Below are 57,671 nucleotides of genomic sequence, written 5' to 3'. Positions count from 1 at the left end.
CACGGATATCGCACGCTTCCAAGATCAATCGCGCCACGGCACCTGCAGCCACTCGCATCGTCGTCTCTCGCGCGCTGGAACGTTCCAGTACATCGCGCATATCACGGTGATCATATTTGATCGCACCGTTTAAATCGGCATGCCCGGGACGGGGCCGCGAGATGCGACGTTTTTCTGCTTCTTCTGGAAGGGGGTCAATGCTCATCACTTTTTTCCAATGGGTCCAGTCTTTATTCTCAACCACCAACGCCACCGGGGCACCTGTCGTCTCACCGAAACGAACGCCGGATAAAATTTGCACTTGGTCTTTCTCAATCTGCATCCGACGCCCGCGGCCATACCCTTTTTGGCGGCGCGCCAGTTGATGGTCAATTTTCTTTTTGTCAAAAGGAACATGGCTTGGTAAGCCTTCCACAATCAATGTCAATTGAGGGCCGTGTGACTCTCCCGCCGTTAAATACCTCATCTCTCATCGTCCTCTCCTAATCTAAGCTCACACATGAAACAAACAATAAAAAATTTGTTAGTAATCATACCATAGTTTCGATCAGTTAAAAATAAGATTTAATAAAAATCACCCGGTTCCGCATGGAACCGGGTGATTGTAAAATCCCGACGAGCCTGCTTTCTAACCTTCGCTCGCGGGTGCCTTGTCGCGGCATGGTGAGCACCTATAGCTCACTCGCCGCCCACGCTTTGCCGAACAGCATGCTCCCAACTTGGGTAATAATAAAGCGCGCTTTGCATCAAGTCGGGATCGGCTTGCTTCACTTTCTTTTTTCCGAGCGGCTGGCCGTTTTCTGCCATTTGTCTGATTTTGGCCGCCACTTCATCTACGCTGAGTGGAATATCCAATCTGCATTCCCCCTTTGCTAAGTTAACATCCAGTCTGGACAAAACTTGAGGGAAATAGACGGTATTTTCCATTATTTCAACCGCACTTAAAAGAGCGCGACACACGGATGGCAAACAAAAGCGCGGCCTATTGGCCGCGCCTCATGTCGAGGAACATTAGATCCAGCGATTGATCGTTTTTTCGTATTCGTTCACATCTGCTTCATTGAACCACAGCGCGATCTCCCGCTCTGCGCTTGTCGGAGAATCGGAGCCATGCACGATGTTCATCGCAACATTCACGCCAAAATCACCGCGAATGGTTCCTGGCAGAGCATCAGCAGGATTGGTTTTGCCCATCATTTGACGAGCAGTAGCGATCACGTTGTTCCCTTGCCACACCATCGCGAACACAGGGCCGGATGTGATAAAATCAACCAGTTCTCCAAAGAACGGTCTCTCTTTATGTTCAGCGTAATGCTCTTCAGCCAATTCACGGGAAACGGTCATCAATTTAGCACCGACTAACTGAAAACCTTTTTTCTCAAATCGAGCAACAATTTCACCAATTAGCCCACGTTGCACTCCGTCAGGCTTCACCATGATAAATGTTTTCTCCATACCCGTTGTTCCTCCACTTCATGCTATGTATCAGTTCACACCGATTGGTGCATGAAAATTGTAACAGGAATGGGATGTAAACGCAACCATCCCCATGACTCAATAGGAACGGCGCAAAATAAATTCCGCAATCATTCGGAGAGATTCCCGTTCAGCCGTGGCGGGCAGTTTTTCCAGACAGCTAAAAGCTTTGTCCATATACCTGCGCGACAAGTCCATGGTATATTCAATCCCACCGCTGGTCCGGATCATATCGAGAATCTCTTTAAGCGATCCTGACTCCCCTTTGGAACGCAGGTAAGTGAGAATCGCCTGCCTGATTTCCTCCGAGCCATGGTTCAGCGCATAGATGACCGGCAATGTCACATTGCCTTGCTCCAGATCGCTCCCGGCTGGCTTACCCAATGTTTTCTCATCCCCCATGAAATCAAGCACGTCATCAGTCAACTGAAAAGCCATTCCCACGTAATAACCGTACGCAGTAACGGCCCGTTCCAAAGCAGGGGGAACATCAGAGACCATCGCTCCCAGTTGGCAGCTGGTTGCCATAAGCAAAGCCGTCTTTCTTTTGATCCGGTGCAAATACTTTTTCAAACTCAACACTTCGCTGAATAGATCCTCGATTTGCGCAATCTCCCCCAAGCACATGCGAATCATGGCTGTTGCCAGTCTTTCCTGCACGGGATACTCCCCCAAAGCCGTCAGTTCCTTTAATGCACAGGCCAAAATGTAATCACCGGTATACATGGCAATCCGGTTGTCCCATTCTTCCTTGACCGTTTTACGGCCGCGGCGGGTTTCCGCATTGTCGATCACATCGTCATGCACGAGGGTGGCCATGTGGATCAACTCCAATGCTACGGCCACTTTTTGCAACTGCTCAAAATCATAGGAACCGAACGAACCGGCCAGCAACACAAAGACGGGGCGCACCCGTTTCCCCCCCGCTTCCAGCAGGTGGTTGGAGGTCTTGCGCAACATGTCGTGATCGGTGTGGATGGCACAGGCCAGCGCTCGCTCGATCTGTGCTAACTCCTTTTTTTTCTCTTCATATATTTCTTGTAGATTCATTATCCACTTCACCCTGATCAGCGCATGCCTAGACTCGCTGGTAAATCCAGCATGTGGATTTCCACATTGGATGGCAACAGTCCCAAGTCTGCAGCATAGCGGAAATAGGTTTGCAGTCCCCGCTTTTCCTTTTCGCCAAAATCGTAACAAAGGCCCTCAAAATATGCTTTCCAGAAAGCCACATCGCCTCCCAATTGACGCATGGCCTCCTCAATCGCGGGAGTCAAGTTCTTCCGACCTTCCGCTTTGGCTTGCATGAAACGCAGGTAAATCTCTTCCAAATCGTTTCGGCGCGATTCAGCGATGGCGCGCCTTACCGCCCAGACGGCGTAAGTCATGCTCAATCCCGTCTGCTTCATCCACTCTTCACCCAAATCATACATTCGGTATGCCGAACCGTTCCATTTGCCTTTTACTGCATCGTCGCCGATCAACAAAGCTGCATCGGCTACATTCATCATTTCTTCCAACGATGGGGCCATGGTGACATAATTTGGACGGACCCCTGCAAATTTCTCCAGGACGATTTTCAAAAGCGCCACAGAAGTAGCCGACGTATTGGTTAATGCAATGGTTTTTCCGTCCAAATCATGAAGTTGATCTCCTTTGGTAAACAGAAAAATGGAGCCAACAGGGCCCATCGCACTAATCGACAAATCGGGCATCAAAACATACTCATCAGCATGTTCGGCATAAGCAAATGCCGAGATAGGGCTCATGTCGATGTTTCCCGCCGCCATGTCGCGGTTAAGCAAACTGGGCACCTGGCGGATCCACTCCACATCAAGCCCCCGATCATCAAAATATTGATAGATCGGCAAGATATTGGTGAATGCGATCCTTCCGATTCGAATCGGTTTCATCGTCCACCCTCCCAACGTTGATACAATTGATGGTCAATCTTAAGCAGATCAAGCACTTTTCCGGCCACAAACCGCACCATATCCTCGATGGAGGAAGGCTGGTGATAAAATGCGGGCATCGCTGGCACGATGGAAACCCCGCATCGTGATAGTTTGAGCATGTTTTCCAAATGGATTGCAGACAGTGGCATCTCTCGCGGAACAATGATGAGCGGCTTGTTTTCCTTAATCATGACATCGGCGGCCCGCTCCAACAAATTGGATGACAGGCCGTGAGCCAGCTTGGCCAATGACGCCATGGAACAAGGAGCGACAATCATGCCGTCTGTCTGAAAGGAACCGGAAGCAATCGTCGCACCAATATCCTTCAATGGATGGTAGACGAGTGTGCCTGGCAGGTGTCCGTACCGTTTGGTAAAACAACGTTCCCGCTCCTGCACTTCCCATCCGTGCTCTTCCATCAACACTCTCCATCCCGCTTCAGATACGACGAGATGCACAGTATGCCCCTGCCTTAAACATTCCTCTAAGATGCATAATCCATACGGGGCGCCGCTTGCTCCGGTCATCCCCAAAATCAGGCGTTTGTGACTCATAAAAACACATCCAACATCGTAAATACAAAGATCAACACGCTCAACACACCGTTCATGGTGAAAAAAGCAGTATTTAAGCGAGACAAATCATTCGGCTTCACAATGGCATGCTCATACACCAAAATGGCAATAGCAATCAACGCCCCCACCGTATACCACGCGCCAAGTGAAGTCATATAGACGAGCGCTATCAAACCCACAGCGGTGCACACGTGCATCAATCCCGAAATCCACAACGCGGGCGCGATGCCAAATCTAGCGGGAATGGAGAACAACCGCTCCTCTCGGTCAAACTTCACATCTTGACAAGCGTAAATTACATCAAATCCCCCAATCCACAAAGCCACAGTGAGATATAGGACGATTGATGTCACATCGATTTGCGCCGTCGTCGCCACCCAGCCACCGATGGCTCCCAATGCACTTGACAGGCCGCAGAAAAAGTGGCATGTCCAAGTGAAGCGCTTGGTGTATGAATAAAACATCAGAAAAAACACAGCCAACGGCAAACATTTGACCGCCAGCATATTTAATTGGAATGCGGCAACAAACAACATAGCAAATGAAACGACGATAAACCCCCATACAAACGGGACAGAAACCAACCCTGCTGGAATGGCCCGATTTTTGGTGCGGGGGTTTTTCGCGTCGATATGTCGGTCAATCAAACGGTTCAAAGCCATTGCGGCACTGCGCGCGCCCACCATCGCCAATGTGATCCAACCAATTTCCGCCCAACTCGGAAGAACCCCGCGCACTTCCAAACTGCCAAGAACGGCTCCCATATAAGCGAAGGGCAGGGCAAATATGGTATGTTCAAACTTAATCATTTCTAATACAACTTTCAACTTATGCACCAAGTTCATCCTACCATCTTCCTTCGTTTCATCTCTCATTGGCCGGCTTTTCGCCCGACATGCAACGCCGTGATGCCACCTGTGAGCGGGTACACCTCGACTTCGTCCAACCCGACTTCTTCCCTCATGATCCGCGCCAGCTCCTCATAGTCAGGGAAATGGATCAAGGATTCCGGCAGCCAGCGGTACTGTTCATACCGATTGGCGAAGAGCTTGCCCAACCACGGCAAGATACGCTCGAAATAAAAGTAATACAACGCGCGAAACGGGGGCCAAGTCGGTTTGGACAACTCCAGCGATACGATTTGTCCCCCCGGTTTGACAACCCGTTTCATCTCTTTGAGCACCTGCACCACATCTGGCACGTTGCGAAGAGCGAACCCGATGGTAGCGTGGTCGAAGCTGTTGTCCGGAAACGGCAATTGCATCGCATCTCCCCGCACCAATTCAACCTGTTGCCTGAGCCCTTTTTCAGACAATTTCCGCTCCGCCACTTGCAACATATTGTCGCTAAAATCCAAGCCGACCACCCGACCCGTTTGCGAAGCGATTGCCAGCGATATCGTCCAATCCCCCGTGCCGCAACAGACGTCGATCGCCGTGTCGCCCGGTTTCACAGCCATTTTTTTCATGGCAAACTTGCGCCAACGCTTGTGCTGATAAAAGCTCAACAAGGTGTTCATGCGGTCATAATCTTTGGCGATGCTTTCAAAAACCTGCAAAACGAATTTCGCTTTCTCTGACTTATCCCTCATGGTCTTGTCCACTCCCTTTCACCGCTCAATTGCTTCAAGTGAAAGGCATTGCCTCTCTAATAAGAATGTTGAGCTCATCTTTAACAAGATCATCCTCCAGCTTGGCAGTGGCCTCGTTAAGGCGTTGCGAAGCGCTTTGAACCCACGCGATCTCGGCCTCCGTATCACACGAGGCACCGCTGTCCTTGATGTAGCGGAGCACCATCAATTCCTTCACAATGTCACGCCACGGCGTTGGCTCGGGCTGATCCGCATGAAAAAAATCGGCTAGCGCCATCAAAAGACCACCCGATATTTCCCGCATCTGCTCCCATTCTTCCACCTTTGAAGCGAACGTTTCTTGTGCCATGTGAAAAGTCATTTTCTTCTCGTTCATTCGGCCAATCTCTTCCAACAGAAAGGCTAACCCCTCCGTCTCTTGATGCTTGGCCAGCTGTTGGTAAAAGATGCTGCTGAAATAATCTCCAGACAGAACATATAATTGCTGTTTGCGATGCGCGTCAGGTTCGGGCTGCGAATCGACCGTGACACGATCATGCATCACTTGCCCCATATCGAGCAAGGTGACCGCAAATGCATAGATCTGCGCCCGTTCTTCAGGCACATGCAATGATTTTAACATCAATTGCAAAACGCGCACAAAAAAAACAGGGATCGTGGGTCTCCCAATGATTTGTTTCAGATACGAAGGCGTGGACAAACCATCAATCGCATCGATGATCCAGTTCAATTCTTCTTTATGTATGGACGACATGCAAACGTTCCCCCAAAAACCATAAAGTTCAGGCACTGCGAATAGTATACCATACTTTTAATCGGGATAGATGTTTCCATTGTTTTCCCTATTCTCTAATTGTTTGCTGAAAAAACGTTGACTGTGGTCAACTTTTCCAGTCTCCTTTTGCACCAAAGCCCCGCCGGCGCCCAGCGGTGGCTTTACCGACACGCGACCGTTTTTTTGCTTCGATCAGTGCTCCAAGTGCAGTTTAGACCGTAGACAAGCAACCGCAGTCGATGCACATTGTCGTCCTGTTTGAACCACGAGGCGTGCGAAGACGCGACACCATCGACGTGGCCGACACGCGGAAGCGCCAACATCCGCACAACATGCATACACGTTTCTTCCCTCCCTTTATCATCTTTGCAAAAGGAAGAGAAGACAGAGGCTCCTTAGTCCGTATCCACGGAGCCAAAAGGCGTGATAATCGTCGCCTTGCCACGCACCTTTACAGCCGATGTATGTTCGGTAAATTGCGCGACCATGACTTCGCCTTTATCAAGTTTCTCTGAATGATGAAAACGAGTGTCCTTCCCTCGGGTAAGACCGATGACGTTGACACCGTTTTCTTTCGCTTTGATCAATATATAGTCAGCGGATCCATTCATCCTTTATCCCTCCTCTTCCTATTCTATCCGTCATGATAGTTTAACATGGAACTTTGCGCTTAATGCAATAAAAAAGACCCTTCCATGAGGAAGGGTCTTTATATGGTCGGGCTAGCCAGATTTGAACTGACGACCTCTTGCGCCCCATGCAAGCGCGCTACCAAGCTGCGCCATAGCCCGATAACTATGTGATTGCGCATCGACAAGTATTAGTATATTGCACGCTTGCATATGTGTCAAGGATCTTTTTTATTTTTTTTATTTTAATCCAATCAAGCTGAGCGCCTCTGCTCTGGCTGCCGAATCTTCAGCAAACACGCCGCGCACCGCCGATGTGATCGTTTTGGATCCCGGTTTTTTTACACCCCGCATAGTCATGCACATATGCTCCGCTTCCACGACGACGATCACCCCGTGCGGGTCCAATTTTTCCATGATTGAATCAGCTACCGTAGCTGTAATCCGCTCTTGCAATTGCGGGCGTCTGGCTACCGTTTCAAGCGCTCTCGCCAATTTGCTCAATCCTGTGACCCGTCCTCCACGCGGTATGTAGCCTACATGCGCTTTGCCGAAGAAAGGAACCAAATGGTGCTCACAAGTGGAGAAGAAGGGGATGTCTTTGACAAGCACCAGCTCTTCATGATCTTCTCCAAACACGACTGAAAAATGCTCTTTGGGATCTTCGTTCAAACCCGAAAAAATTTCAGCATACATGCGTGCCACACGGGCCGGTGTATCTAATAAACCTTCGCGGTTTGGGTCTTCGCCGATCGCTTCCAAAATCATGCGCACCGCGTCCTCAATTTTGCGATGATCGATCATTGTTGTTCCTCCATCCAAATAACATCTGCTCAGTTATATTCTCAACAACTGTAAACAGCTATATTATATCACAATCCCCAAGCGAAAAAAGAAAAAGGAAAAAGGCCTCAGTTTAGAGGCCTTTTTAGCAGGTCATTCTTATGTACTTCGTCCTGCTTATTTGTTTACTTCTTCTTTCAGCTGCTTACCTGGTTTGAATACAGGTGCTTTGGTTGCAGGAATATCGATTTCTTCACCTGTTTGCGGGTTGCGACCTTTGCGAGCCGCACGCTCACGCACTTCGAAGTTACCAAAGCCAATGAGTTGTACTTTGTCACCTGTGCGCAGAGCTTCAGTGATCGCTTCAAATACAGCTTCAACAGATTTTGCAGCGTCTTTTTTCGTCATTTCAGTAGCTTCTGCCACTTTATTGATTAGTTCGGTCTTATTCATAACCGCACCTCCTAAAACATCCACAGCTATCGCTTTAAGCGATCCGCGAAAGAAGATTCTTTGCGCGGGACAATCCTATACTAATATAGACTTATGGGAAGTTCAAGTGAATCTTTGCGATTTCTCTGTTTGGAAACAAAAAAAGCGCTTTTTCAGCGCTTATGGTCGAACATTTACAAGATTATGGCGATCAATCCGCCCGATCCTTCGTTGATGATCCGTTCCAGTGTTTCTTGCAGTTTATACCGCGCGTTCTCCGGCATCATCGCCAATTTAGCTTGGATGCTCTCCCGAACGACTTGGTTGAGTGAACGGCCGAAAATATCTGTTTCCCAAATGCTGTTAGGATCTTGTTCAAAATCGCGCATCAGGTAGTTTAAGAGCTCCTCGCTCTGTCTTTCTGAGCCGATGATAGGCGCAAACTCAGAATGCACATTGACGCGAATCATATGGATGGACGGTGCCGTCGCCTTAAGCCTTACGCCAAACCGGCTCCCCTGTTTGATCAACTCCGGCTCATCCAGGGTCATCTCTTCCAAAGCAGGCGGCGCCACGCCATAGCCCGTTGTGCGCACCATCTTAATTGCATCCGCCACTTTGTCGTATTCCCGCTTGGCGATGCTGAATTCTTGCATCAATTCCAACAAGTGATCTTTGCCGCGGATTTCAACGCCCACCACATCTTGCAACACCCGGTCATACAAAGCGTCTGGCGCGTACAAATCGATTTCGGCGATCCCTTGCCCCATATCCATCCCGGATAAAGCTGCTTTTTCAATGAATTCGTAATCGTAAAATTGGCCGACTACCCGATCCACATCACGCAAGCGCTTGATATCTTTCACCGTCTCCCGTACGGAATTTTCGAAGTCCCGCCGCAACCAATGCTCTTCATCTAACACCATGACCCAGCTGGGCAGGTTGACGTTCACTTCATGAACCGGGAATTCATACAACACTTCTCGCATGATGCTGAGGATGTCTTCTTCGCTCATCGTCGCCACGCTGACAGGCAAAACAGGAATATCGTATTTCTCCGCCAGTTCTGCCCGCAGCTGTTGCGCCTGTTCGCCGTAGGGACGGGTCGAGTTCAACAACAAAATGAACGGTTTGCCCACTTCTTTCAATTCATTGATCACGCGCTCTTCCACTTCTTGATAAGATTCGCGCGGTATATCGGTGATTGAGCCGTCCGTGGTGATGACGATCCCCACGGTGGAGTGTTCTTGGATCACCTTTCTTGTGCCCACTTCTGCCGCTTCCTGAAACGGTATCGGCTCTTCAAACCAAGGCGTGCTAATCATGCGCGGTCCGTTTTCATCTTCATAGCCTTTGGCGCCATCAATCGCGTAACCGACACAATCAACCAGCCGGATATTAACGTCCAACCCCTCATCTACGTGTATTTGGACCGCTTGGTTTGGCACGAATTTGGGTTCGATCGTTGTGATCGTTTTCCCCGCGCCGCTGTGAGGCAGTTCATCTGTTGCCCGCGTACGGTCGGCTTCATTCTCAATGTTGGGAATCACTACCTGTTCCATGAACCGTTTGATAAATGTCGATTTACCGGTGCGCACCGCACCGACCACACCCAGGTAGATGTCTCCTCCTGTCCGTTCTGCAATATCTTTCAAGATATCTACTTTCTCCACGAAAGTCCCTCCTTCAAAATCGCCCTCTTTTCTGGATCTGTCGCCGGTGCGAAGGCTATCCCCCCTCCGGACCCTTCCTTTGACACTACTAATATATGAATGCCTTTTCCCAATATGAATCTTTGCCTAAAAAAATAGAGCCGCCGAGGGAGTTATCCCGTTTCGGTTCTTTTTTTCACCTTCCCACGCACAGGAGAAGGCTTGCCTTTCACTAGCACCGTCCGCGTCCGGAAGCCTGCCACCTTGACTGATCCTGTAAGATGGCCCAACAAGAAAATGCCTGGTATGACAATGAGATGAAACCATAAACTCGCCATGGTTTGATTCCACCCCTTCCACACACTTGTCATTCCATAAATATGTGGCTACAGGTCAGAAATTCATGAAAAGAAAAAATCGCCCTAGCTTCAAGGCGATTTTTTCTCTGTTCCTTCACTTGGAACAATTAATTCTGGCATATTTTTATTCATTTTCATCATTGGTGAATATCCTGGTACAAAATAGGAGTCCTGTGCCAGCCATACCCGCAGATCTTCCTCCGCTGACGGCTTTTCTTTGGCTTGTTGCCATTTTTTCATCACTTCGCTACGGTAATCCAGATAGACCCGCCCTTGTTCATCCATGATCAAGTCCAGCATTGTGTCCGGAGTGTACGGACTGGGCACTTGCACGCTATCCAGATTTAACTGCTCCAAATCAACCTTGTAAAAACCAGGGCTCACGGCTTCACCTCGTGGATATTTCCCCTTTTTCGCTTTAAATGAATTAACAGCCAATTGCACTTTGTCCACGGCATCGTGGGTACGCAGATCAAATAGGCGAACCAAAGGTTTGGTATCCACATTGGTCATCACATAAATAAAATACCCGCCTTTCTCGAACGCCGACGGTGGAATATCCCCCAAATACCCTTGTATCTGCATAAAGTCCACCTGGTAATGCGTCGAGTATTTCACATCGTCTTGGCTGTATTTATACGGCAACATTTTTTGCTGCTTCAAATAGGTATCCACCGCCGCCTGAACGCGTGCAAGATGCTGATCCAGCTTGTCCCATTCTTGTCTTCGTTCTTGCGGATACAGGCACCCCGTCAACAGCGTGCAAAACAGCAAGAGGATTGCCAAGCCACTGCAGCGTCGCATTTCCATTCCTCCATCACATGAACATTCTCAGGATAAACAGCAGAGCTGCAATCAATAAAATCAATGAGACAGACGACAAAATCCATCTCACCCAAACTCTTTTTTGCTGTCTGCCCAACGTCATCAATAAATTAATCAGAACCAATAAAAATAAACTCACACCCAATTCCATTTCTTTTCCACCCCTTGTCTTCATCATAACAGTATAGCAAATCCACATCTGCCTACCAAGCAGTCGGGCAGGTGCCCTGCTTCACCGACGGGCACCTGCATACGATAAATAGACACTAGCCTGAAATGGAGGATTTCCCTATGAGCGCCAAAAAGAAAAAGAAACCGCAAAGTCATAAAAAAACTGCCAAGAAACAGACAAAACCAAACAACACCTTGGTTAAACCGCTTGAAGAAACCATGCCTCCCCTTGTCTTTCCCCAACTGAGTTCGGCAAGCATCGCCCGCATTTTGAGCGGATTTATGAAGTTCCGCTCCACCGTCAAAGATTTGAGCCAATCCATCCAGCGGGTAGAAAGCGTGATGGATCATGCTTATCAAATGTTTGAAATCGCCACCAAAATGATGGCCCATGCCAAACAACGCGGTGGATTTCCGGCACTGCCTGGCGAGAAGCGTCCCCCATCCACCTTAGACCAAGATATTCCGGTGATCAATCTCCCCTTTGACGATGATCCGTCACACGGGTCACCAGGGCAACAGCCCCCCTTCCAATTGGGCAACATCTTGAGCTTATTGCAATCGCCGCTCATTCAACGCTTTATCGCAAGCCTTTTTCGCCCGTCACAACCGACCGCAGCCAGTTACAAAAAACGAGAGGGGTAATGCTCAATCAGCATTACCCCTCTCTTTCGTGACCAATCCCTTTCACCTGCACACATCCCTGACCCCGATTCTTGTGCTCAAGTTTATGGATATTGGTTGAAGCTATTACAGAGTATGAAGCAAGCAAATACCTTGCAACAGGGAAAGCGCCCAAAATGGCTACCAGCCGCCGATAATTTCTTCCAGCTCCTGCGTGCGCCCCCGTCCCATCAGCTCTTTTACGGCTTGTTCCGGGTCTTTGTCTGCGAACAGCACAGCATACAACTGCTCTGCGATCGGCATTTCCACCTGGTACCGTTCTTTGAGCACGTACGCAGCTTTGGTGGTACGGACGCCTTCAACGACCATGCCCATGGTAGCAAGCACCTCATCCAACCTTTTGCCTTGGCTGATCATGTGGCCGGCTCGCCAGTTACGACTGTGGCTACTGGTGCAAGTCACCACCAAGTCGCCCACGCCAGCCAGTCCGACAAAAGTGATCGGCTCAGCGCCCATCGCGTGACCCAACCGGGCGATCTCCGCCAATCCCCGAGTCAGCAAAGCCGCTTTGGCGTTGTCACCAAAGCCCAATCCGTCAACGAGTCCCGCAGACAGGGCGATGATATTTTTCAAGGCGCCCCCCACTTCCACCCCGATCACATCAGGATTGGTATACACTCGAAAATACGAGTTCATAAACAGCATCTGCGCCTGTTCGGCCGCTTGTGCCGACTGCGAGGCGACGACGACAGTCGTGGGGCAACGGCGAATCACTTCTTCGGCGTGGCTGGGTCCGGACAACACCGTAATGCGTTCCGCGTGGCTTGCACCCAACTCCTCCGCCAGCACTTCAGACATCCGTTTCAACGAGTCGATTTCAAATCCTTTGGCCGCATGGATGACGAGCGCGTCAGCCTCTATCCAACGACGCGCTTCACGGGCAATCTCCCTCATGGAATGCGAAGGAACCACAAATAGTACCGCCTTTTTGCCCTTTAGCGCTTCGGACAACGAAGAGGTGGCCCGCAAGTTTTCTGGCAATTTCACATCCGGCAAATATTTGCGGTTGGTGTGCGCTTGATCGATTTCCTGCGCCTGCTCCTCACGCCTCGCCCACAATGTCACATCATGGCCGTTGTCGGCCAACACCGCAGCGAGAACCGTACCCCAGCTCCCCGCTCCAAGTACAGCAACTCTACCTTTCATGTGATTTCTCCCTTGTATCAATCTAAATCTTGCGTTCGTTTCCCTTAAACAGATTGATTACATTTTGTTTATGTCTCCACAGCGCCATCACAGACACGATCAACATCAACCACACCACAGCCGTGGGATAATCCAACAGCCACATCATCACGGGAACGATGGAGGTGTACACCAGCGATCCGACTGATACATACCGTGTAAACAAGATAAACAAGATAGCACAGACCCCGGCGACGACAGCTGCAGTGAAGCCGATGAGGCACGTCACTCCTACCGTCGTGGCAATGCCTTTTCCACCGCGGAATCCCAAAAAGACTGGCCAGTTATGTCCAATGATGGCGGCAATCCCGCACACCATCATCACCAATTTCACATCCGGGCTGTTGCCAGCCATCCAGTAACCAAAGCCGACCGCGGCCATCCCTTTGAGCGCGTCCAGCAAAAAGACTATCAAGGCTGGCCCTTTCCCCAGCACGCGCGACGTATTCGTAGCTCCCGCATTGCCGCTACCGTAGTCACGAATATCAACGCCCTTGAGCCATTTGGTCAACAAATAACTAAAACTTATAGAACCCAACAAGTAAGAAATGACAATCGGTATCCCCCATGTTTGTAGCATTATTGCCCTCTCCCCGTCTCTCAGTTTCTTTAGCTTTTCTTTCGCAGCAAGATTCTAAGTGGCGTCCCTTTAAACGGAAACGCTTGCCGCAACTGGTTTTCGAGATAGCGCAAGTAGCTGAAATGCGAAAGTTCCGGGTCATTGACAAACAAGATGAAGGTAGGTGGTTTCACCGTCGCCTGGGTCACATAGCGAACCCGGAATCGGCGACCCCGATCCGATGGAGGCGGTGTTGTCACCATGGCGTCCTGAATCACTTGGTTGAGCACCGACGTGGGCACGCGCATTGCGTGTTGTTCAGCCACTTCATTCACTTCAGGCAACACCGTATGAATACGGCGTTTCGTTTTAGCGGAAACAAACAGGATCGGCGCGTAGTGCATAAACTGGAATTCTTCACGAATCCGCCGCTTGAAGCGGTCCATGGTTTTTTCATCTTTTTCGACCGCATCCCATTTGTTCACCACGAAGATGGCAGCTCTTCCCGCCTCATGCGCATAACCGGCAATTTTCTTATCCTGCTCCGCGATCCCCCGTTCGCCGTCGATCACGATTAAGCACACATCCGAGCGCTCAATGGCGCGCAATGCACGGATCACACTGTATTTCTCAATCGATTCGTACACTTTTCCCCGTTTGCGAATCCCGGCCGTATCGATGAGGACATATTTTTGTCCTTCATATTCAAACGGAGTGTCAACAGCATCCCGCGTGGTTCCCGCAACAGGGCTGACAATGACCCTCTCTTCTCCCAGCAACGCATTGACAAGTGAAGATTTCCCAACGTTGGGGCGGCCGATAAGGGACACTTTGATGGTGTCTTCTTCATACTCCTCTTCTTCCCTGTCAGGAAAATGTTCCACTACAGCATCCAGCATATCGCCTGTTCCGGTTCCATGCAAGGAAGACACCGGAATCACATGCTCAAAACCCAATTGGTAAAACTCAAACACATTCTCGGTGTATTTGATGTCATCCACCTTGTTTACCATCAGAATCACTGGTTTGTTGGTGCGGTGTAAAAACCTGGCCACCTCTTCATCTGTGGTAGTGACGCCATCGCGGGCATCGGCGACAAACAAAATCACATCCGCTTCATCAAGGGCCAATTCCACCTGATTGCGAATATGATCCATAATCTCATCGGTGTCTCCAAACTCAATGCCGCCTGTATCAATTAAGTGAAACTCACGCCCATTCCATTCACTGCGAGAATAAATCCGATCTCTGGTAATGCCTGGCTGGTCTTCCACAATCGCGATGCGTTCCCCCGCCAAGCGGTTGAAAATCGTCGACTTTCCCACATTCGGTCGTCCAACTATCGCTACTACAGGTAAGCTCATACAACATCCTCACTTTTCGCATATTCCCATATATAAGTATAAGACATACCTAATCTTAACTGAACATTGATTCTTTAAGCAACCAGCATCTTAGTGTTTCACGATAATCTTCGTATCCTGGTCAATCTCATGCACCATCGCATCCAAAATTTTTTCTAGCAGAAACGCTTTTTGCTCCAGCTCTTCCAAGGAGTCAGCCGCAAAGATGGGAGCCCCTCCTGCCACTTTGTCGCGCTGCGTGGTGATGACCGCCAATATTTTCCCTTTGCTCATGCGCTTTCCCACCTTTTTCTCAATTCCTTGGGCATTTTGCTCGGTTTGCGAATGGCACTCTCTAAGACAGGTACATTTTTAACGATCTCAACAGCTCGTTCCACGTCTTTCTCTTGCGGCAACAAGAGGATACCCAGCCGCCCGTCTTTCAAATCCCGTTTGGCCAACGGGGTAAGCGCCGGCTCTCCCGTGTCACGATACACGCCCAAAATGGTGGACACATCATGCAAAATCGCCTGCCTTTGCCCCACATTGCCAATCGTGACCCGTCCGCTTGCCTGGCGCGGTGTGATCAGGATGCCGATCCCATTCTCCAAGATGCGTTTACGGTTGTCCTCCAACCCAATATTCATCAAATAGATATCCTGCACGTACAGGCTGGCCCCTTCAATCCGGAGCGGTGCGACCTCTACTTCGGCGATGTCATAAATCACTTTACCCGACATAAGAAACCCGCTCAAAAAAAGAATCGCCAAACCGACCAGCGCCCCAACCCACCAATAATGGAAAATGACGACACTAAGCGAAGTAAGAAAAGCAGCGAAGATGACGATATAATTTCTTCCTTCAAAAACCATGGCAATGCCTTCAATATAATTTTTTCCTCTGGGCACCAATTCCAGTTCATCCAAATTGGTCAACATTTGTCGTTCCATGTTGCGAACATCACGAAATTGTTGCGCGGCTACCGTCAAAAATGTGATCGCCGTGTAATCCTTTTGCATCAGAGCTGGAACAGCCACCGCGCCAAGGGCGGCAGCAATCAGACCCAAGGCCAGATGGATCACATGGCCGTGCGGGTAGGTCGGATATTGGCGATAATCACTCTCCAACATCCGAATTCTTGTTACGAAACCAGCCACCACCCCCCATACCACGGCCAAGGTGTAAAGAGATAAGTTCATTTCACTTCACTCTTCCTTTCGTAGAGGAATCCGCATCCACTTCTCATGAATGTTGGCGGCAAACACTCTTAACCGGCGCCATCCCAACATCACCACCAACGAAAGCCATACCGTATCCAAAAACTCACCTGACCCCCAGATTAGCGGCATCAACATCTCACGGTGAAAAGACGCGATCCACACATGCAACATCATACTTCCACAAAGGAGGCAAGCCACATGCTCTTTGACACTTCGGGAAAACAAGCCGCCAATACCCACGAACACTGCAACGCAGAATAAGCGGAACAGAGGATCAGCCCAATCGGTGGCGACCCGGGCATATTCATGCCACAAGAAAAGCGCTGTTCCCGAAAACACTCCGAAACTGATCGTTACCGTTGCCCTGGACAAGCAAAGCCGGCCAAGCGTGATAGCCAGCCCGATCAGCAACACAACAGCCCCTGGGTGAATCCACCACGCCTCCTTCATGGCAAGAGGCGGACTAGAAGTCAGCCACCAAGCGGTTACGGCCAATCCGTATGCCCATTTGCGGGGCCAATCCGTTTCCAGCCATCCCGCCCAATACAAGATAATCAAAATGAGCAAACACAATTGTGCCAAAATGCCGGGAGCCATTTTCCGATTTCCTCCAGACACATGGGTTTTTTTTAGTGTCACTCTGCTACCACCTTTTTAAGCAAAAAAAGAACCAGCCAAAATCTGGCTGGTTCTGATGGAAGCTGATTGTTATTATTTCAAATTGCGCAACTCGGGATACATGTCACCCAACGTTACGTTCAATCCGCTGGCCGGTTGTTCTTGTTGTTGTTGCTCCATTACTTCTTTTACTTCTTTGCGCTCCTCTTCCACCTCAACATCTTTAATGCTCAAGCTGATGCGCTTTTGTTCTGGAGCCATTTCAAGCACTTTCACTTGTACCTCTTGGCCTTCCTCCAACACTTCAGCTGGGGTAGCCACATGGCGACGGGAAATTTGAGATACGTGAACAAGCCCTTCTACGCCTGGGAACACTTCTACGAAAGCACCGAAGGAAACCAAGCGTTTTACAGTACCTTTAACCACATCGCCGGCAGAGAGTTCTTTGGCCACTTTTTCCCATGGGCCTTCCTCGGTTTCTTTAATGCTCAAGCTGATGCGCTCTTGTTCGCGATTTACTTTGAGCACTTTCACCTTCACCTTGTCGCCTTCTTTTAACATATCTGCCGGATGTTCAACGCGATGCCAAGCCAATTCGGATACGTGAACCAAGCCATCCACTCCGCCGATGTCGACAAACGCGCCGAAATCGGTCAGGCGTTGAACGGTTCCTTCCAGTACTTGCCCTTCTTCCAAAGAAGCGAGCACAGCTTCTTTTTTGCGGTTCAGCTCTTCTTCCAACACCGCTTTGTGGGACAAGATGCATTTGTTTTTCTCAGCGTCCAGCTCAATTACTTTCAATGAAAGCTCACGGCCTTTGTAGTCGCTGAAATCTTCCACGAAATGCAATTCAACATGGGAAGCCGGAATGAAGCCACGCACACCAACATCAACAACCAAGCCGCCTTTGACGATATCGGCTACAGTCGCTGTGATTACCTCGCCGCTTTCAAATTTGCGTTGCAACTCTTCCCAGGACTTTTCAGCATCGACGGCTTTTTTGGAAACAATCAATTTATCTTCGTCTTCCTTGATGCGGATTACTTTCACATCCAGCTCGTCGTCAACATTCAAAACATCAGCTACTTTATCCACATGCAAACTAGATAATTCTGAAATTGGCAGGATTGCTTCCGATTTGTAACCAATGTCCACCAACGCTTGATTTTGTTCTACGCTAACAACTTTCCCTTTCACTACATCTCCTACTTGGAATGTAGCAACTTCAGTCAATTCAGATTTCATCTCTTCTGCCATGAACATGCCCTCCTCATTCTCCACACTGTCATAAAAATATCTAAATCAAATTATATGAAGGAAAGATCTGGATGAAAAAGGTGAGCGCAATTCACCTTTTTCATACGATCTAATTATCTATGATGATCAATCATTTGTTTAATCCGCAACATGACCAACTCAGTGAGTTCGTTCGCAGCATCGGTTCCAGCTTTGCCTTCCGAGAACGCCACCGTGTCGATCGGCTCCCCGATGATCACTTTGGTCTGGCGAAACAAACGGTATGGACCAATGATCGCCACAGGGATCATGGGCGCTTTGCCTTTTATAGCGATCAGCGCAGCTCCGACGTGGGCTTTTCCGAGTTCACCCGATTTGGAGCGGGTTCCTTCAGGAAAAATCCCCAACACGTGTCCATTTCGAAGTAGCCGGATCGCATGCTTAACCGCTCCGCTGTCGCCTCCGCCCCGCTTCACCGGGAAAGCATTTAATTTTGTAATGATTTTACCGATGATCGGAATACGGAACAACTCTTCTTTGGCCATGAAATGGATTTCGCGCGTGTCGATGAATCCGCCAACCACCGGCGGATCAAGATTACTGATATGATTGGCGCAGATGACGGCGGGCCCTTGTGACGGAACATGCTCCTTTCCAATCACTTTTACCCGGAACAACATGCGCAACAGGTGTTGTGCGATACTGCGGATCTTCGTATAGAACATATCTTACTCCCCACCGCCTAATTTGTGACGGCAAAGTTGCATAATGCTTTCAACAATTTCATCGATCGAGAGATGCGTTGTGTCGATAAGCACAGCATCTTTGGCCTGTTTAAGCGGAGCATGCTTACGCGTGCGGTCGTTTTCATCGCGGCGCCGGATCTCTTCCCTCAGCCCGTCCAAGTCCACGTCCGCCCCTCTGGCTTTTAACTCTTTGTACCGTCGGAGGGCACGTTCTTCAATGGTGGCGGTTAAAAACACTTTCACATCTGCTTCCGGCAAAACATGTGTGCCAATATCCCGCCCATCCATCACTACGCTCTGACGTGCGGCAATATCCCGCTGCTTATTCACAAGGATGCGGCGCACCCCTGGCATTTTCGCGATGGCCGACGCCAAGCTCGAAATTTCTTGGGTTCGGATCTCTTCTTTCAGCAATTGTCCGTTAACCATGACCCCTTGAGGATGAAGGGAAAAGTGAAGCTGTTCCGCCAACTGGGTGACCGCTTCTTCGTCAAACACATTTAAATTCTCCTGGAGCGCTTTCCAAGCGATGGCTCGGTACATAGCCCCGGTGTCGACATAAGACAACCCAAGGCGACCTGCAACCCGACGAGCCACCGTACTTTTGCCGGCTCCAGCCGGTCCATCAATCGCTACTTGCAACTGTTTCATCTACCTAACAAATCCTCCCTAAGTCGGGATGAAAAACAACCGAGCAGGGTGCGCCTGCTCGATTGGAGATACTTATTCGATTTAAATCGACGCCAAGTAAATCCCTATCGAAATCTTCGACCCCAACAGCCTATCTACTATGTATTTCTTTTTGACAAATCTATCAGGATCCCATAATTGGTGCCATGGTTCATAGAGTAAAGAAATCCTGTTTAAAGAATAACATAATTTTGTCACACATGCAATGAAAACAATTAAATGAGCCGATTGTATTATATCGGCCCATTTAAAATATTAAATTCGATTTCCATTTGCTTTCTCTATCCGATCGACATATTCTTCTTCGCCTGTATCGGCATTGATAAACAACCGGTATTGTTCTCCGTTAATTGTCCCCAAAAATTCATGGCACAGAACTTGGCGACCGTTGCGGTCGTAGATCACAGCCAGATTGTTTTTGGTCAGTTTCAGATGGGGATTTACTTGCTTCCGCGCTTGGGTTGCGCTTAATTTCGGTTTGCGTTTGGACCAATCCATCTTATTGAAAACATATTCATCTGCTTGCAAACCCATGACTTCTCCATTATCCAATGCCACTTTTACAGCCAGTGACTCGGGGTAGATGTACACGTCACCCTCTTTATGAACAAAATTAAACGAGGCGATGTTGGATACTTCGTCATAAGAAATCGGAGTCATGTTTTTATAACCAATCCGATTGAGGAAGCGAGTTGCCCGGGTTAACGCTTGATCCAAGGTCAACCGTTTTTTCGTGACAGGCCGGTCAAACACCATCCATACGATATGACCGTCAATGGTCGTCAGATCTGTGTACACTTCTGTCTTATTGCGTCCCTCATATCTGACGCTGTAAGTAGGATAATCCCCTTTTTTGTTTCGGGTCACATGCATCCCTTTGGTGGATTCGCGTCCAAACGCATAAGCGACTCGCTGTTTGGCTTGCTCCGGCGTGATCAGTTTCCCTTTTAACTGCTTCACCCGTTCCCGCTGGCGAATTTCCATATTGTTGACTGACGGACCCCAATCCACTTCCGGAAATTCCTGCACCACTTGATTCACTTTTTTAAACCCGTCGATGATGGTATTATCCATCTTCTTATCTTCTGAAGCCACCGCCAAATCCACGTCCATCCAACGCAGGTTCCGGTTGATCACTTTGCTCTGCAACGCTGCCATATCATCACGGATATGTTTTGCTTGCTGGTATAGATCACTCAATGTCTTCCATTCTTTGTCGCTGAGCGGCTCCTTATCCAAATCCCGAATGCCTACTTCATAGGCGAAATTTCCAACGCGAGACAAAAATTTTTCCGCTGAATCAAACGGCATCAACGTCAATGGCAATTGACCGATATCACTTTGTGCCGCATACGCCAGACGCCACACGTTGGTCATGGCCGTGCTCAATTGACGCCGCGAATTAAGAGCGATCGATTTCCCCAATTCTCCTTGCAATCGATCCATGCGGTCATTCAAATCATGAAATGCACGTTGGTATTGGTTTTCCGCTTTAATCAACACGGAATTTTTGTCTTGATGCTCCATATAACCCCATGCGGCTGCGGCGATAAAGGCGACAGCCACAATCGGCAATAAGATTGCTGCCATTCGTTTGTACATGACATCACGTCTCCTTTGTTGTCATGCGTTCTTCTAAGATTCTTTTGGTAGTCTGAACGATGTGCAAACGAAATATGCAAGCGCCACAAAAAAACGGAAGCCCTCGTTCAGACTTCCGCTTTTACAATCTTTCCCTTTCTATTTGAAAATCGTCGTCATTGTTGCACAGGCAACGCTTAAAACCCGTTTCTAACTTGCCTTTTTTCATTCGTCCCTTTAGAATGAAACGTTCACCGCATTGATTGCAATTGATGGTCACCACATATTTTTCATTTTCGCTCATCATGTATCACCGCCCTCTTCTCTCCCTATTATTGACATGGGATGATGGGTTCCATACGATAGAAAATGGCATCCTAAAATAGAAAGGTGGAAAAGGATTGTCATCATGCCGACAGTCTGCCATATATGAATAATAAAGTGATTGTCATTACCACTGGTGGGACGATCGCCATGAGCGAGAACATGGAGTCGCAAGGGGTTAAACCGCAGGATCCCCAAGCCTTACAAAGCGCCCTGCCGTTATTGAACCAATACGCAAAAGTGGAAATGGATCATCTTTTCAACAAGCCGAGCCCCCACATCACCCCGGCGGATATGTTCCTGATTGCAGAACGCGTGAAAGAACATCTGAACCGAGGTGCGAAGGGGATCGTGATCACGCATGGAACCGACACGTTGGAAGAAACGGCTTATTTCTTGGATTTGGTTCTCGACACTGACAGGCCCGTGATCGTTACCGGGGCCATGCGTAGCTCCAATGAACTGGGGGCAGATGGGCCTGTGAATATGGTCAACTCCGTTCGCGTGGCCGCACACGAACAATCGCTGGAACGTGGCGTGATGGTCGTCTTCAATGACGAAATTCACACTGCCCGGGATGTCACCAAAACCCACACCAGCAATGTGGCCACCTTCCAATCACCCGGGTTGGGCCCGGTCGGCTTGGTAACCAAAAAGGATATTCGCTTTTTCCGAGATTCGGTAAAAGAGCCCCGCTTCCCTCTTGCAATGCCTTCACACCAAGTCGCTTTGATCAAAGTGGCGGCTGGCATGGATGACAGCCTGATAGCATGGGCGGTAGAGCGCGGATTTGACGGTATCGTGTTGGAAGCGCTGGGTCAGGGAAACTTGCCTCCCACCATGTTGCCTGGCCTAAAACGCGCGCTGGCCAGCAAGATTCCCGTCGTGCTGGTGTCCCGTTGCTTCAATGGCTCGGTGCAGGACACGTATGAATATGAAGGAGGCGGGAAACAACTAAAAGAGCTTGGTTTGATCTTCTCCAACGGCATCAATGGCCAAAAAGCGCGGATCAAACTGATGCTCGCCTTGTCAAAAACAAAAGACGCAACCGAATTACAAAGCTATTTTCAGTATTGATTTATAGTGCGCTCAATCAGAGCGTGGGTGGGCGAGGGAGCATTAGCAAAGAAGGAAGGAAATTGAAAGGATTACATTCGATTTTTCGGTTAGCATCACACAACACATCTATTCGCACAGAATTTTTGGCCGGCTTAACTACCTTTTTCACCATCAGTTACATCATCATCGTCAACAGCTCTATCATCTCCGAGACGGGGATCCCATTTGAAGCAGCTCTTTTGGGAACCATCTTCACTTCATGCCTCAGTTGCCTGCTGATGGGATTGTGGGCCAACGCCCCCATTATTATTGTACCGGGCATGGGGGTGAACGCGTTTTTCACATTTACCATGGTGCATGAGATGGGCCTCTCTTGGCAGGAGGCGCTAACCGCGGTAACCCTCTCTGGCATGCTGTTTACCATCATCACCTTTACTCCGCTGGCCACTTGGTTGAGCTCAGCGGTACCAACCGCCTTGAAAAAGGGGATGACCGTAGGCATCGGCTTGCTCATCACCTTTATCGGATTACAAAAAGGTGGATTAATCATCAGCAATGAACAAACGTTCGTCAGTTTCGGCAATCTCCATCAACCCAAGGTGTGGATCACGCTGTTTAGCCTTGCACTGTTGATCATTCTCTTTGTGCGCAAGGTACAAGGCGCGTTTTTGATCACACTGGTGTTGGCGACGGTGGTCGCGTTAATCGCCGACCCTTCAATCGCCCAGGGAGAACCAGCTCCTCTATCACTTGAACAGTATGTTCCTTTGCTAGGCAACTTCGCCTTGGCAGGATTGGGCAAACTCACTTTCTGGGTGGCAACATTCACGCTAACTATGATCCTCGTGTTTGAAAATATGGGATTGTTGCAAGGACTGTTAACTGACAAACAAAAGTTTCCAGCCGCTTTTCAAGCCAGTGCCCTATCCAACATCATGGCTGGGCTACTGGGAACGAGCGCGACCATCTGCGCCTTGGAAAGCGCAACTGGCACCCAATCAGGGGGGAGAACGGGCTTGACCACCATTACGGCGGGCGGTCTTTTCTTGCTCTCGCTGATCCTCATTCCCTATCTGAAATGGATTCCAGAAAGTGCGGTGGCTGCCATCATGATTGTGGTTGGCGGATTGATGATGCAAGAGGTGCAAGCGATTCCGTTCGGTGATTTTACGGAGGGGTTGCCGGCTTTCATCACTTTTGCATTCATCCCGTTCACCTACAGCATTCCCACCGGCATCGCGTTTGGTTTCATCACCTACGCTATTTTAAAAATCGCGGCCAAACGGACGAGGGAAGTGCCGATCTCATTTTTTATCATCGCCTTGTTATTCATGATTCAACTAGGTTTGCACGGATAAAGAAAAAAAGCGATTTCCGGCTCTCGGAATCGCTTTTTCGCTTATATGCGGGCCACCTTCCGTTTGTCTCGGATGTGGCGCGCGATGGAACGCCCATGGTAACGTCCATTCTCGATAAACACCTTGGTTGCATCATGCCCTGTGGCAATCACTCCGGCCAAGTACAACCCGGGCACCGTCGTTTCCATATCGTCAGACAGCACCGGTACCCCCGTCTCTTGATCGATTTGTCCTCCCAATCTCTCCACAAAAGTCAGGTTAGGCCTGTACCCGGTCATCGCAAACACCGCATCCGCCTTGATTTCCTTCCGTACACCTTTTTCTTCAACCACCACCGCATCTGGAGTGATTTCACGCACTTCCGTTTCCCAATGCATATGGATGCGTTCTTTTTCGATGGCCGCCTCGATCAAGGGTCTCACCCACGCCTTGACGCTGTCGTGAAAGGCGCTTTTGCGGTAAACCATATGAACGTGCGCTCCCACTTGATGTAAATCCAATGCCACATCAATCGCTGAGTTACGTCCGCCAATCACCACCACCCGTTCCCGCGCATAAGGATGGGCATCGTGAAAATAATGCTTTACATGGGGCAGATCTTCACCTGGAATATTCAACATATGTGGATTGTCATAATACCCGGTGGCCAACACGACATTTTCCGCTTCATATATGCCACGCCCATCCCGCTTGGACGTAATTACGCGAAATCCGTTTTCTATCCGCTCGATCTCCACCACTTTTTCGTATGTGTTCAGTTCCAAGTGATGCTTCTTGACCACGGTCCGAAAGTATGCCAGCGCTTCATGCCGGGTCGGTTTTTCATTGACTGTCGTAAATGGGATACCCCCGATTTCCAAATTGTCGGCCGAGCTAAAAAAAGTCATCGACAGCGGATAATGATATATTGAATTCACCAAACAACCTTTCTCAATGATCAATGGATTCAAGCCCACTTTTTTCAACTCAATCGCGGCTGAAAGCCCACAAGGGCCCGCACCCACCACAATTACATCAAACATACTGTCACCTCCAACGATGCAAAAGAAGAACACCCCTTCACTCAAGGGTGTTCTCCTCACCACTTCCTTATTATACTATACCCAACCGCGGAAACGTGATGCTTCCGCCATTTTTCTCACACCCACCATATACGCGGCAAGACGCATGTCCACTTTGCGGGTTTGAGCGGTATTATATACGTTTTCAAACGCACGCACCATAATGTCTTCCAATTTTTGTTCCACTTCTTCGTCAGACCAGTAGTATCCTTGGTTATTTTGCACCCACTCAAAATATGAAACGGTCACGCCACCAGCGCTGGCCAATACGTCCGGCACCAACAAGATGTCACGCTCATGAAGGATTTTGGTCGCTTCCAACGTGGTCGGTCCATTAGCCGCTTCGACAACAATGTCAGCTTTGATTCGATCAGCGTTTTTAGCGGTAATCTGATTTTCAACCGCTGCCGGAACCAGGATGTCGCAATCGAGTTCCAACAACTCTTGGTTGGTGATGGTGTCTTTAAACAATTTGGTGACGGTTCCAAAAGAATCTCTGCGATCAAGCAAGTAGTCGATGTCCAAGCCATTCGGATCATGCAAGGCACCGTAAGCATCAGAAATACCAATCACTTTGGCTCCCGCATCATGCATGAACTTCGCCAAGAAACTACCGGCATTACCGAATCCTTGAATAACGACGCGTGCACCTTCAATGCTGAGGCCGCGTTTTTTCGCTGCTTCGCGGATCATCAGGGTGACACCTTTGGCCGTAGCCGTTTCACGACCGCGAGAACCGCCCAACACCAATGGTTTACCAGTGATGAATCCCGGAGAGTCAAATTCGCGGATACGGCTGTATTCATCCATCATCCACGCCATGATTTGCGAGTTGGTGAACACGTCCGGAGCAGGAATGTCTTTCGTCGGCCCTACAATTTGGCTGATCGCACGCACATAGCCGCGAGACAAGCGTTCCAGCTCACGGAAAGACATGTTCCGCGGATCACAGATGATACCACCTTTTCCTCCGCCGTAAGGGAGGTCGACAATGCCCGCTTTCAAACTCATCCAAATTGATAGCGCTTTCACTTCTGATTCAGTTACATCTGGATGAAAGCGCACTCCACCCTTGGTTGGACCTACGGCATCATTATGTTGAGCGCGATATCCCGTAAACACTTTCACAGTGCCGTCATCCATGCGGACGGGAATCCGGACGGTTAATACACGCATAGGTTCCTTTAACAATTCGTACACAGCCTCTGGATAACCCAGCTTATCCAACGCTTGATGAATCACAGTTTGCGTGGATACTAAGACATCCATATTTTCACGCTGTTCCTCTTGACGACCTGCAGCAACAGACTGTTGTTCCATCCTGACCACCTCAGAATTAAATACTAACTGCTAAAAAGACCAGTATTCAGTATACAATAATACACTAAACAACCAAAGAATGTCTCTGTTTTTTCGTATATTTAAAAACAGACGCACCAATAAGGTATAATAATGCAAGAAAACCTGACTGCTATGAAAGGATTTGACTCGAAAATGTACCAACAAGTTCTATATTGTTTTGCCCATCCTGATGACGAAACATTTACTTGCGGCGGCACTATCGCCCGCTTCCATGTAAATGGCGTCCGTCAAACGCTCTACTGCGCTACTCGCGGTGAAGCAGGTAAAACAGGTCAACCACCGCTTTGCGCACAAGAAGAGTTAGGTGATATCCGTGCGCAAGAGCTGGCTCGGGCCTGTGATGTTCTTGGCATTGATGAGTGCATCCTGCGGGATTATGGAGACGGACAATTGAGCCAACTCCCTTTCCAACAACTCGTTGACGATTTGTTTAAGATCATGGAAAGCATCCGCCCAGATCTCATTATCACCTTCCCGCCGTCTGGCATTTCTGGCCACCTTGATCATCAGATTATCCAACAGGCTACCTTGGAAGCAGTAAAGAAAACTACATTCCCTACCAAACTTTACTATATCGTCATACCAGAATCAATCGCTCATTTGCATTCTGGAAAAATTCATGCGACACCAGATGAATACGTATCCATGAAAATAGATGTCACCCCATTCCGCGCTAACATCGCCCAAGCGCTACGCGAACATAAAACCCAACATCTTTCAATAGATCGCGTCTTTCCAGGTGTGCGTGATGGCGATATCAGCCGCTTGCGTTCACATGAATATTATCAACTAGTTATACAAAAATAAAATTTTTTATACAACAAATTAATAACACACCCGGTTATTACGGGTGTGTTTATTTATCTCATCCAAAATATTGACTGATTTGGTTGATCGCATCGTTTTCACACACAACTTTACCATACTCGGTCAGCATGGCCTCTGTCACCGTGGACACTTCGCCATACTCCGACAACATGGCAATCAACGTATCCACCTGACCCTTGGACAAATGCTTCTCTCCACCAAACAGCAAATAATAGCGGTTTTGATAGGCAAATAGCTGCCCTCCTTGCATAGCATGGGCTTTCATGCGCACAGCCGCTTGGACTACGTCTTCGAAGTCGTTAAAACGGAAAATGATATCATCCGACTCTTCCATCGTCACTTCTAACTCGTACATTTCTTCCGTTTGTTCAAACTCATCGACTTCTGATTTCGGAGCCCGGCCACGGGTAACCACAACCACCATCCCTTGTGCGGGAAGGGCGAAAACTTCGACAGCTACTGGCCCAACCACTTCAAAACCCAATTCCTGATATGCGTGTTCCATCATGTCATTAAAGAGTTCATGTACTTTCGGAATATCTCTCCACATGTCCTCTTTTTGAATCCCACGATCAGCCAAATCGTCGAGAGTCAAGAAAAAGCGCACCTTATCCCCGTCTAAACGCTCGACACGCATGGCCTACCCTCCCTCGCCGGAGACTCCCACATTCAGAATATGAGGGACTGAATCTCACTGTTACGCGGTCAAGTCTCCTATTTTTCTTTATATCAATCATACACAAAAATGACTTTCCTTGCATAGGGTAATCGCATTTTTTTCTGGGCATTGCCAATCCTGAAGACGCATCCTCATTCCTTCGCTTCATACCGCAAGTAACATCCCATCACGAAATCGACAACCGCATGAGCGATCACTGCCGGGGCAAGATGACCCGTCCATTCGACCATCAGCCCAAAGACTGTTCCGACTCCGGTGACAAAGACGACCAATACCCATTTTTTTAAGTATCGGGTGTGTACAAGCGCAAATAAGAGGGCCGTTCCCCATACCCCGATCCAACCCTGCACCAAACCGCGGAACAACAACTCTTCCCCGATGGCAGCCATCACGGCGATCAACATGATATGCCACCAAGGACGACGCGCAAACAATAATTGGTTTATTCCCCCGTCATCAAAATGGTGTTCAGGCAACAAACGGATTAGCACAAATTCCATGGCCACGATGAATCCACCGACGCCGACACCCATCAGCCACATGTAAAGCTCGGCAAACGGTGTCAATTCAACATAAAGTCGATTTTTCCACCATAAATATGGAACACTCAATAAAATAAACAGCAGTTGCGTAAAATAAAAACTGATCAAGATTAATCGCTCCTGCTGGCTCCGCTGATCACAGTTGATGTCGCTCATATCGCCCCTCCTTTTTCTTGATTTACTGATTGCTCCTTGAAATCGGACACAATTCCGTCTACAATGAGGGGTGGAAGTGGACTTAACTCATTATTGGGATATATACACGGGAGGAGATTTTCACTATGCGCACATGGGTAGATAAAGATACTTGTATCGCATGTGGAGCTTGTGGCGCAACCGCTCCGGATGTTTACGATTACGATGAGGATGGCATCGCATATGTGATCCTCGATGACAACACCGGAACGGCAGACGTACCAGAAGAACTTCATGATGATGTTCGCGATGCTCAAGAAGGATGCCCGACCGACTCCATTAAAGTAGAAGAGTAATTTGTCAGTAAACATGTTGTTCACACGGTGCATGTAAGCAAGCGGTTTGGCTTCACTCACGCACCACGTGCTGTCAACAAGCGATCAACCCAGATCGCTTACATACCAGAACAACGATGAGCCACCTCTTGCCAGGTGGCTTGTTCTTTTTCGCACATACGCCGCTCAATTGCGACCTTCAAACATGTCCACCTTATAATGATAATGACTATCATTATCTTCGTCAACTCAGTTATTCATTCCCCACCATTCACCATCAATCCTGTCTATGACCTTCAACATCTATATAAAAAACCTTAGCCCAGTACAATACCGAGCTAAGGTTGTAAAAGTACACTTGGAGCCGCTGTCTGTTTTGCATCAGACTCGCCCTAAAACCCAATCTGCAGTTTTACTACAAGCTTTTAAGCCGTTTTCATGACACATCAACGGTTACTTTAGCAACTCTTTCATCTTGGCGATCACATCGGTGGAAGCAAGCTGCTTGCCAGCGGGCAGGTTTAATATTTGCGCGGCGCCTTGGCTCAGATAAATCTGTTCACCCTTGCTGGTTTTAGCGACGAAGACGCCTTGTCCTACAAATTCAAAGTAACGGATTTGGTTCTCTTTTTTCACCTCTTTTTTCGCAGCTCTGTACATGTTCATCAAATCTTTACTGCGGTTTTTCCCGCCCATTTTGATCGGTTGGACATCATCGGCGACAACTAAGCCTTCAGGTTGCTCACCTTTCATCATGAACCAGAGTTTCTCTTTGGTTGGCTGCAACATCTCAATCAGGCTGGTTCCTTTATATGATTTGATTACGTTGGCATCGGGTGTGCGGAAAATCGGAATGGAAAAAGAAGAGAGTTGGAGTCCTTCTACAGGAGTTACACTTTGAGGCATTAATGATTTGCCCTGTTTCGGGGATTTTTGTGAAACTGCTGTTAAGTAATCTTGAAAAGCTGTCTTTTCAGGCTGGTCTGAAGCGAAGCCGTTGCCGATAAATCCGACCAAGCCGATGGTGGCGACAATGGCCACTGCGGGAATGATGATTTTTAAGCTTTTAAGCATGTGAAATCTCCTCCTCGATGATTGTCATCAGTAACCAATGTCATAAATGAGCTCTCGCCAATAAAAATTGTTGTTACTTTTGAAGGCTTGAAAAGTCATGTAGTAATGGTCTCCATACCAAGGGTCCATATACTCGACATAGTTGTTATTATTCGAGGTGAAGTAGCCATCCAAAACAACAAAATGTCCGATGGTAGCTCCATTTGTCCACCAAATCAAGGGGATCATCGGTCTGCCGTTGTTGATTTGCGATTGGATAAATGAATAGTTGGGGTATTGCCAATTGCCATAGTAGTTGGTCCATCTGGATCTCAAGCCGTAGGTGGACAACCCTCTTTGAATCTCACTGCTGGTGGCCGGGTTATTGTAGTACCCACCTTTGACCGCATAAGCGAAATTGTATTGCGAAACATTCTTGCCTTTATATTGCGAAACTGCGGCACCGCTTGCCGCCCAACACCAGTTGCTGTAATCTTGCTTGATTTCGGGCACATAAGCGCCGTACGCCTTTGCTTGATCCGGTGCCGTCAACTGGAGGCTCACCGCAGACAGCAAAGCGAAAAGAGCTGTCATCACAAAAAGTCGAATCTTATTCACTGATGCACTTCCTCTCTATGGTGATGATCGTACTGAAAAATTTAAATTCGCTATTTAAATAAAAACCCCTTCTTCAAAAGCGAAATAGAAGAAGAGGCAACATAAATTGTCGATAATTATTAAAAACTTATTATTATATAAGAATTTATTTATTATATTTTCAGAAGGAATTATGTCCGTTCTATGCTGCTGTTATTCTTCTTCCTGCTCCAAATAAAGCAACACTTCCGCTAAACCGCCGTCCACATTTACCACATCCGCGTAACCTTGCTGCAATAAAAAATTGGCGGCGTGTAAACTGCGAACTCCATGAGCGCACAAGAGGTAAATTGTTTTGTTCGGATCGATCTCCGTTAACCGCTCCGGCAACGAGCCAAGTGGCATGAGTTTGCAATGCTCCAAATGAACCATTTCCCATTCTGCGGGTTCGCGCACGTCGATCACTTCAATGTGGTGCGCCCCCAACTCTCCATTCAAGTATTTCTGTGCAAACACACTGGGTGAGATGTGATACTTGCTTTGATCGTTTTTCATAACTGCTCTCCTTTATTGATTTATTGTTTCACAGTGTCTTTTCATTTGCTTCTTTATTCAAAACCGACTAAAATGATGGTTGAGTGATTTTACAGCTTCATTGTACATATAGAGGAGGAAAGCTCATGTCTAACCAACTGATTGTGGATGCTTTTATTGAGATTCCTACAGGAAGCCAAAACAAATACGAATTCGACAAAGAGAAAGGCGTATTCCGTCTTGACCGGGTGCTTTACTCCCCCATGCATTATCCAACCGAATACGGTTACCTCGAAAACACCTTGGCTGAAGATGGAGATCCATTGGACATCCTTGTCCTGACCAGCTTCCCAACCTTCCCTGGTTGTGTAATCTCCAGCCGGGTGATCGGCGTGCTGCTCATGTCCGACGACAAAGGTCCAGACGAAAAAGTATTGGCCGTGCCTGTGGATGACCCACGTTTCGATGGCGTAAACAGCTTGGATGATGTGGCTCCACACGTCCTGAAAGAAATCGAACACTTCTTCCGCGTCTACAAAGACTTGGAAAACAAAGAAACCAACATCATCGGCTGGAAAGACGCTGCATTCGCCGCCGAACTCTACCAACAATGCCTCGACCGTTACCAACAAAATAAATAATCAGCCAACCCCTTGCTTTGCGTTTTTTCGTGAAGCAAGGGGTTTTTTGTTCATTCCGGGCAGGACAACAGGCCTAATTGCCGTGACAGCTCATAGTGGAGGGATTGCGTTTGGCCTGGGAAGCGTACCAGAATTTTTCGTCCCGGCGCCACTCCGGCAAGCGGCGTCACTTCCACAATGCTCCCCACACCGAAGCGAATGTGGTTAACTGACATCCCTGGTGCCACTTCTTCACTGGCAAAGCGGAGTTGGGGCTGGGCTTTGCTCATTGCGCGGGCAGACGTAAACACCTGGGCCGTTCGCTCCAACTCTCGCTTGCGTTCAAGCGGGGCACTCGTGGACATGCGCTCTCCCCCATGTCCCAATTCCTTTGCAAACGGGGATGGCGCCACTCTTTTGCCTTGCCTGGTTTGGCTGACAGAAAGCCAGCACTCCGTTTTAGCCCGAGTCATCCCCACATACAAAAGGCGCCGCTCCTCTTCCCACGCGGCCGCTTTTCGTTGTTCCGATACCTGTAGGCTTCGGTGGTGTGGAAGTACCATCGCATGTAACCCGATGATATAGACACGATCAAATTCCAATCCTTTTGAACGGTGAAGGGTCATCAGTTTGACAGGAGCAGTCGCATCAGAATGGCGCAATTGCCGCTCAACTTCTTGCGCATGAGCCAAGAGTCCTTGTCCATTCGCAAAATGGCGAGCCGCCAAGGCCAACTCATCCAAAGGTTCAAACAGGCTGGCTAGATCACTTCCCGTTTCCTTGGCAAATGATTCCAGGTAACGGTCATAACCGATGCGTTCACGAATATAAGCCACTGCTTCCTCGGCGTTCATCTCCGTCAAGCGCGGGACTTGATCCCGCAACTCACTCAAATACCGAATTTGGTAAGGTTCCAATCCATCCAAGCCGGGCAACGCCGCCAACAATGATCCCCCATGTTTTTTCGCCCTTGCCCAACAAGCGTCAATCCAATCCTCATTGTAAAGATAGCGTTTAGGCTTATTAATAATCCGCACCAGCGCGTCAAGGTCTTGTGAATTCCAAGCCAATTTTAAATAGGCGAACACGTCTTGAACTTGCCACCGCCGGTAAAACGAACTTTCCCCCGACGCGACCATAAAGGGAATCCTTTTGCGCACCAGTGCATCCACTACCGCGCGGGCCTGGGTCGATGTACGGTAGAGAATGGCCGTTTCCATCCCATCAGTCAGGTGGGTCAAGATCTGTTCTGCCTCCTCTTCCTCATCAAGCGGCTCCATCCACTTCACATCTGGCCCCCTCACCCCGGTTCCCGCCCGCGGTTTCCGCTGCCGGCGGCGGTTGTGGCGAATCAATTGTTCACTTGCTTGAATCAATTCTTCGGTAGAACGGTAATTGACAGACAGAATGATCCGCGTTAGCTCGGGGAAATCTTTGTTTAGTTCAAGCATAAATTTGGGGTCGCTTCCGCGGAATCCATAGATGGATTGATCGTCGTCCCCTACCACAAACAAATGGCGGTGTTTCGCCGCCAATTTCACCAAGATCTCGTACTGCACCCGATTGATATCCTGAAACTCGTCCACCAGTATATGTAGGAACTTCGTTTGCCAGTGGGAAAGCCATTCCGATTGCCGACAACATGCATGCACAGCTAAAAGAATGTCATCATAATCCCACATTCCACGTTCCGATTTCATGCTTTCATATGCCATATACAAATCCCGGAAGAGAATATTCTTCTGTTTCTCGACTCGCAACCGTGCCGGCAAAATCCCATTGTTTTTGCACAGTCCAATTTGGTTTAGATAAGTGGACACCGTCTCTTCATCGGTCGGTAATTCCCGCTCCGCTAACAAGTCTCGCATCACAGCGGTCTGTTCGGCTTGTCCCATAAGAGGAGGAACGTTGCAACCGCTCTCGCGCAACATCTGCAAAAACAACGAATGAAAAGTGCCAACGGCCAACTCCCGGGTGCGAGCAGGCATCACTTGTTCCAATCGCTCCCGCATCTCCCGCGCGGCGGCCCGGGTAAATGTGACCAACATCAACTGGTTCGCCGGGATGCCCTGTTCCAACAAATACAACACGCGCCGGGTCAGCACCGTCGTCTTCCCACTACCCGGACCGGCAAACACGGCTGTGGGGCCGATCGGCGCGGTCACCGCCTTCCGTTGCTCGTCATTCAACCCACTTAACAACATCTCCATTCCCGACACTTGCAGCAACTCGCGTCCTCCTTTCCTTGATGTTTACGCTCATTTCGATTAGGTTATATCTTATCACAAATCAGCTGACACGCTTAACCCAGCAAAAAAATTTTTTACTCTTCACAGTTGACACTACTGATTCAACATGCTAAATTAGGTATCAAATTTAGATTAGCAACGCGATGAAGGAGCCAAGTATCAATGGCGAACTCTCAGAGAGCCGATGGTTGCTGTGAATCGGCAGTTTGCCTGATGCGGAGCACTCCCGAGTGGCTGATTGAACCGCTAAGAAGTAGATCAGCACGGTTGACCCGTTATCCACTAGAGTCGATATGGCAGGTCATGCCCATCGACTCGCCAAGGCTGTCAGCGTGAGCCGACAGCGAATGAGGGTGGCACCACGTACCCCACGTCCCTCTGCCCAAACAAATGGGTGGAGTAGGCGTGGGGTTTTTTATATAAGACGAAGGAGGAAATACAAGATGAATTGGCAAGATAAAGCCCATTTACGAATTCCCGGACCAACCCCGATCCCACTTCGGATCCAACAAGCGATGTCCCAGCCGATGATCGGGCACCGCGGACAGGCGGCCTCTCGATTGTTGCAGGAATGTGCGACATCGTTGCGCACTCTGTTTGGCACAACCCATACCCCGCTCATTTTGACAGGAAGCGGCACCTCCGCTTTGGAAGCAGCCGTAACCAATGCGGTACAACCGGGGGATGAAGCGATTGTTGTGGTGACAGGGGCTTTCGGAGATCGTTTCGCCAAAATAGTGGAACGATACGGAATTGCCTTGCATCGATTGGATGTCCCGTGGGGAACCTCTTGTTCACCTGAGCAGTTGGCTGCCTTCGTGCAAGAACATCCCCGGGCCAAGGCAGTATTCCTCACTTATTGCGAAACTTCCACCGCCGTGCTCAATCCTATTGCCGACCTGGCTAAAGTGGTCCGCGAACATTCAGACGCGTTGGTTATCGTCGACGGTGTCAGCTGTCTGGGCGCAGTCCCCTGCCACATGGATGACTGGCAGGTGGATATCATGGTGACCGGTTCCCAAAAAGCGTTGATGCTTCCACCCGGCCTCGCTATGGTCGCAGTGAGTGAACGAGCGTGGAAACGCATTGAACAGCAAACACAGCCCCGTTTTTATCTCGATCTCACTGCGTACAAGCGAAGCATGGAACAACATTCCGCTCCATACACCCCGGCCGTATCTCTGTTGTACGGTTTGAAGGAAGCATTGCTCATGCTGGAAGAAGAAGGATGGGAAAACGTCTTTGCACGTCATCAACGCTTAATGCGCATGACCCGTGCGGGGCTTAGGGCACTAGGATTGCCGTTACTCACTTCTGACGATGACGCTTCCCCGACGGTCACCGCCATCGACGGACGGCAAACGGCATGGGATACAGAGTCCTTGCGCAAACACATGAGCGAAATGAACGTCACCATCGCTGGCGGCCAACAACATCTGAAAGGCCAAATTGCCAGAATCGGCCACATGGGTTACTGCGATGAGCTAGACGTGCTTACTGTCTTGGGTGTGTTGGAGATGGCATGTTTTAAAATGGGCGTACCTGTAGAATTGGGAACTGGCGTAAAAGCAGCACAAGAGGTGATGTTGCATGTATAAAGTATTGATTACCGACCCGTTGAGCGATCAGGGCATTGACAAACTGTTGCGGGCCGAAGACGTCGAAGTGGTGCGAAAAGTCGGTTTGACAGGCGAGGCATTGTTATCAGAAATCGCCACTGCTGATGCTCTATTGGTACGAAGTCAGACCAAAGTGACTGAAGAAGTGATCAATCAAGGTAACCGGTTGAAAGTGATCGCCCGCGCCGGCGTTGGTGTTGACAACATTGATATCCCCGCAGCCACTAGAAAAGGGGTGATCGTCGTCAACGCCCCCGACGGCAACACGATTTCCACCGCTGAACACACATTTGCCATGCTCATCTCCTTGGCTCGCAACATTCCGCAGGCTCACCGTACCGTGATAAACGGAGAATGGAACCGAAAAGCTTTTGTCGGGGTGGAGTTGAACCAAAAAACGTTGAGCATCATCGGCTTTGGGCGAATCGGTTCGGAATTGGCCAAACGGGCCAAAGCGTTCCGCATGAACGTGATCGCCTTCGACCCCTATCTGACTGAAGAGCGGGCTCAAAAATTTGGCGTACAAAAAGCATCTTTCAACGAAGCGATTGCCGCTGGCGACTTTATCACCGTGCACACTCCGCTTACCAAAGAAACACGCCATATGATCAACCATGAGGTGTTCGACAAAATGAAAGACGGCGTCCGCATCCTCAACTGCGCCCGTGGTGGCATCATCGACGAAGCCGCTCTTTATGACGCCATTGTTTCCGGCAAAGTCGCCGGGGCTGCTCTTGATGTGTTTGAGGTTGAACCGCCAGGCAATCACCCGTTGTTTACTTTGCCGCAGGTGATATGTACGCCGCATTTGGGTGCTTCCACCATTGAAGCGCAGGAAAATGTGGCGGTGGATGTGTCCGAAGAAGTGCTTCATATCCTGCGTGGCGAGCCGTTTAAAAATGCGGTCAATCTCCCTTCCATCCCGGCGGAATTACAACAAAAACTGGCTCCTTACCATGAGTTGGTCGAAAAGCTGGGGCATTTCGTAGGCCAAATGGCCACCGAGGCGATCAAAGAAATCACCATAACGTACGCTGGGGAACTGGCTGAAGGGGACGTGGCTCCCCTTACGCGGATGATGCTAAAAGCAGTCCTTTCACACCATCTAGCAGATATCAACTTTGTGAACGCCCCCCACTTGGCCAAACAGCGTGGCATACATGTGCTGGAACAGAAATCGGGACACAGCCATGGCTTCACTCAATGGCTAAACATTGAAGTCAAAACGGACAAAAACCAGCATCAAGTAAGTGGCACCTTGCTCAACGGTTTTGGGCCACGCATCATCAAGATCGACCAATTCCCGGTTGATGTTGCTCCCAAGGGACATCTGCTGTTCATCCAGCATCGGGATCAACCGGGCGCCATCGGCCGAGTTGGCACATTGCTGGGCAGCCGGGACATCAACATCGCCACCATGCAGGTCGGTCGAAAGCAAGCAGGAGGACAGGCGATCATGATCCTCCGCATTGACAAAGCAATTCCTAACGACTTGATGAACGCTTTGAAACAAATGGATGAGATCCAATCGGTAATGGAAATCGACCTGTAAGCCTCTCTTGTCCGCTGCTGGTGAATGGGATAAACTAGCAATAGTTTGTTTATTCGTGACCGGACGCGATCCGTCACGGCATCAAGGAGGACTGCCAACCATGGAACTGAACGGAAAAGTTGCTATTGTCACCGGAGCCAGCAAAGGATTGGGAGAAGCCATCACCAAACGGTTGGCCTTGGGCGGGGCGACAGTCATCGCCAGCGCCCGAAGCCAAGCCAAGCTGGAAGCAGTGGCAGAAACCCATCCTGAGCGGATTCACCCATTTGCCTGTGACGTCACGAACAGTCAACAAGTGCAAGACTTAGTGCAATTCGCGATCCAACGTTTTGGTCGGTTGGATGTGCTGATCAACAACGCCGGTCTCGGCCACTTCGCCCCCGTTGACGAACTCACCGAGTCGCAATGGGATGAAATGATGAATGTTAATCTCAAAGGAGCCTTCCTCACTTGCAAATATGCGATTCCCCATCTCAAGGCGACGGAAGGACATATCGTCAACATCTCCAGTGTAGCCGGGACGGAAGCTTTTGCTCGCGGGGGCGGGTACTGCGCATCCAAGTTCGGATTGATGGCGTTAACCGACGCGTTGACCCAAGAATTGAAACCGCACCATGTGAAAGTCTCCGCTTTGTGTCCTGGCTCCATCAAGACCGAATTCGGTCGGCAAAAAGACTACGCGATGGAAGCGGAGCAAGTCGCTGAAGCGGTCTGGACCATTGTGTCCGCACCCAAGGGAGTCATCTACAATACCATCATCATGCGTCCGCTGGTACCCGCCAAGTAAAAGGCTGCAACCCAATCAGGAAAATACGCGTAGCGGGCAATAATAAAAGACCGTCACCCCACTTAGGGTAACGGTCTTTTTCTTTTTTATGCGTACAACACTTCATCAGCCACACGTACAGGCAACTCTACGATAAAGACGGTGCCTACACCCAGTTGGCTCTTCACCGACACGGTGCCTCCGTGGGCAGTGACCAGATGCTTCACAATGGACAGACCCAAGCCTGTTCCACCGGACTTCCCTCTGGTTCGTGCTTTGTCCGCTTTATAAAAACGTTCAAAGACGAAGGGTACATCCTCTTCGGGAATACCCGAGCCCGTGTCTTCCACTTCCAAAAAGATGCGTTCTCCTTTCTGATACACATGGACTGTCACAGACCCGCCCGTAGGTGTATGGCGGATCGCATTGTCCACCAGATTGGTCAACACTTGCTCAATCTTGTCTTCATCCCAAAACACCGTCGGCAAATGTTCGGCCAAATCCGCTTCCAAACGGACTTCTTGTTCTCGCGCAAGATTTTGGAATTTGCGGATGACCCGCTGCACGAATTTGTCCAATGGCTTCTCGGCCGGCTCCACTTGAATGTGACCCGCCTCCATTCGGGCCAAATCCAGCAGTTCGCGCACCAAGCGCCCCATCCGTTGCGATTCCTCGTTGATCACTTGTGCAATCTCTCTCCGCTCTTCCGGCGTTTCCGCTATATCGTCGAGCAAAGCTTCGCTGTAACCTTGCAACATCGCCAAAGGCGTTCTCAATTCATGCGACACATTGGCAACGAAGTCCTTGCGCAACTTGTCCAAGCGCCGTTCTTCCGTAACATCCCGCAACACGGCCACCACTCCGCGCACTTGATCGCCCGCATACAGTGGCGACATCATGACAACCCACGTGCGCCCATGTTCCGAGATGTCCTCCGTATGTTCTTGCGTATCCTCGATCACCTTATTAAAGAGCGCTTGTAAAGAAGGGGGCAGAGCATTTTTCTTCACTTCTCCTCTCCACAACGACAAAAAGCCTTCGCCGATGGGATTGGTCATGATGATTTTGCCAAACTTGTTGATGGTCAGCACACCATCGGACATGCTTCGCAAAATGCTTGCCAACTGCTCCTTCTCCTGCGACAACTGGTGAATTGTGTCTTCCAGCTGTGAGGCCAAGCGGTTGAAAGTCATAGCCAGCTCGGCGATTTCATCCCGTTCGTGGTAGCGCACCGGCACCCGTGTCGAAAATTCCCCACGGGCCATTTTCTCCACCGCGCGCTTCATCTGGATCAAAGGTTGCGAAATGCGCGAGGACAAGAAGAAGGCGAAAATCGTCGTCAAGACGATGCCGATCAGGAACGTGTAGAAAATCCACCGTTTAATATCGGATTCGCTCAATTGATCCTGGACTTGATACAACACGATGGCGCCCGATGGCTTTTTATCCTTGATATAAGGCACCGCCACCAGCAAAATATCGTTCTTTAACAATGGATTTCCCGGACGGGGGTTGGTTTGCAATCGCACCTTCCCCCGCATGGTAATTGACTGACCCTTTAAGACCTTCTTTAACTCTTCATCCGTCAATATCTCCCGCCACTGCACGTTGGGCACGTGCGGCGAAACCCCAATGGGGCTAACAGAGCCACTCGCGTCCAACACCACCAAGTATGTACCGAATTCGGACGCCCCCATCAGCACATTGTTGAGATATTGGGTCTGGTTGGGGCCGGCCTCTTTCAATTGGGTTTGAATACGCGTCGCCAACTTCTCCAAACTTTGTCTTTGCCCTTCGACATAGCTGTTCTCGATTTGTTCGCTCAAAAACAGGCTCAACAACACCAAGATCAACGTGACGAGAATAATAATAGTCAACCATAATTTACCGACAACACTTCTTAAGATCACTCTTTCGGCACCTCTAACTTATAACCGACTCCCCAAACAGTGGTGATCATCTTAGCGGCTCTGGAGGAAGCACGGTTGAGTTTCTCGCGCAAACGTTTCACATGCGTGTCAACCGTTCTCAAATCCCCAAAAAATTCATAATGCCACACATCGCGGAGCAATTGTTCCCGTGTGAACACTTTGTCTGGGGATTTGGCCAAGTAGTACAGCAGCTCGTATTCTTTGGGCGTAAGTTGAATTTTTTTGCCCCCTGCTTTCACCTCATGCGCATCGTGGTCGATGGTCAGCTCGGGGAATACGAGTACATTGTGCGTCTCCGTATCCGTAGTGAGGAAAGCGGTGGCCGAAGCCCGTCTCAGCACCGCCTTCACCCGATGAACCAACTCGCGCGGGCTGAATGGCTTCACCACATAATCGTCGGTTCCTGCCTCAAATCCTTCCACACGATTGGCCTCTTCTCCTCTCGCTGTCAGCATAATAATGGGGGTTGCCTTCTTTTTGCGAATCTCCCCGCATACATCCAACCCATCCATCCCCGGTAACATCAAGTCGAGCAAAATCAAATCATAATCTGTAGAAAACGCCATTTCCAAAGCGATTTCGCCGTTTTCCGCCTCATCGATCAAATAACCTTCCCGCTCCAGATACATGCGGAGCAGACGACGGATACGATCTTCATCATCAACTACAAGAATGTGATATTGTTTTTCCATTGCACTTTCACCCCGGCTGTTAAACTTATGCGTAAGAATGTAAACCTGAGATGACCAAATTAATCACAATTAGGTTAATCATGATTATGACAAAACCGCCAACTGCCAGCCAAGCCGACTTGGCGCCATGCCATCCGCGCGACAGGCGGAGATGGAGATATGCGCTGTAGAACAACCAGGTAATGAGCGCCCACACTTCTTTCGGATCCCATCCCCAAAAACGGCCCCAAGCCTCATGCGCCCAAATCATGGCAAAAATCAGTGCGCCCAGCGTGAAGATCGGAAAGCCGATAGCAATAGCGCGATAGCTGATTTCCTCTACCAGATCGGGATTTACCCGGCTCACCATGGGGTGGAGAATTCCTCGAAGCGGCTTTTTGGCAATAAGCCGGATCAACCCGTACAGAATCGCTCCGCTGATGACGCCCCACAAGACCGAGTTGAGTTGTGATGCGGCATCTTTCCCTTTCATCCAACTCGGCGCTTCCATTAACGGTTGGCCCAAGCCCGCAAAGCGATCGATGCTGATCACTTCACTGTCATGCGGCGCAACCAAAGGCGGCAAGGAGTACTCCTGCACGGCCGGCTGCCCGTCGACGATATGTGAAAATTTCGCTTCATAGTTCATGGTTTTAAATGCCATATTCACCGCACTAAAGCCCACAAACATCAAAACGATCACCAGAGTAATTTCTAACCATCTGGCATTTTTTCCTTCTTTCTCTCTACCAAACTGAAACACCAAATAGATCAGGCCAGCCACAAAGCCAACCCCGAACGCCCCTTGGCCAAGCGCAGCAGTTGATACGTGTACCGGCAACCAGATGCTCTGCAACGCGGGAATCAGCGGCTGAACCTCATGCGGGAACACCGAAGCATACGCCAGCAAGACCACCGCAAGCGGCATCACAAAAGCCCCCAATACCGACGAGCGGTACATGAAATAAAGAATGATAAACGCGATGACGATCGTGAAGCACAAAAACGCCGTAAACTCAAACATATTACTCGTCGGCCAGTGCCCGCCGATCAGCACCCGGGTGATAATAAACATCAATTGAAATACCACGCCGACGATGCTCATCCCGATGCCGATATTTCCCCACAAACGGCTCTTGGGACTTTCCTTCTCCGATCCTTTGTTGGTCCCCATCACAAAGGCGACAGTGGATAATAGGTAAAGGAAAAAGGTACACAAAAGGAGATTTTCCATCAACTGTTCCATCGTTTCCTATCCTCCCATGCTCAGTTGCGTTTCACTTGGAGTGTGTCAAATTCACCTGTCAGTTTGAGTTCGCGCTCCAAACTGTACCAGTTTTTGTTCGTGTGCGCACCGATATAGAGTCGCCCATCATCCACAAGCGCCCACACTCGGCGATGATGCCAATAGAAGCCCATCACCAAGCCGATCATGCAGATGACCCCACCAAACAGGATCACATTCAGGCTCTTGTCAACACGAACCATCAGACCCGTTGAATCGACCATCTTCATGCCCGCCAAGTCTATCGCATACCTATTTTCTTTCGTCAACTCATCGAGGTTTTGGCCGGAAATCACCCAGGAACGCTCCCCTTTAGCTTGTCCTTTTTCTCTCACTTCAAAGACAAACGCCGGTTTGTTCGGATCGGGAGACTTGGTTATCGGCCGGTTATTCTCCAACGCGAAGTCCGGATAGTAATCGAGCAAAACCACTTCTTTGTCCTTCACCCGAAAAACTTGATTTGGCTTCAAATCATATAGATCTACAGTGAATTTTCCCAACGCCTTCCCGCTTTCTTTGTCCACCAACTTCAAGTCGAGCGCATCCAACAATCCGATGCGAAAGTCGGCTTGCACCAGTCGGAGATCTTTATAGGCGAGCGGATGGTTGACGAGAATCGAACCTTTGGCCACCGGCTTCAGCTTGCCAGTATCCCATTCTTTCTCGTACAGCACGGCGCGGGTTTCGTATTTTTGGGCGATTGGCCCCGCATCCTGCTTCGACTTGGGCACGTTTTTTTGATCATAGAAGGTGATGTCAAAACCCTCATTCTTAACATAATAAGGCAATTCAGGGACTTTTTTCACTTCCCCTTCGCGCACCCACATTGTTTCATCCAAGTACCAACCAGGCACATAACGCAACAAAACACCGAATAAGAAAATAATCAAGCCAATGTGATTGATATAAGGCCCCCATCGGCTAATGCGCCCTTTTTCCGCAAGCAAAGCGTTTCCTTCTCGTTTAACCTGGTATCGCTTCGATTGTAACGCTTGCTCCAGCTTCGCCAACTTCTCATCTGCTTCCTCCGCTGTAAGAGCGGTTTCGGCAGTGATCCGTTGCCGCTTCAAAAAATCGACGCTTTTTCTTACCTGTTGGTTTTTCAAAGCTTTGTATAATGGGATCACGCGGTCAAGGCTACATACCACCAGCGAAATCCCGATCAAGGAGACCATCGTGAAAAACCACCATGAATTGTACATATCGGAAAAGCCAAAGATGTGGAACCATTTGCCCCACAACCCGTATTGCTTTTCATAATAAGCCGCGGGATCGCTCGATGGAACAAACTTCTCTTGTGGGAAGATCGTCCCGATGCCAGCCGCGATTAATGTGATAATGATGAGAATGATGGCCACTTTAACCGAAGAGAAAAAGTTCCATACCATATCAAAAGGAGAGGACTGAAAGGTTTGCGAACGCCGCGCTTTCCCTTCATATCGCATCTCCTGAACAATGGTCTCTTTCCCTTTGGTTTCTTCATCAAGCGGTTTCCCGCAACTCTCGCATAATATGGTGCCGACGGGGTTATTGTGACCGCATTCACATTTTGAATTCTCAATCAAGGCTATCTCTCCCCCCGTTTTTCAACCCCTTGCTTTGTAACTCTACAATCTTCCAACTTACATTATAACGCCTGTCTTTTTAACCACGGTACTGCAATTTGAAGATTATATGAAAACCCTTTTATGTGAGTAACTGCCGCAATCTATCCAGTTCTTGGCGGGTTAACTCGCGGTATTCCCCCCGCTTCAATCCCTGAAGCGTAAGAAACGCCAACTTTGTCCGGATCAAATGGGTAATCGGAAGGCCAACTGCTTCGCACATTCTCCGCACTTGGCGATTGCGCCCTTCCCTGATGGTGAGTTGCAATTTGGTTTGGATATCGTCTTGAGACAAGATCCGGACTTTAGCCGGGGCAGTCCAACCATCCTCCAGCTTCACCCCTTTGCGCAACTTTTCCAAATCGGCCGGGCTTGGTCGTCCCTTCACGGTGGCCACATATGTCTTGTCCACTTCATATCGCGGATGAATCAAACGGTTGGCAAGTTCCCCGTCATTGGTCAACAACAACAGGCCTTCCGTATCATAATCCAGCCGCCCCACCGGATAGACGCGTTCGGGTACGGAGCGGAAATAATCCGCAACCACCCGCCGCCCTTGCGGATCGGACATGCTCGTGATGACACGCAATGGTTTATAAAATAAAAACACTCGTTTTTGTTCCTGTTTTACCAACGCCCCATTCACTTCAATTCGGTCCCGCGCCGGGTCGACTTTGACTCCCAATTGGGTGACAACTTTCCCGTTCACCTTCACTTTTCCGGCTTTAATCAGCTCCTCGGAGTGGCGCCTCGACGCAACACCGGCATGAGCCAGCACCTTTTGCAGACGTTCAATCACTATGATTCACCTCTATGTCATCTTAACCGTTTCAGCTGGGGGACACAAGTGTGCGCACCGGAACAAAAAAAAGACCTGGTTCCAGGCCAATAGACGAGATTATAAATATAGGATGGAACAAATCCCCAATGATGCGAGAAAACCGATCAAATCCGCCCACAATCCAACCTTCAGCGCATACAGGGAGTTACGAATGCCGACCGCCCCGAAATACACGGTCAAAACGTATAGTGTCGTGTCGGTGCTGCCTTGGATCGTGGATGCCAATTTGCCCAAAAAAGTGTCAGGGCCGTGCGTGCGAAGGATGCTCTCGACAAAGGCCAATGAACCCGTACCCGAGATCGGGCGCAGAATGCCAATTGGCACCACTTCCTCGGGAATGTGAAAAAATGATAATACCGGAGTGAGGAACTGCAAATAAAACTGCATTGCGCCGGTATCCCGGAAGATGGCGACTGCCACCATCATTCCCACAAGATGAGGAATAATGGAAACGGCGGTGGGAAACCCTTCTTTGGCTCCTTCAATAAAGCTTTCATAGATTGGCACGCGTTGGAACAAAGCGTACAGGGGGATGAACACCAGCAAGGCCGGCAACATGATTTTGGATATGAGCGAAACCGCTTCAAACATCAAACACTCCCCCTTTCCCCTGTCATTTCCAATGCGGCTTCAACAAGCCTGAACGGTCAAACGTGCGGTGCTGGTAGTAGCGATCCAGCAACACGGCCATCGATGTGGCTATAAATGTGGCAAGCAGCGTCGGGCCAATGATCTCCGTTGGCTCCACCGACCCGTACTTGAGCCGGATACCAATAATCGTTGTCGGAATCAGCGTCAAGCCGGAAGTGTTCAACGCCAGCAACGTGCACATGGCCGGTGTCGCCGTCTTGGGATCAGGATTCAGCTTCTGCAACTCCTCCATGGCTTTCAATCCCATCGGAGTTGCGGCGTTTCCCAAGCCAAACAAATTGGCGCTCATATTGGACAAGATGTAACCCATCGCCGGATGTTCCGGTGGCACTGTAGGAAATAGAAACCGCGCGACCGGCCTCATCAGCCGGGCCAACTTCTCCAACAACCCCGCATCTTGTGCAATCCGCATCATTCCTAGCCAAAACACAAGAATGCTGATCAGGCCGATACACACAGCCACCGCATCCTTCGCCCCGTTCAACGCCGCATTGGTCACCAGATCGAACCGGCCTTGGGCCGCTGCGGCAACCACGCCGCTTAAGATCATAAAAAACCAAATCCAGTTGATCATCGCTCCGCCCCCTGCCATACCATCAATCCGATCCATTCTTTCATTTCATGGAAAATGGATCGTTCTGGATGCATCTTCACCACCAATGGTATGGCGCCGATCTGCTCTTCCCTGAGGAAAATCCGGGCACTTCCCACCTGCTGATGGTTATGTTTCACCATCTTGAGCGGAAAACTGATGACCGGTTCAACCACCACTTGCCCCTTTTCCTGATCTGTCAGCGGATAGGAAAACGACGCTCCTGCGATAATATCAAAACGTTTATCCTCCGCCGTCAGGTGTGCTTCTTTGGAAATGACTTGTCCTTTCCGCAAGATCGACACCAAATCATAGTGCTGAAAACCATATTCCAGCATGCTCATGGAATCGCGCCAGTCATCACCATCATTCAACGTTACCGTCACCAACTGGTGCCCGTCTTTTGTGGCTGAGGAGACCAACGTGCGGCGGGCTTTTTTGGTGAATCCCGTTTTTACACCATCAGCCCATTTGTATAAGCGCAACATTTTATTCTTGTTATAAAATTTACGATGCCATTTCTCTCCGGGCCATGGGACAGTTTTCACTTCCGTCTTCACGATTTCTTGAAAGACAGGATTCTGCAAGGCATATGAGGCCAATACTGCCAAATCTCGCGCCGACGAATAATGACCTTCAGCATCCAGCCCATGGGGGTTGACAAAATGAGTGTGCGATAACCCCAAATATTCAGCCTTTTCATTCATCATATAAACAAAACCTTCAATTGAACCGCCCACGTGTTCCGCAATGGCAACTGCCGCGTCATTGCCCGAGCGGAGCATTAATCCATACAACAACGTTCGCAATGGGATCTTTTCCCCCAACTTGAGATAAATGGACGACCCCTCCACTCCGACCGCCCGCGGCCCAACCGTCACCAACTCATCCAACTTTCCATTTTCAATCGCCACGATCGCCGTCATAATTTTCGTGAGGCTGGCAATCAACATTTCTCGGTCGGCGTTCTTTTCAAATAAAACACGGCCAGATGTGACATCGACACAGATCGCAGCTTGCGCGCCGGGAGCGATGTCGATGGTCTCCTGCGCCGCCACCGGTTGCACTCCCACCATCCATCCCCATACCGCAACGATCAGAACCGCTCCCCATCGTTTTAGCTTCACCATTCATTCACCCCATTGCTCCGTCTGGGTTTGTACCAATATATGCAAAGGGGACAAGAATATGTGAAAACAACGACACGGCACATTCGCCATATCGTTGTTTTCCATAAACACGTATCGACATTAGAAAAACCTTTTCCCGCAAAGCCCAGCTCCCTCCGGAGCGAGATCTTTAAGAAATTCGGTCAAACAGTCCTCGTCCTATTCGCATCCTCCATTTGATTTCTTTTTGCCCCAATTTTTCAGCTGCTCAACCAATCCTGGCGCCATGTCCAACACCCGGTCAATCAAATGCGTGTTTCCGTCCATGTTCAACAAGCGGATGCCTTTGTCCCCGACAACAATGAATCCGACAGGTGTGATGGAAATTCCCCCACCGCTACCACCGCCGAAAGGAAACTTTCCGCCCCCTCCTTCTTGTTCCTTCCCTTTCCCTTCCTGATCTTTTTTCTTGTCTTCCTCCCCCGAACGGCCTCCTTTCTCTTCTTCTGCAACGCCCTTAAACTCACTTCCTCCTGCTGCAAATCCAAAACCCACTTTAGAAACTGGGATGATGATTGTTCCAAAGGTAATTCGTAAACGAGCCAATAGCCAGCAAGACACGATGGCCGTTTTACATACTAGACCCCTATAGAAAATTTATCGTTACCTTCGGCTTTTCGTCGATTTGATCGCGTTCCCAGATAATGTTGTGAATGATCGATTTGTATGCGCGGTTTAATGCTTTGGCGTCTTTTTCATGATCCAACACATGAATAACATCCTTCACCGTCGCCAACATATCTTCGTTTCTGGCTTGTTCTGTATGATCGATTTGCTTCTCAATCACTCGGTAATCTTCTTCACATTGGCGCAATTGTGATTCATATTCCGCTTTCTTCAGCACGTACTCCTCTTTGCTGATCTCCCCATCCGCTCTCATGTCGGTCAAATTGCTGAGGCGGTTTTCAATCTTCTTGATCTCTGCCAATTTCTTTTCCAACAAATCATACAGCACGCGCCGATCTTCAAGATCAATCCCTTTGCGAATCGCTTCTTCCAACTCTTCTTTCTTCTGCTCTATCGCAGCGCGAACAGCCGACTCGATCTGCGACATGTTTCCGCCCACATTGGTACAACGCGTTCCAAAATGATCTCGGTAGGTGCAGGATTTCAAGTTATCATACGGCCGGTCTGATCTCTTCTGAATTTGCAACGTATGTCCGCATTTACCACACTTGATGATCCCAGAAAAAGCATGTTTCCCTGCCCTGCTGGCGTGCGGGGTTACTTTTTCCCTTTGAAACAAAAATTGCAGCTTATTGTGTTCGATTTCCGTCTTTACGGGCTTATGGCAGTTCTTGTATACCACCCATTCCGTCTTGGGTTTGGTAATGATCGCACCCGTCGTGACAATCTTCTTCTTTTTCCCCACAACAATATGTCCCAAATGAACCTCATCTAACAGTAAGCGACGAACAACCTGCGGGCTCCATAATCCTCCACGAGGAGAAGGGATTGTCAGCTTGTTCAGCTCCCACGCAATATCCGTTGAGGACCAACCGCTGAGCGCCCAATCTACCATCATGCGATAAATCTCCAACTTTTTGGGATCAGGAACCGCCTTCTTCGATTCTCTATCATATATATAAGGAAACGGCGGTTTTCCATTGCACCAGTTCCCCATTTTTGTGGCTCGCGCTTTCCCTTGGCGCAACCGTCTGGCAATTGATTTATACTCCTGACGTGCAATCATGCCCTGGAAATCAGCCAACATCATGTCTGACTCATCATTCAGATTGTAGACTTTCTGCGGCGTGATAATCAGCGTATCCGAAATCGCAAACGTTTTTTCAATCGTCGCTTGGTCTACTTTGTCACCACGGCCCAACCGGTCATAGTGAACAACCAGCACAGCATCATACATCTCCAGCTCAACATCTTGCAAAAGCTCTTGCATCTTGGGTCGAGCTTCGATGCTGTCCCCTGTACCGATCTCCGCGTATTCAACATAGGACCAACCATTCTTTTCGCACATTGACACCAGTTCATCCCTGTGCTTGTCTAGGTCCACATCTTCATCGCCACGTGATTTACGCAGATAAATGGCAACATTGTGCACATCGTAAATGCTTTGGCTCATTTGCGAACTCCTCTCGGTGCATTGTTATGTACATATCATATAACAAAAAAATCGGGATGCAAAGCGCACCCCGACCGTATAGTGAAACCCCTTAATTTCTGTTCTTTTGAGCTACTTTCATCTGTTGGACCAGCTTCACAAAGTCCTTACAGGCTTCCGGTGTAGGACTGCCGTTTATGACTAATATAACCTCTTCCAGCTCGATCACTTTCTGCTCTGGATGTTGTTCCCTCATTAACTGTCCACCCCTTATGGGTGCATTGTTGCCAAAAAGGAGAGGGAACTTACATCTGTTTAGTACATTATGCCGTTTGGTTATTTATATATGTATCGGTCTCCTGAAAGTATTTTAAGAGATCATCCGTTTTCAAATGCCACTATGGATTCAACTAAATCACAATTGGATCAATATGTTCGAGAGAAGAACAATTGATAATCAATATGGTTACAACTAAAACTTTAGACACAGAGTACAATAGGGCGAAGATGCACTTATTTCAATACCAATATGGTTACAACTAAACCTTTTAGCTTACTAAAAGATATTGTACTCCTCTGATGCGGTCTACACTTCACTTCTTAGATTCCTTATAGTCAACCACTATTACAAGTGTCTGTTTACAGTTAATACCACTTGGTTACAACTAAACAATTCAAAGCATTTTTAATAATTTGCTTCTTCCTAGGATTTCAATACCACTATGGATTCAACTAAAACCCGTATGTGAACATCAGTCAATTTCAAGCATTTTCAGTATATCAAAAAACAAAATTGTCTGTGAACCATTAATGATGCAAAAAAACTGGGGCGGTTCACAGACTTTTTAGCATGCTAAAGTATATTGTACTCGTTCCACAAGCGGCTTCGATCCGTTTGCCACCACATGATTTCAATACCACTATGGTTACAACTAAACAAAGCATCGCCGTGTTTGGGTTTCCGAGGCGGAATTATTTCAATACCATTATGGTTACAACTAAACCCGTATGTGAACATCAGTCATTTCAAGCATTTTCATTATATCAAAAACCAAAATAATCTGTGAACCGTTCATGATGCAAAAACCCCGGGAGGTTCACAGACTTTTTAGCATGCTAAAGTATATTGAACTCGTCTGATATAGTTTACGAATAACTATATCTTTAAACTATCCATAAAGCCCACTAATGACCTCCCCCACTTGTTGCCACAAACTTTCTCTTGGTCCACCCGTTACTTCGTGAATGATCACTATTAAATCGTTTCACCTTAAGTTTGTAATGTATCTTCAATACATATTCCCTTTTACGATCTCGCTCTTTTTGTAATGGTGTGATGTGATATGCCTTCCCATCCGCTTCAATCACCAGTTTGTATTTTGGAATATACAAATCCACTTCCAAGTCCCCAAAGAGGATATGTTTTTTTACACGCAGCCAGCACTCGTCAGGGCCAAATATAATCTCTTCTCAAGATAAAAGTAACGATCACTGGCCTTCACCAGTTGCCAATCTGGCCAACGCTTTTCCTTCAATACAATCCGAACAAATCGAATACACGCCTTAACGAAATTTCTTATCCGAATAACCCGTATCTTTAACGGCGGTATGCTTATCCCCCCTCTTTTCGTATCCTTCCCTTTTCGTTTATCTGAATCTATGCAAAATATCAGACAAAAAAGCCTTGTCTTAGAACAAGGCTACTTGGACAAGGCTTGGATATCTTATCGATCGCGGTCAAATCGAGTTCTCGCTCAATAGCTTTGTAAGTTCCCGACTGTACTGTAAAAAAATTCATGACCTGCGTCCAAAAAGGGGTCTTCTTTTTCATACGAGCAAAGGTCAATCAAACATGAGCTGCAACTGGTCACGGGTCGGCTTGGATATGTATACGCGGCGGGATAGGCTCAATTTTACCAGAATGCAATAATTAACCCAAAAGCCAAATAAGCTACAACACCAAGTATTGTAAGAGAAACAGCGACAATAGCAATACCGATAATTGTTTTTATAATAACCTGTTTCATACCATACCCCTTTATATTTTATTTATATAAGTATAGATTATATTCATTTGATTTAATGTAATAAAAAAGTTCATTAAGATAGGAGGTTATATCATTGAAACCAAAAAGAATCTTCTCCCTTTCTCTAGGGCGTGTCTGGTGAATGATTAATTGAGCCACATGATCAAGGAAATCAAGGTAATGGCAGCACAAAAATAAACCGCCCGTTTTTCATAACGAGTGGCGAAGCCACGCCATTGCTTCAGGCGGTTAATACAGCGTTCAATCACGTTTCGGCGTGAATATTGTTCTTTGTTGAAGGTCAGAGGACGTCCCGGCTTTTTTGCCCGACGCTCCGCCTGATCTCTGCGTTCGGGGATGGTATGGGAAATCCCACGTTTTTGAAGAAATCGACGACAAGACGGATAACTGTAGCCGCGATCGGCAATCAGATGATCCGGCCTCTTGCGAGGCCTTCCTTTTCCCAAACAGGGAACGGAAATGGAATCGAGTAATGCTTGTAATTGGGTACAGTCATGCTGTTGACCGGGAGTGATTGTAAAAGCAAGCGGTCGACCTTTTCCGTCACAAGCAAGATGGATTTTGGTCGTCAGACCTCCGCGGCTTCGTCCGAGTGCCTCATTCTGGAAGCGAGGGTCCCCCTTTTTTCGGCGCGCCTGCGGCGTGCTGATGAGCTCGGACAATCGTGCTGTCAACGAAAACAACCCAATCGACATCGGAAACGGCGTGGGAGTAAGTCTGAACATGCTTAAGCAAGCGATCCCACGTCCCATCCTTTTGCCAACGTGTAAAACGATAGTAGCAAGTTTTCCAAGAACCATAACGTGCAGGCAGATCCCGCCAGGGAGCTCCCGTCCCAAACTTCCATAGGATTCCGTCCAAAATGGTTCGGTGGTCTTTCCACTGTCCGCCTCGTTTCCCATTCGAAGGCAATAAAGGCTCGATCTTTTCCCAAGCCTCATCTGTAATCTCATAACGCCGTCTCATCATGATGTCTCCTTGCTTTTGTTGTTATGAACATTCTAACAGGAAAACATGATGGATTCACCAGACACGCCCTAGTTGTTGTTTTAATTTTTTCTGTTTTTGTACCTAATGCTAATACAGAAAACGTTGAATTGACATTAAAAGCAGAGTATAAAAAATATTTGGATGACGATCCAATTTCACAACTATTAAGAGGAATTAACTATCTCCCTTGCTTGTGAAAACTTTTTGGCGTATAAAAAATTAAATACTCTAAACAATTTTCCGCCACTCTACGGGCCTTCTAACCTCCTGTAAAACGATTTAAAAGCCATCCTATGGGGACGGCTTATTATTCTTTGACACGATATATAGGTCATCCAGCTTACACTCAAGTGCCATCTCCATCTTTCAATACCATTATGGTTACAACTAAACCCTATATCGCTTCTACAAGTGGGCGGCGATGTTCAATTTCAATACCATTATGGTTACAACTAAACCCCGTATGTGAACATCAATCATTTCAAGCATTTTCATTATATCAAAAACCAAAATAATCTGTGAACCGTTCATGATGCAAAAACCCCGGGAGGTTCACAGACTTTTTAGCTCACTAAAGGATAATGCAGTCCTCCGATACAATCTACCCCTCACTTCTTTTTTAGATTTCTTATTAGTTAACTTCAACTCAGTAGCCAAACCCTCGAAGTCCCAATTATTTATGCAGTAACCGTGATACGTTGAAGGATTGAAGCCTGTACATTTTTTAGCTCTTCCATATTTCGATACGAAACATAAATGAATTCGCCTTCTACCATCAAGCGCAGCTCTTCATCCAATTGGTATGTATCCCACAACCATATAGTATTCTCAATCAACTCCCGAACATCACATACACAACGAACACCGGAATAACCCAGCCCAATGCTGACCTCAGCTAATGAACGATCTGTACACTTCCTAACATAGAAATCAACCGCTTTTGGTGGATAACCCAGGAGCAGACCAAGCATCTTGTGGTATTCAGGAGAATTTATATCAATTTGCCGTAGGTTGTCAACATACTTCTGTTTCTTCTCCTTTGATTGAAAAAAAAGAAAACGACCTGTGTGATCTTTAAGATGCGGATATTCTTTTAGTATTGGAAACAACTCCTGCAAGCCTTGATTGTCGGCTCGATACAAGGCTGGTTTTATTCCTTTAAGAAAAGCTTCATGATCTACCATCATTTTTTTGACCATTGCTATTCCCACCTTTGAAAACAGGGACTACCTTAATAGGTAATCCCATTGTACCACCACTAATGTTTATAGGGATTGCCGTTTTTATCAAATGTCTCCCCGCACTCCTTGCAACCATAGTTACCTGAGTGTGTTTCTTCGATGTTTTCCTTTTCTCCACATGCAGGACATCTAGGCATATGATCCCCCTACTATCAAGAGATGATGTAGTTACACTCTAATTATATACAAAATATTCTCAATATTGAATTTAAAACTCCCATCCTTTCTTTCAAAATATAGCTTGGCACTTCACCGCGACAGCCGGTAGCATCAGCTATTTTGATTCTGACAATCACCATCAGGCAAGTCATCTTTTGAACGGTTTCCTCATCCATACATTCATTCTAATACCGTTAAGGTTACAACTAAACCCATCGCCGATCTCCCCGCCACCACCTGACGTATATCATTTCAATACCATTATGGTTACAACTAAACAAAATTCCTAGCTCAATTTGATGATGACTTTCGCGAATTTCAATACCACTATGGTTACAACTAAACCCGTATGTGAACATCAGTCATTTCAAGCATTTTCATTATATCAAAAACCAAAATAATCTGTGAACCGTTAATGATGCAAAAACCCCGGGAGGTTGACAGACTTTTTAGCTCACTAAAGGATATGGTAGATGTCCAATATCCACTTCGTCCTCCTTCTTTTTAGCATATCTTTGCTTCTAACATCAACTGAACATACAAGCCCGTCTCTTGCCATTCTCATCTCGTTAAGGTAGTCAATACAAGTGAAGAAAATCATTTGCAACGTATAGCAGCTTTCTTTTGAGATACTTTCATCTGGTTTACCATCCTGATAAAGTATTTACAGGCAACCGGTGTGGGACTGCCATTGATAATCAAAATGACATCTTCCAGCTCAATCACTTCTTGTTTTACACGTTGTTTACTCATCCCATCCGTCAACTCCTTGAGATTTGGTACACACTCCCGTAACACTTAGACAAGCCTGACAATGATGTAGCGAAAAACTAAATAAACAATGAACAGCATCAGGATCACTGGCAAAAACAAAAATAAGCCTCCCAATCCATACCCGATGCCGACTGCAATCCAAAAAGCCTTATGATTTTTTCTCAAGGGTGGTTTATTCACCCCCGCCTGAATCATAGGCATGAATCTGGCTTTCATATCTGCAACCATTTCCTTGCCTTGGCCAGTCAAAATCCGCTCCATCAGTGATGCGATTTGCAAGAGCAAATAGAGGAACACCACGCTGGTCGTTCCCACCAAAAGCATGATTGAAACAACAGATGTATGCGCAACGAACTCATCAAACAACACCATCGCCCTTTCTTTTACAAAATAAAAAAGGTGTTCCTGATTCCTTTGTTCGGTATCAAGCCACCTCTCCACTGTGCACTCACTTTTTCCCGCCGCGCCAAGTAACTACAAATCAAAACAAAAGAGATAGGTATCATTAGTCGGCATCAAAAATCGCACATCATCCCTTTTCTCATCGATGCGAGCGCATTTGTGCGGTAGGTACACATTCTAGTCCTGCATCCTGCATAGGGATATGCTTTTGTACAGCAACTTGTACACGTTTAAGTACGCACTGTCAGCGACTCCAGAAAGTAGGATGTTTCCTCCCCTTCTTTGAAAAAAAGCATCTCCGGCGGTGGATTTTTCATCTCGCTAAACTCCCATTCTCGCCACACCACTTCCAACCAGCTTTTCATCAACTCCACCCGGCTTCGTGATGTGGTCACCCATACAACTGGCTTGCGCGAGCTGGCTCGTGCAGCCAACTGATTAAAGGCTCGGTAGTAACGTCGGTATTTAGCCTTGATTTTGGTTGGGCTTTCGTTGGCTGTGTCGTATTCAATCCAGAAAGAGACATCATCGATCTCCAAGCAAAGATCAGGACGGGGCAATTCCTTTTCTTCCTCCTGCCTTAGCTTCATATCTTGCCACTCTTGCCATTTCACCACTTCCCACGGATTACGAAACATCTCCGTGGCCTCATAAGTGTTGTAAAAACGGAGCCGATCCAACGCTTCGTCTCTACCCATGGCGTGCATGAGCCGGATCAAGATCTCCGTCATTCCACGGTAATGCCTTTTCTGCGACTCGCTTCGCTCATAATACCGACGATCTTCCTCCAACCAGCACATTTCCAACCGGACGTCCCCAATTGGTACATGCGGGGCCCTTTATTAAAGGGAGCGGTGCATGACTGAATGTGCTTTTCCTCTTTGCTTTTTTTGTTTAACCGTTTGCTGGTTTGATCCACAGTATGAACGGATCTTGCCAACAACTTGGCGAGTTGGTAACGATCGGCCATGCCCAAGTAAAACAGGAGCAACATCATTTTCTCCTGTGTCTCCAGTTCATCATTGCGCAAAACATCGATCACCATCGCACCAACCCCTTAAAAGTCAATCTCGACCGTTTTGACAGCCTTCTTTTCCTTTTTCGTCGGCCATTGATACATCTGTTTCAACTCTTTATAAATGCGTTTTTGAACCAACTCACCTGGTCGCCCAAGCTGATTAGGCATTTTCCGTATCTCACCCAATCGCATCTCCCTGTGCTTTGGCAAACGCATTTCCGCCGGCTCCAGCAACCTCGCCTGGAACACATGGCTCCGCTTATTTACAGCAACGCGGAAGATGCCACAATACGGCATTCCCATCAAGGCATGAAAATCTGCAACCGTGTAAGGATGCAACATCCCGGCAAGGGATTTGAAAAACTCGTCGCCTCCTTTAAGCAAAAACAGATTGCAACCAGCTTCTTTCATCGCTTTAATGATCGCTTCTTTCTTCCGTCCTGCCTCTTCCAACGAGGACCAGCCATGAAACGTAAAGACAAAGCGTACCCGGTATTTGCGAGGCTCTTTGAAGATGTCGCCAAACATCGCCTGCACTGCTCTTTGCCCCAAGACTTGATGGATCTCATCCACGATAACCAACGTCTCCGGCCTTTTCTCCGGGTCTAACATCTCCCGCGCCAACATCATCCGCCATATTTTGATGAAATAGTGGGTGAACAGAAAGTTACGGCACGCTTCTGAGATTGTGTCATTGCTTTTGGGCAAGTAGATCAACACGAGATACGCTCCCTGTTCATCCCCGTTCATCCATCTCCAGAAGTCGATGCTGTCTAATGGTTCTTGGGCGATTACCTCCATCAAGGACGGGTCCGTCCGGTATGCAGAAATACGGTTCTCAATCGTCTTCAAGGTATTGCGATCATCTGCAAACTCCTGATCCATCTGCAAAAGCTCTACATACAGATACCCATTGCTCCGCTCCAACTCTTGAAGCATTTCCTCGCGGTAACCGGCGTCAATCAATATGCGCATCGCATCCAAGATATTTCCCTGACCTGCGGCGTAACTGGCTTTCAGCGCGTTTTTAAAATAGCGTTCTATGGCGATCGTCTTGGTATCATCTTTTAAGCAATCAAGCAGAACCCGTGTCTCCAGTTCAGCGATCTGCGTCGGGTTTCCCGTCAGCTGCAAAATATCATGAAAGTTAACCGGAATGGGATGCTGGGTGTCAGCATGATTAAGGATCACTACACGGTCCAGCAACCAGTCAGGGATATGTTGCAATGTTTCGGCAATAACTGCACCATCAGCCACGTCAAAACTGATCACCGAGCGAGCATGTTGCCGCCACTCATCCCTGCTTGCTGCCCGCACATGAAATGTTTCCAAAATCATGTTAACCAGCGCCGTTGTCTTCCCTCCGCCTTGCTCCCCAACCAGCAAAGTGGCCTTCACCCGATCATCCAGATCCTGTTTGCTTTTGGGTGCCGGCAAGGAAATGAGCTGATTGGTGTTCAAACATCTTGCAAACGGCACCGCACCCGGTTCCTTAGTCAGCATAGCGGCTGGAATCTCCGTCTTTTGTTTGCGTTCAACATAAAAATCCCCATCCATGTGAGCCGATCTTGGCAGATGGAGAAACTGGCCTAGTTCCTTCTGATACAAACAAAGGAGGGGGTGCCGATAATCGATGTACCCCTTCTCTACCTTGGTCAAATCGGGCTGAATCTTCACCACTTCCAAGCGATTTTCCCCTTGCATATCAGTCATCAGCTGTCGCAGCTTCTTTTGAAACCAAGCTGCCCGTCCTTCTTGCTCTGTCCAAAATAGAAAGATTGCCTCTGTGTACATGTATCGGTTGGCATCCGATCGAATTTTCCGTTGCGAAAAAGGAGCCCGTTCCGCCTTGTCATGCCCATAACCTGTCAGCCTGTTAAGCAAGGGCTTCATCTTGCCTTTCGTTTCTTCTTCAAGCCAAAACTGGATAAGCTGGATCAGTCCTATTTTGGCATGATGCCATAAGACCGATCTCCAATCATCGGGATCCATGCCAGCTAGACGTTTGGCAAACTCTCTTCGCAACGCACCATGGTCTTCTGCCTCTTTCAAGGTGAGGCTGTAAAGCAACCGCTCTCCTTTGTCCACCGACCGAAAAAGTTGCATAATCCGTTCAGCAAAATCGCCTTCCAGATCAACGGCTAAATGAGGACTTCCCTTGATGGCAAAGGCGTGCAGATGTTGATCATCCAGCGTCAGCTTGGCAGGGACAAAACGACAACCTCCCACATCCAAAAACAAAGCTTCTTGTATTTTCTGCTTTAACTCCTCATCTCGCGGAATCGATACGTATGAATACACCTGCCCATCCTGCTTGTATAATTTGTAGCTGACATGCGGTACATCAAAATAAACGGTGGTTTGTGTTTCCTGATCCTTATGCGTTTCGCCAGCTCCTTTCTCTAGAAAGGGAGCATTCATGCGACATAATGATTGATGATCTGCTTCACATCGGTGGCTTCAACTGGATCGCCATCC

General features: G+C 48.3%; 62 protein-coding genes, 1 tRNA gene and 1 other annotated feature (2 of these 64 running past the window's edge). Of the genes, 9 read left to right on the top strand and 54 right to left on the bottom strand.

Annotated elements, in window-relative coordinates:
- The 16 genes from aroC to NYR52_RS07370 all read right to left on the bottom strand — a co-directional run.
- Positions 1–466, bottom strand: the start of a protein-coding gene (aroC, locus tag NYR52_RS07445) for a chorismate synthase (RefSeq protein ID WP_132220209.1). The gene continues 695 nt to the left of window position 1, outside the view; the window shows 466 of its 1,161 coding nt (coding positions 1–466); its start codon is at positions 464–466; its stop codon lies off the left edge, out of view.
- Between the two features lie 212 nt (positions 467–678).
- Positions 679–855: a hypothetical protein gene (locus NYR52_RS07440; protein ID WP_022738470.1), complete on the bottom strand. Its 177-nt coding sequence runs from the start codon at positions 853–855 to the stop codon at positions 679–681.
- Between the two features lie 156 nt (positions 856–1,011).
- Positions 1,012–1,455: a nucleoside-diphosphate kinase gene (gene ndk, locus NYR52_RS07435; RefSeq protein ID WP_132220208.1), complete on the bottom strand. Its 444-nt coding sequence runs from the start codon at positions 1,453–1,455 to the stop codon at positions 1,012–1,014.
- Positions 1,456–1,554: 99 nt separating this feature from the next.
- On the bottom strand, positions 1,555–2,526 hold the full coding sequence (locus tag NYR52_RS07430) for a polyprenyl synthetase family protein (RefSeq protein ID WP_132220207.1): 972 nt from the start codon (positions 2,524–2,526) through the stop codon (positions 1,555–1,557).
- Positions 2,527–2,543: 17 nt separating this feature from the next.
- Entirely contained in the window at positions 2,544–3,389 is an 846-nt protein-coding gene (locus NYR52_RS07425; RefSeq protein WP_132220206.1) for a menaquinone biosynthetic enzyme MqnA/MqnD family protein, read from the bottom strand.
- Positions 3,386–3,985: a UbiX family flavin prenyltransferase gene (locus NYR52_RS07420; RefSeq protein WP_259436605.1), complete on the bottom strand. Its 600-nt coding sequence runs from the start codon at positions 3,983–3,985 to the stop codon at positions 3,386–3,388. The genes NYR52_RS07425 and NYR52_RS07420 overlap by 4 nt, the downstream gene beginning before the upstream one ends.
- Positions 3,982–4,851 (bottom strand): UbiA-like polyprenyltransferase, encoded by an 870-nt coding sequence (locus NYR52_RS07415; RefSeq protein WP_132220204.1) that lies wholly within the window; start codon positions 4,849–4,851, stop codon positions 3,982–3,984. Before NYR52_RS07415 ends, NYR52_RS07420 begins: the two co-directional genes overlap by 4 nt.
- A 26-nt stretch (positions 4,852–4,877) precedes the next feature.
- Entirely contained in the window at positions 4,878–5,597 is a 720-nt protein-coding gene (locus NYR52_RS07410; RefSeq protein WP_132220203.1) for a demethylmenaquinone methyltransferase, read from the bottom strand.
- A 34-nt stretch (positions 5,598–5,631) separates the two neighbouring features.
- Positions 5,632–6,351, bottom strand: a complete 720-nt coding sequence (locus NYR52_RS07405; protein WP_259436604.1) for a heptaprenyl diphosphate synthase component 1 — start codon at positions 6,349–6,351, stop codon at positions 5,632–5,634.
- 416 nt (positions 6,352–6,767) lie between these two features.
- Positions 6,768–6,983: a trp RNA-binding attenuation protein MtrB gene (mtrB, locus tag NYR52_RS07400; RefSeq protein WP_022738457.1), complete on the bottom strand. Its 216-nt coding sequence runs from the start codon at positions 6,981–6,983 to the stop codon at positions 6,768–6,770.
- Positions 6,984–7,086: 103 nt separating this feature from the next.
- Positions 7,087–7,163, bottom strand: a tRNA-Pro gene (locus tag NYR52_RS07395).
- Positions 7,164–7,241: 78 nt separating this feature from the next.
- A complete protein-coding gene (gene folE, locus NYR52_RS07390) occupies positions 7,242–7,805 on the bottom strand; it encodes a GTP cyclohydrolase I FolE (protein WP_022738456.1) in 564 nt (187 codons plus the stop codon).
- A gap of 156 nt (positions 7,806–7,961) precedes the next feature.
- Complete coding sequence (gene hbs, locus NYR52_RS07385; RefSeq protein WP_022738455.1) at positions 7,962–8,237, bottom strand: non-specific DNA-binding protein Hbs; 276 nt, start codon at positions 8,235–8,237, stop codon at positions 7,962–7,964.
- Between the two features lie 173 nt (positions 8,238–8,410).
- Positions 8,411–9,889, bottom strand: coding sequence for a stage IV sporulation protein A (gene spoIVA, locus NYR52_RS07380; RefSeq protein WP_132220201.1), 1,479 nt, complete (start codon positions 9,887–9,889; stop codon positions 8,411–8,413).
- 152 nt (positions 9,890–10,041) lie between these two features.
- Entirely contained in the window at positions 10,042–10,206 is a 165-nt protein-coding gene (locus NYR52_RS07375) for a hypothetical protein (protein ID WP_022738452.1), read from the bottom strand.
- A gap of 90 nt (positions 10,207–10,296) precedes the next feature.
- Positions 10,297–11,031 (bottom strand): YphF family lipoprotein, encoded by a 735-nt coding sequence (locus NYR52_RS07370; RefSeq protein ID WP_259436603.1) that lies wholly within the window; start codon positions 11,029–11,031, stop codon positions 10,297–10,299.
- Positions 11,032–11,343: 312 nt separating this feature from the next.
- Between NYR52_RS07370 and NYR52_RS07365 the strand changes: the two genes are divergently transcribed.
- Positions 11,344–11,868 (top strand): hypothetical protein, encoded by a 525-nt coding sequence (locus tag NYR52_RS07365; protein WP_132220199.1) that lies wholly within the window; start codon positions 11,344–11,346, stop codon positions 11,866–11,868.
- Positions 11,869–12,027: 159 nt separating this feature from the next.
- Here NYR52_RS07365 and NYR52_RS07360 read toward each other — a convergent pair whose 3' ends face one another.
- From NYR52_RS07360 to ypeB, 10 genes are all read right to left on the bottom strand, one after another.
- Positions 12,028–13,053 carry an NAD(P)H-dependent glycerol-3-phosphate dehydrogenase gene (locus tag NYR52_RS07360; protein WP_259436602.1) on the bottom strand — a complete coding sequence of 342 codons (1,026 nt, stop codon included), beginning with the start codon at positions 13,051–13,053 and terminating at the stop codon, positions 12,028–12,030.
- A gap of 22 nt (positions 13,054–13,075) precedes the next feature.
- Positions 13,076–13,672, bottom strand: a complete 597-nt coding sequence (plsY, locus tag NYR52_RS07355; protein WP_132220197.1) for a glycerol-3-phosphate 1-O-acyltransferase PlsY — start codon at positions 13,670–13,672, stop codon at positions 13,076–13,078.
- Between the two features lie 29 nt (positions 13,673–13,701).
- The gene (gene der / locus NYR52_RS07350; RefSeq protein WP_259436601.1) at positions 13,702–15,015 is read right to left on the bottom strand and encodes a ribosome biogenesis GTPase Der; all 1,314 of its coding nucleotides are present in this window, start codon (positions 15,013–15,015) and stop codon (positions 13,702–13,704) included.
- Positions 15,016–15,105: 90 nt separating this feature from the next.
- Positions 15,106–15,288 carry a capping complex subunit for YIEGIA gene (locus NYR52_RS07345; protein WP_132220195.1) on the bottom strand — a complete coding sequence of 61 codons (183 nt, stop codon included), beginning with the start codon at positions 15,286–15,288 and terminating at the stop codon, positions 15,106–15,108.
- A complete protein-coding gene (locus tag NYR52_RS07340; protein WP_132220194.1) occupies positions 15,285–16,193 on the bottom strand; it encodes a YIEGIA family protein in 909 nt (302 codons plus the stop codon). Before NYR52_RS07340 ends, NYR52_RS07345 begins: the two co-directional genes overlap by 4 nt.
- Before the next feature lie 6 nt (positions 16,194–16,199).
- Positions 16,200–16,853, bottom strand: a complete 654-nt coding sequence (locus tag NYR52_RS07335; RefSeq protein WP_259436600.1) for a hypothetical protein — start codon at positions 16,851–16,853, stop codon at positions 16,200–16,202.
- 72 nt (positions 16,854–16,925) lie between these two features.
- Positions 16,926–18,089 (bottom strand): 30S ribosomal protein S1, encoded by a 1,164-nt coding sequence (rpsA, locus tag NYR52_RS07330; RefSeq protein ID WP_022738438.1) that lies wholly within the window; start codon positions 18,087–18,089, stop codon positions 16,926–16,928.
- Between the two features lie 113 nt (positions 18,090–18,202).
- Complete coding sequence (locus NYR52_RS07325; RefSeq protein ID WP_259436599.1) at positions 18,203–18,793, bottom strand: lysophospholipid acyltransferase family protein; 591 nt, start codon at positions 18,791–18,793, stop codon at positions 18,203–18,205.
- A 3-nt stretch (positions 18,794–18,796) separates the two neighbouring features.
- Complete coding sequence (cmk, locus tag NYR52_RS07320) at positions 18,797–19,465, bottom strand: (d)CMP kinase (RefSeq protein ID WP_022738435.1); 669 nt, start codon at positions 19,463–19,465, stop codon at positions 18,797–18,799.
- 294 nt (positions 19,466–19,759) lie between these two features.
- Positions 19,760–21,106 carry a germination protein YpeB gene (ypeB, locus tag NYR52_RS07315; protein WP_259436598.1) on the bottom strand — a complete coding sequence of 449 codons (1,347 nt, stop codon included), beginning with the start codon at positions 21,104–21,106 and terminating at the stop codon, positions 19,760–19,762.
- Positions 21,107–21,514: 408 nt separating this feature from the next.
- Here ypeB and NYR52_RS07310 point away from each other — a divergent pair, with 408 nt between their 5' ends.
- Together NYR52_RS07310 and NYR52_RS07305 are read left to right on the top strand one after the other, a co-directional pair.
- The gene (locus NYR52_RS07310; RefSeq protein WP_259436597.1) at positions 21,515–22,486 is read left to right on the top strand and encodes an asparaginase; all 972 of its coding nucleotides are present in this window, start codon (positions 21,515–21,517) and stop codon (positions 22,484–22,486) included.
- A gap of 62 nt (positions 22,487–22,548) precedes the next feature.
- Positions 22,549–23,826 (top strand): NCS2 family permease, encoded by a 1,278-nt coding sequence (locus NYR52_RS07305; RefSeq protein ID WP_022738431.1) that lies wholly within the window; start codon positions 22,549–22,551, stop codon positions 23,824–23,826.
- 41 nt (positions 23,827–23,867) lie between these two features.
- On the opposite strand, the gene NYR52_RS07300 is transcribed toward NYR52_RS07305, so the two are convergent.
- Both NYR52_RS07300 and NYR52_RS07295 read right to left on the bottom strand, forming a co-directional pair.
- The gene (locus tag NYR52_RS07300) at positions 23,868–24,848 is read right to left on the bottom strand and encodes a YpdA family putative bacillithiol disulfide reductase (RefSeq protein WP_259436596.1); all 981 of its coding nucleotides are present in this window, start codon (positions 24,846–24,848) and stop codon (positions 23,868–23,870) included.
- A gap of 75 nt (positions 24,849–24,923) precedes the next feature.
- Positions 24,924–26,207, bottom strand: a complete 1,284-nt coding sequence (locus tag NYR52_RS07295) for a Glu/Leu/Phe/Val family dehydrogenase (RefSeq protein WP_022738428.1) — start codon at positions 26,205–26,207, stop codon at positions 24,924–24,926.
- A gap of 132 nt (positions 26,208–26,339) precedes the next feature.
- On the opposite strand from NYR52_RS07295, the gene NYR52_RS07290 reads away from it, so the two are divergent.
- The gene (locus NYR52_RS07290; RefSeq protein WP_259436595.1) at positions 26,340–27,056 is read left to right on the top strand and encodes a PIG-L deacetylase family protein; all 717 of its coding nucleotides are present in this window, start codon (positions 26,340–26,342) and stop codon (positions 27,054–27,056) included.
- Between the two features lie 58 nt (positions 27,057–27,114).
- Here NYR52_RS07290 and NYR52_RS07285 read toward each other — a convergent pair whose 3' ends face one another.
- Both NYR52_RS07285 and NYR52_RS07280 read right to left on the bottom strand, forming a co-directional pair.
- Positions 27,115–27,714, bottom strand: coding sequence for a genetic competence negative regulator (locus NYR52_RS07285; protein WP_132220187.1), 600 nt, complete (start codon positions 27,712–27,714; stop codon positions 27,115–27,117).
- A gap of 173 nt (positions 27,715–27,887) precedes the next feature.
- Positions 27,888–28,454: a CPBP family intramembrane glutamic endopeptidase gene (locus tag NYR52_RS07280; RefSeq protein WP_259436594.1), complete on the bottom strand. Its 567-nt coding sequence runs from the start codon at positions 28,452–28,454 to the stop codon at positions 27,888–27,890.
- A 125-nt stretch (positions 28,455–28,579) separates the two neighbouring features.
- Between NYR52_RS07280 and NYR52_RS07275 the strand changes: the two genes are divergently transcribed.
- Positions 28,580–28,789, top strand: coding sequence for a ferredoxin (locus NYR52_RS07275; protein WP_022738423.1), 210 nt, complete (start codon positions 28,580–28,582; stop codon positions 28,787–28,789).
- 432 nt (positions 28,790–29,221) lie between these two features.
- On the opposite strand, the gene NYR52_RS07270 is transcribed toward NYR52_RS07275, so the two are convergent.
- The 3 genes from NYR52_RS07270 to NYR52_RS07260 all read right to left on the bottom strand — a co-directional run bounded on the left by NYR52_RS07270 (position 29,222) and on the right by NYR52_RS07260 (position 30,973).
- On the bottom strand, positions 29,222–29,842 hold the full coding sequence (locus tag NYR52_RS07270) for a hypothetical protein (RefSeq protein ID WP_259436593.1): 621 nt from the start codon (positions 29,840–29,842) through the stop codon (positions 29,222–29,224).
- A 27-nt stretch (positions 29,843–29,869) separates the two neighbouring features.
- Entirely contained in the window at positions 29,870–30,439 is a 570-nt protein-coding gene (locus NYR52_RS07265) for a C39 family peptidase (RefSeq protein WP_259436592.1), read from the bottom strand.
- Between the two features lie 192 nt (positions 30,440–30,631).
- Positions 30,632–30,973 (bottom strand): rhodanese-like domain-containing protein, encoded by a 342-nt coding sequence (locus tag NYR52_RS07260; RefSeq protein WP_259436591.1) that lies wholly within the window; start codon positions 30,971–30,973, stop codon positions 30,632–30,634.
- Between the two features lie 125 nt (positions 30,974–31,098).
- Between NYR52_RS07260 and NYR52_RS07255 the strand changes: the two genes are divergently transcribed.
- Positions 31,099–31,593 (top strand): inorganic diphosphatase, encoded by a 495-nt coding sequence (locus tag NYR52_RS07255; RefSeq protein WP_259436590.1) that lies wholly within the window; start codon positions 31,099–31,101, stop codon positions 31,591–31,593.
- Positions 31,594–31,643: 50 nt separating this feature from the next.
- On the opposite strand, the gene NYR52_RS07250 is transcribed toward NYR52_RS07255, so the two are convergent.
- Positions 31,644–33,791, bottom strand: coding sequence for an ATP-dependent helicase (locus NYR52_RS07250; RefSeq protein WP_259436738.1), 2,148 nt, complete (start codon positions 33,789–33,791; stop codon positions 31,644–31,646).
- 164 nt (positions 33,792–33,955) lie between these two features.
- Positions 33,956–34,202: a binding site (T-box leader), on the top strand.
- Positions 34,203–34,264: 62 nt separating this feature from the next.
- Here NYR52_RS07250 and NYR52_RS07245 point away from each other — a divergent pair.
- From NYR52_RS07245 to NYR52_RS07235, 3 genes are all read left to right on the top strand, one after another.
- Positions 34,265–35,419, top strand: a complete 1,155-nt coding sequence (locus NYR52_RS07245; RefSeq protein WP_132220182.1) for a pyridoxal-phosphate-dependent aminotransferase family protein — start codon at positions 34,265–34,267, stop codon at positions 35,417–35,419.
- Positions 35,412–36,992 carry a phosphoglycerate dehydrogenase gene (gene serA / locus NYR52_RS07240; RefSeq protein WP_259436589.1) on the top strand — a complete coding sequence of 527 codons (1,581 nt, stop codon included), beginning with the start codon at positions 35,412–35,414 and terminating at the stop codon, positions 36,990–36,992. The genes NYR52_RS07245 and serA overlap by 8 nt, the downstream gene beginning before the upstream one ends.
- A gap of 100 nt (positions 36,993–37,092) precedes the next feature.
- Positions 37,093–37,779 carry an SDR family oxidoreductase gene (locus tag NYR52_RS07235; protein WP_132220180.1) on the top strand — a complete coding sequence of 229 codons (687 nt, stop codon included), beginning with the start codon at positions 37,093–37,095 and terminating at the stop codon, positions 37,777–37,779.
- 86 nt (positions 37,780–37,865) lie between these two features.
- Here NYR52_RS07235 and NYR52_RS07230 read toward each other — a convergent pair whose 3' ends face one another.
- From NYR52_RS07230 to NYR52_RS07140, 20 genes are all read right to left on the bottom strand, one after another.
- Positions 37,866–39,668, bottom strand: coding sequence for an ATP-binding protein (locus NYR52_RS07230; RefSeq protein WP_259436588.1), 1,803 nt, complete (start codon positions 39,666–39,668; stop codon positions 37,866–37,868).
- Positions 39,665–40,381, bottom strand: a complete 717-nt coding sequence (locus tag NYR52_RS07225) for a response regulator transcription factor (protein WP_022738409.1) — start codon at positions 40,379–40,381, stop codon at positions 39,665–39,667. Before NYR52_RS07225 ends, NYR52_RS07230 begins: the two co-directional genes overlap by 4 nt.
- Positions 40,382–40,406: 25 nt before the next feature.
- Entirely contained in the window at positions 40,407–41,606 is a 1,200-nt protein-coding gene (gene ccsA / locus NYR52_RS07220; RefSeq protein WP_259436587.1) for a cytochrome c biogenesis protein CcsA, read from the bottom strand.
- Between the two features lie 20 nt (positions 41,607–41,626).
- The gene (resB, locus tag NYR52_RS07215) at positions 41,627–43,210 is read right to left on the bottom strand and encodes a cytochrome c biogenesis protein ResB (protein ID WP_259436586.1); all 1,584 of its coding nucleotides are present in this window, start codon (positions 43,208–43,210) and stop codon (positions 41,627–41,629) included.
- Positions 43,211–43,331: 121 nt separating this feature from the next.
- Positions 43,332–44,045, bottom strand: a complete 714-nt coding sequence (locus tag NYR52_RS07210) for a pseudouridine synthase (RefSeq protein WP_132220963.1) — start codon at positions 44,043–44,045, stop codon at positions 43,332–43,334.
- Between the two features lie 102 nt (positions 44,046–44,147).
- Positions 44,148–44,681, bottom strand: coding sequence for a spore maturation protein (locus NYR52_RS07205; RefSeq protein WP_022738403.1), 534 nt, complete (start codon positions 44,679–44,681; stop codon positions 44,148–44,150).
- Between the two features lie 22 nt (positions 44,682–44,703).
- The gene (locus NYR52_RS07200) at positions 44,704–45,315 is read right to left on the bottom strand and encodes a nucleoside recognition domain-containing protein (RefSeq protein WP_132220176.1); all 612 of its coding nucleotides are present in this window, start codon (positions 45,313–45,315) and stop codon (positions 44,704–44,706) included.
- The gene (locus NYR52_RS07195) at positions 45,312–46,463 is read right to left on the bottom strand and encodes a D-alanyl-D-alanine carboxypeptidase family protein (protein ID WP_310795338.1); all 1,152 of its coding nucleotides are present in this window, start codon (positions 46,461–46,463) and stop codon (positions 45,312–45,314) included. The genes NYR52_RS07200 and NYR52_RS07195 overlap by 4 nt, the downstream gene beginning before the upstream one ends.
- 198 nt (positions 46,464–46,661) lie before the next feature.
- Positions 46,662–47,063, bottom strand: a complete 402-nt coding sequence (locus NYR52_RS07190; protein ID WP_259436585.1) for a spore germination protein GerW family protein — start codon at positions 47,061–47,063, stop codon at positions 46,662–46,664.
- A 25-nt stretch (positions 47,064–47,088) separates the two neighbouring features.
- Positions 47,089–48,582 carry a recombinase family protein gene (locus tag NYR52_RS07185; RefSeq protein ID WP_102992241.1) on the bottom strand — a complete coding sequence of 498 codons (1,494 nt, stop codon included), beginning with the start codon at positions 48,580–48,582 and terminating at the stop codon, positions 47,089–47,091.
- Positions 48,583–48,673: 91 nt separating this feature from the next.
- Positions 48,674–48,817: a hypothetical protein gene (locus NYR52_RS07180; protein WP_022738397.1), complete on the bottom strand. Its 144-nt coding sequence runs from the start codon at positions 48,815–48,817 to the stop codon at positions 48,674–48,676.
- Between the two features lie 929 nt (positions 48,818–49,746).
- The gene (locus tag NYR52_RS16745) at positions 49,747–49,998 is read right to left on the bottom strand and encodes a DUF559 domain-containing protein (protein WP_375163198.1); all 252 of its coding nucleotides are present in this window, start codon (positions 49,996–49,998) and stop codon (positions 49,747–49,749) included.
- 736 nt (positions 49,999–50,734) lie between these two features.
- Positions 50,735–51,575, bottom strand: a protein-coding gene (locus NYR52_RS07175; RefSeq protein ID WP_375163157.1) for an IS5 family transposase whose coding sequence is annotated in 2 segments (ribosomal slippage) — positions 50,735–51,238 and positions 51,240–51,575 — 840 coding nt in all. Because the reading frame shifts where the segments join, the coding sequence is not laid out codon by codon here.
- A 701-nt stretch (positions 51,576–52,276) separates the two neighbouring features.
- The gene (locus tag NYR52_RS07170; RefSeq protein WP_259436584.1) at positions 52,277–52,798 is read right to left on the bottom strand and encodes a hypothetical protein; all 522 of its coding nucleotides are present in this window, start codon (positions 52,796–52,798) and stop codon (positions 52,277–52,279) included.
- A gap of 798 nt (positions 52,799–53,596) precedes the next feature.
- Positions 53,597–53,752 carry a hypothetical protein gene (locus tag NYR52_RS07165; protein WP_259436583.1) on the bottom strand — a complete coding sequence of 52 codons (156 nt, stop codon included), beginning with the start codon at positions 53,750–53,752 and terminating at the stop codon, positions 53,597–53,599.
- Positions 53,753–53,797: 45 nt separating this feature from the next.
- Positions 53,798–54,214 (bottom strand): hypothetical protein, encoded by a 417-nt coding sequence (locus NYR52_RS07160; RefSeq protein ID WP_054095850.1) that lies wholly within the window; start codon positions 54,212–54,214, stop codon positions 53,798–53,800.
- Positions 54,215–54,405: 191 nt separating this feature from the next.
- The gene (locus NYR52_RS07155) at positions 54,406–54,975 is read right to left on the bottom strand and encodes a replication-relaxation family protein (RefSeq protein ID WP_259436736.1); all 570 of its coding nucleotides are present in this window, start codon (positions 54,973–54,975) and stop codon (positions 54,406–54,408) included.
- Positions 54,903–55,220, bottom strand: a complete 318-nt coding sequence (locus NYR52_RS07150) for a hypothetical protein (RefSeq protein WP_022739130.1) — start codon at positions 55,218–55,220, stop codon at positions 54,903–54,905. Before NYR52_RS07150 ends, NYR52_RS07155 begins: the two co-directional genes overlap by 73 nt.
- Before the next feature lie 12 nt (positions 55,221–55,232).
- Positions 55,233–57,494: a type IV secretory system conjugative DNA transfer family protein gene (locus NYR52_RS07145; RefSeq protein ID WP_157053273.1), complete on the bottom strand. Its 2,262-nt coding sequence runs from the start codon at positions 57,492–57,494 to the stop codon at positions 55,233–55,235.
- A gap of 116 nt (positions 57,495–57,610) precedes the next feature.
- Positions 57,611–57,671, bottom strand: partial view of a hypothetical protein gene (locus NYR52_RS07140; RefSeq protein WP_259436582.1) — the 3' portion only. It continues 71 nt past the right edge of the window; the window shows 61 of its 132 coding nt (coding positions 72–132); the start codon falls outside the window, past its right edge; the stop codon is at positions 57,611–57,613.

Source organism: Laceyella sacchari (assembly GCF_024927925.1).
Taxonomy (GTDB): domain Bacteria; phylum Bacillota; class Bacilli; order Thermoactinomycetales; family Thermoactinomycetaceae; genus Laceyella; species Laceyella sacchari.
Note: the sequence above shows the minus strand (reverse complement) of the source record. Positions and strands in the feature narration are given on the sequence as shown.

Excerpts from the sequence above, each read along its gene's own strand:
- ndk (WP_132220208.1), bottom strand. The coding sequence starts at position 1,455 with ATGGAGAAAACATTTATCATGGTGAAGCCTGACGGAGTGCAACGTGGG.
- NYR52_RS07430 (WP_132220207.1), bottom strand. The coding sequence starts at position 2,526 with ATGAATCTACAAGAAATATATGAAGAGAAAAAAAAGGAGTTAGCACAG.
- NYR52_RS07425 (WP_132220206.1), bottom strand. The coding sequence starts at position 3,389 with ATGAAACCGATTCGAATCGGAAGGATCGCATTCACCAATATCTTGCCG.
- NYR52_RS07420 (WP_259436605.1), bottom strand. The coding sequence starts at position 3,985 with ATGAGTCACAAACGCCTGATTTTGGGGATGACCGGAGCAAGCGGCGCC.
- NYR52_RS07415 (WP_132220204.1), bottom strand. The coding sequence starts at position 4,851 with ATGAACTTGGTGCATAAGTTGAAAGTTGTATTAGAAATGATTAAGTTT.
- NYR52_RS07410 (WP_132220203.1), bottom strand. The coding sequence starts at position 5,597 with ATGAGGGATAAGTCAGAGAAAGCGAAATTCGTTTTGCAGGTTTTTGAA.
- NYR52_RS07405 (WP_259436604.1), bottom strand. The coding sequence starts at position 6,351 with ATGTCGTCCATACATAAAGAAGAATTGAACTGGATCATCGATGCGATT.
- mtrB (WP_022738457.1), bottom strand. The coding sequence starts at position 6,983 with ATGAATGGATCCGCTGACTATATATTGATCAAAGCGAAAGAAAACGGT.
- folE (WP_022738456.1), bottom strand. The coding sequence starts at position 7,805 with ATGATCGATCATCGCAAAATTGAGGACGCGGTGCGCATGATTTTGGAA.
- hbs (WP_022738455.1), bottom strand. The coding sequence starts at position 8,237 with ATGAATAAGACCGAACTAATCAATAAAGTGGCAGAAGCTACTGAAATG.
- NYR52_RS07375 (WP_022738452.1), bottom strand. The coding sequence starts at position 10,206 with ATGGCGAGTTTATGGTTTCATCTCATTGTCATACCAGGCATTTTCTTG.
- NYR52_RS07370 (WP_259436603.1), bottom strand. The coding sequence starts at position 11,031 with ATGCGACGCTGCAGTGGCTTGGCAATCCTCTTGCTGTTTTGCACGCTG.
- NYR52_RS07365 (WP_132220199.1), top strand. The coding sequence starts at position 11,344 with ATGAGCGCCAAAAAGAAAAAGAAACCGCAAAGTCATAAAAAAACTGCC.
- NYR52_RS07360 (WP_259436602.1), bottom strand. The coding sequence starts at position 13,053 with ATGAAAGGTAGAGTTGCTGTACTTGGAGCGGGGAGCTGGGGTACGGTT.
- plsY (WP_132220197.1), bottom strand. The coding sequence starts at position 13,672 with ATGCTACAAACATGGGGGATACCGATTGTCATTTCTTACTTGTTGGGT.
- der (WP_259436601.1), bottom strand. The coding sequence starts at position 15,015 with ATGAGCTTACCTGTAGTAGCGATAGTTGGACGACCGAATGTGGGAAAG.
- NYR52_RS07345 (WP_132220195.1), bottom strand. The coding sequence starts at position 15,288 with ATGAGCAAAGGGAAAATATTGGCGGTCATCACCACGCAGCGCGACAAA.
- NYR52_RS07340 (WP_132220194.1), bottom strand. The coding sequence starts at position 16,193 with ATGAACTTATCTCTTTACACCTTGGCCGTGGTATGGGGGGTGGTGGCT.
- rpsA (WP_022738438.1), bottom strand. The coding sequence starts at position 18,089 with ATGGCAGAAGAGATGAAATCTGAATTGACTGAAGTTGCTACATTCCAA.
- NYR52_RS07325 (WP_259436599.1), bottom strand. The coding sequence starts at position 18,793 with ATGTTCTATACGAAGATCCGCAGTATCGCACAACACCTGTTGCGCATG.
- cmk (WP_022738435.1), bottom strand. The coding sequence starts at position 19,465 with ATGAAACAGTTGCAAGTAGCGATTGATGGACCGGCTGGAGCCGGCAAA.
- ypeB (WP_259436598.1), bottom strand. The coding sequence starts at position 21,106 with ATGTACAAACGAATGGCAGCAATCTTATTGCCGATTGTGGCTGTCGCC.
- NYR52_RS07310 (WP_259436597.1), top strand. The coding sequence starts at position 21,515 with ATGAATAATAAAGTGATTGTCATTACCACTGGTGGGACGATCGCCATG.
- NYR52_RS07300 (WP_259436596.1), bottom strand. The coding sequence starts at position 24,848 with ATGTTTGATGTAATTGTGGTGGGTGCGGGCCCTTGTGGGCTTTCAGCC.
- NYR52_RS07295 (WP_022738428.1), bottom strand. The coding sequence starts at position 26,207 with ATGGAACAACAGTCTGTTGCTGCAGGTCGTCAAGAGGAACAGCGTGAA.
- NYR52_RS07290 (WP_259436595.1), top strand. The coding sequence starts at position 26,340 with ATGCAAGAAAACCTGACTGCTATGAAAGGATTTGACTCGAAAATGTAC.
- NYR52_RS07285 (WP_132220187.1), bottom strand. The coding sequence starts at position 27,714 with ATGCGTGTCGAGCGTTTAGACGGGGATAAGGTGCGCTTTTTCTTGACT.
- NYR52_RS07280 (WP_259436594.1), bottom strand. The coding sequence starts at position 28,454 with ATGAGCGACATCAACTGTGATCAGCGGAGCCAGCAGGAGCGATTAATC.
- NYR52_RS07275 (WP_022738423.1), top strand. The coding sequence starts at position 28,580 with ATGCGCACATGGGTAGATAAAGATACTTGTATCGCATGTGGAGCTTGT.
- NYR52_RS07270 (WP_259436593.1), bottom strand. The coding sequence starts at position 29,842 with ATGCTTAAAAGCTTAAAAATCATCATTCCCGCAGTGGCCATTGTCGCC.
- NYR52_RS07260 (WP_259436591.1), bottom strand. The coding sequence starts at position 30,973 with ATGAAAAACGATCAAAGCAAGTATCACATCTCACCCAGTGTGTTTGCA.
- NYR52_RS07255 (WP_259436590.1), top strand. The coding sequence starts at position 31,099 with ATGTCTAACCAACTGATTGTGGATGCTTTTATTGAGATTCCTACAGGA.
- NYR52_RS07245 (WP_132220182.1), top strand. The coding sequence starts at position 34,265 with ATGAATTGGCAAGATAAAGCCCATTTACGAATTCCCGGACCAACCCCG.
- serA (WP_259436589.1), top strand. The coding sequence starts at position 35,412 with ATGTATAAAGTATTGATTACCGACCCGTTGAGCGATCAGGGCATTGAC.
- NYR52_RS07235 (WP_132220180.1), top strand. The coding sequence starts at position 37,093 with ATGGAACTGAACGGAAAAGTTGCTATTGTCACCGGAGCCAGCAAAGGA.
- NYR52_RS07225 (WP_022738409.1), bottom strand. The coding sequence starts at position 40,381 with ATGGAAAAACAATATCACATTCTTGTAGTTGATGATGAAGATCGTATC.
- ccsA (WP_259436587.1), bottom strand. The coding sequence starts at position 41,606 with ATGGAACAGTTGATGGAAAATCTCCTTTTGTGTACCTTTTTCCTTTAC.
- NYR52_RS07205 (WP_022738403.1), bottom strand. The coding sequence starts at position 44,681 with ATGTTTGAAGCGGTTTCGCTCATATCCAAAATCATGTTGCCGGCCTTG.
- NYR52_RS07200 (WP_132220176.1), bottom strand. The coding sequence starts at position 45,315 with ATGATCAACTGGATTTGGTTTTTTATGATCTTAAGCGGCGTGGTTGCC.
- NYR52_RS07195 (WP_310795338.1), bottom strand. The coding sequence starts at position 46,463 with ATGGTGAAGCTAAAACGATGGGGAGCGGTTCTGATCGTTGCGGTATGG.
- NYR52_RS07185 (WP_102992241.1), bottom strand. The coding sequence starts at position 48,582 with ATGAGCCAAAGCATTTACGATGTGCACAATGTTGCCATTTATCTGCGT.
- NYR52_RS07180 (WP_022738397.1), bottom strand. The coding sequence starts at position 48,817 with ATGAGGGAACAACATCCAGAGCAGAAAGTGATCGAGCTGGAAGAGGTT.
- NYR52_RS07170 (WP_259436584.1), bottom strand. The coding sequence starts at position 52,798 with ATGGTCAAAAAAATGATGGTAGATCATGAAGCTTTTCTTAAAGGAATA.
- NYR52_RS07165 (WP_259436583.1), bottom strand. The coding sequence starts at position 53,752 with ATGAGTAAACAACGTGTAAAACAAGAAGTGATTGAGCTGGAAGATGTC.
- NYR52_RS07155 (WP_259436736.1), bottom strand. The coding sequence starts at position 54,975 with ATGTGCTGGTTGGAGGAAGATCGTCGGTATTATGAGCGAAGCGAGTCG.
- NYR52_RS07150 (WP_022739130.1), bottom strand. The coding sequence starts at position 55,220 with ATGGTGATCGATGTTTTGCGCAATGATGAACTGGAGACACAGGAGAAA.